This window comes from Enterobacter sp. UPMP2061, from assembly GCF_053709615.1.
Map to the genome: position 1 here is coordinate 1 of NZ_JBSKJP010000015.1, position 57,671 is coordinate 57,671.

The 57,671-nt window shown below is 52.0% G+C and carries 46 protein-coding genes and 6 pseudogenes (1 of these 52 running past the window's edge); 28 read left to right on the plus strand and 24 right to left on the minus strand.

What is annotated here, in order from left to right; translation table 11 throughout:
- Window positions 1–140: 140 nt before the first annotated feature.
- Window positions 141–1,466: a reactive chlorine resistance oxidoreductase RclA gene (gene rclA, locus ACWKXX_RS20045; protein WP_007896426.1), complete on the minus strand. Its 1,326-nt coding sequence runs from the start codon at window positions 1,464–1,466 to the stop codon at window positions 141–143.
- A gap of 198 nt (window positions 1,467–1,664) precedes the next feature.
- On the opposite strand from rclA, the gene ACWKXX_RS20050 reads away from it, so the two are divergent.
- Together ACWKXX_RS20050 and ACWKXX_RS20055 are read left to right on the plus strand one after the other, a co-directional pair.
- A complete protein-coding gene (locus ACWKXX_RS20050) occupies window positions 1,665–2,588 on the plus strand; it encodes an IS5-like element IS903B family transposase (RefSeq protein WP_031275162.1) in 924 nt (307 codons plus the stop codon).
- A 55-nt stretch (window positions 2,589–2,643) separates the two neighbouring features.
- Window positions 2,644–2,832, plus strand: a pseudogene (locus ACWKXX_RS20055) (HNH endonuclease); the annotation flags it as partial.
- A gap of 386 nt (window positions 2,833–3,218) precedes the next feature.
- Here ACWKXX_RS20055 and copM read toward each other — a convergent pair.
- The 4 genes from copM to silR form a co-directional block, all read right to left on the minus strand.
- Window positions 3,219–3,569 carry a CopM family metallochaperone gene (copM, locus tag ACWKXX_RS20060; RefSeq protein ID WP_000694953.1) on the minus strand — a complete coding sequence of 117 codons (351 nt, stop codon included), beginning with the start codon at window positions 3,567–3,569 and terminating at the stop codon, window positions 3,219–3,221.
- 143 nt (window positions 3,570–3,712) lie between these two features.
- Window positions 3,713–4,144 carry a silver-binding protein SilE gene (silE, locus tag ACWKXX_RS20065; RefSeq protein ID WP_000790483.1) on the minus strand — a complete coding sequence of 144 codons (432 nt, stop codon included), beginning with the start codon at window positions 4,142–4,144 and terminating at the stop codon, window positions 3,713–3,715.
- A 250-nt stretch (window positions 4,145–4,394) separates the two neighbouring features.
- Entirely contained in the window at window positions 4,395–5,870 is a 1,476-nt protein-coding gene (silS, locus tag ACWKXX_RS20070) for a copper/silver sensor histidine kinase SilS (RefSeq protein WP_000555737.1), read from the minus strand.
- Complete coding sequence (silR, locus tag ACWKXX_RS20075; RefSeq protein WP_000697969.1) at window positions 5,863–6,543, minus strand: copper/silver response regulator transcription factor SilR; 681 nt, start codon at window positions 6,541–6,543, stop codon at window positions 5,863–5,865. The genes silS and silR overlap by 8 nt, the downstream gene beginning before the upstream one ends.
- Before the next feature lie 189 nt (window positions 6,544–6,732).
- Here silR and silC point away from each other — a divergent pair, with 189 nt between their 5' ends.
- From silC to ACWKXX_RS20110, 7 genes are all read left to right on the plus strand, one after another.
- Window positions 6,733–8,118 (plus strand): Cu(+)/Ag(+) efflux RND transporter outer membrane channel SilC, encoded by a 1,386-nt coding sequence (gene silC, locus ACWKXX_RS20080; protein WP_004098962.1) that lies wholly within the window; start codon window positions 6,733–6,735, stop codon window positions 8,116–8,118.
- 28 nt (window positions 8,119–8,146) lie between these two features.
- Complete coding sequence (gene cusF, locus ACWKXX_RS20085) at window positions 8,147–8,500, plus strand: cation efflux system protein CusF (protein ID WP_004098961.1); 354 nt, start codon at window positions 8,147–8,149, stop codon at window positions 8,498–8,500.
- Between the two features lie 113 nt (window positions 8,501–8,613).
- The gene (gene silB / locus ACWKXX_RS20090) at window positions 8,614–9,906 is read left to right on the plus strand and encodes a Cu(+)/Ag(+) efflux RND transporter periplasmic adaptor subunit SilB (protein WP_004098959.1); all 1,293 of its coding nucleotides are present in this window, start codon (window positions 8,614–8,616) and stop codon (window positions 9,904–9,906) included.
- A gap of 10 nt (window positions 9,907–9,916) precedes the next feature.
- Window positions 9,917–13,063 carry a Cu(+)/Ag(+) efflux RND transporter permease subunit SilA gene (silA, locus tag ACWKXX_RS20095; protein ID WP_000574021.1) on the plus strand — a complete coding sequence of 1,049 codons (3,147 nt, stop codon included), beginning with the start codon at window positions 9,917–9,919 and terminating at the stop codon, window positions 13,061–13,063.
- A gap of 86 nt (window positions 13,064–13,149) precedes the next feature.
- The gene (locus ACWKXX_RS20100) at window positions 13,150–13,590 is read left to right on the plus strand and encodes a DUF411 domain-containing protein (protein ID WP_000758228.1); all 441 of its coding nucleotides are present in this window, start codon (window positions 13,150–13,152) and stop codon (window positions 13,588–13,590) included.
- A 126-nt stretch (window positions 13,591–13,716) separates the two neighbouring features.
- Window positions 13,717–16,164: an Ag(+)-translocating P-type ATPase SilP gene (silP, locus tag ACWKXX_RS20105; protein WP_023295437.1), complete on the plus strand. Its 2,448-nt coding sequence runs from the start codon at window positions 13,717–13,719 to the stop codon at window positions 16,162–16,164.
- Window positions 16,165–16,204: 40 nt separating this feature from the next.
- Entirely contained in the window at window positions 16,205–16,402 is a 198-nt protein-coding gene (locus tag ACWKXX_RS20110) for a DUF2933 domain-containing protein (protein ID WP_000843497.1), read from the plus strand.
- Window positions 16,403–16,435: 33 nt separating this feature from the next.
- Here the strand turns inward: ACWKXX_RS20110 and ACWKXX_RS20115 are convergent, their stop codons facing one another.
- Window positions 16,436–17,173 carry a peptidoglycan DD-metalloendopeptidase family protein gene (locus tag ACWKXX_RS20115; RefSeq protein ID WP_000287501.1) on the minus strand — a complete coding sequence of 246 codons (738 nt, stop codon included), beginning with the start codon at window positions 17,171–17,173 and terminating at the stop codon, window positions 16,436–16,438.
- A 288-nt stretch (window positions 17,174–17,461) separates the two neighbouring features.
- Window positions 17,462–17,911, minus strand: coding sequence for a hypothetical protein (locus tag ACWKXX_RS20120; RefSeq protein ID WP_016151365.1), 450 nt, complete (start codon window positions 17,909–17,911; stop codon window positions 17,462–17,464).
- Window positions 17,912–18,144: 233 nt separating this feature from the next.
- On the opposite strand from ACWKXX_RS20120, the gene pcoA reads away from it, so the two are divergent.
- The 7 genes from pcoA to ACWKXX_RS20155 all read left to right on the plus strand — a co-directional run bounded on the left by pcoA (window position 18,145) and on the right by ACWKXX_RS20155 (window position 24,994).
- Window positions 18,145–19,962: a multicopper oxidase PcoA gene (gene pcoA, locus ACWKXX_RS20125; protein WP_000925242.1), complete on the plus strand. Its 1,818-nt coding sequence runs from the start codon at window positions 18,145–18,147 to the stop codon at window positions 19,960–19,962.
- Window positions 19,963–19,967: 5 nt separating this feature from the next.
- On the plus strand, window positions 19,968–20,858 hold the full coding sequence (gene pcoB, locus ACWKXX_RS20130; RefSeq protein ID WP_001378118.1) for a copper resistance outer membrane transporter PcoB: 891 nt from the start codon (window positions 19,968–19,970) through the stop codon (window positions 20,856–20,858).
- 39 nt (window positions 20,859–20,897) lie between these two features.
- Complete coding sequence (gene pcoC, locus ACWKXX_RS20135) at window positions 20,898–21,278, plus strand: copper resistance system metallochaperone PcoC (protein ID WP_000025662.1); 381 nt, start codon at window positions 20,898–20,900, stop codon at window positions 21,276–21,278.
- A 55-nt stretch (window positions 21,279–21,333) separates the two neighbouring features.
- Window positions 21,334–22,212: a copper resistance inner membrane protein PcoD gene (pcoD, locus tag ACWKXX_RS20140; RefSeq protein ID WP_080821469.1), complete on the plus strand. Its 879-nt coding sequence runs from the start codon at window positions 21,334–21,336 to the stop codon at window positions 22,210–22,212.
- A gap of 54 nt (window positions 22,213–22,266) precedes the next feature.
- Window positions 22,267–22,947: a copper response regulator transcription factor PcoR gene (pcoR, locus tag ACWKXX_RS20145; RefSeq protein WP_001188930.1), complete on the plus strand. Its 681-nt coding sequence runs from the start codon at window positions 22,267–22,269 to the stop codon at window positions 22,945–22,947.
- The gene (pcoS, locus tag ACWKXX_RS20150) at window positions 22,944–24,344 is read left to right on the plus strand and encodes a copper resistance membrane spanning protein PcoS (protein ID WP_002436614.1); all 1,401 of its coding nucleotides are present in this window, start codon (window positions 22,944–22,946) and stop codon (window positions 24,342–24,344) included. The genes pcoR and pcoS overlap by 4 nt, the downstream gene beginning before the upstream one ends.
- Before the next feature lie 215 nt (window positions 24,345–24,559).
- On the plus strand, window positions 24,560–24,994 hold the full coding sequence (locus ACWKXX_RS20155) for a hypothetical protein (protein WP_016151366.1): 435 nt from the start codon (window positions 24,560–24,562) through the stop codon (window positions 24,992–24,994).
- A gap of 199 nt (window positions 24,995–25,193) precedes the next feature.
- Here the strand turns inward: ACWKXX_RS20155 and tnpC are convergent.
- The 3 genes and pseudogenes from tnpC to ACWKXX_RS20170 all read right to left on the minus strand — a co-directional run.
- Window positions 25,194–26,786, minus strand: a pseudogene (gene tnpC / locus ACWKXX_RS20160) (IS66 family transposase).
- Between the two features lie 30 nt (window positions 26,787–26,816).
- Window positions 26,817–27,167, minus strand: a complete 351-nt coding sequence (gene tnpB / locus ACWKXX_RS20165) for an IS66 family insertion sequence element accessory protein TnpB (RefSeq protein ID WP_016151369.1) — start codon at window positions 27,165–27,167, stop codon at window positions 26,817–26,819.
- Window positions 27,164–27,484, minus strand: a pseudogene (locus ACWKXX_RS20170) (IS66-like element accessory protein TnpA); the annotation flags it as partial. The pseudogene ACWKXX_RS20170 and the gene tnpB, both read right to left, overlap by 4 nt.
- Window positions 27,485–27,565: 81 nt before the next feature.
- Here ACWKXX_RS20170 and ACWKXX_RS20175 point away from each other — a divergent pair.
- Both ACWKXX_RS20175 and ACWKXX_RS20180 read left to right on the plus strand, forming a co-directional pair.
- A pseudogene (locus ACWKXX_RS20175) lies at window positions 27,566–28,434 on the plus strand (IS3 family transposase); the annotation flags it as partial.
- A gap of 272 nt (window positions 28,435–28,706) precedes the next feature.
- Window positions 28,707–29,783, plus strand: coding sequence for an IS110 family RNA-guided transposase (locus ACWKXX_RS20180; protein ID WP_000227969.1), 1,077 nt, complete (start codon window positions 28,707–28,709; stop codon window positions 29,781–29,783).
- Window positions 29,784–30,300: 517 nt separating this feature from the next.
- Here the strand turns inward: ACWKXX_RS20180 and ACWKXX_RS20185 are convergent.
- Entirely contained in the window at window positions 30,301–30,597 is a 297-nt protein-coding gene (locus ACWKXX_RS20185; RefSeq protein WP_017384073.1) for a helix-turn-helix transcriptional regulator, read from the minus strand.
- 858 nt (window positions 30,598–31,455) lie between these two features.
- On the opposite strand from ACWKXX_RS20185, the gene ACWKXX_RS20190 reads away from it, so the two are divergent.
- The 3 genes and pseudogenes from ACWKXX_RS20190 to ACWKXX_RS20200 all read left to right on the plus strand — a co-directional run.
- The gene (locus tag ACWKXX_RS20190) at window positions 31,456–34,731 is read left to right on the plus strand and encodes a P-loop NTPase fold protein (protein ID WP_021242119.1); all 3,276 of its coding nucleotides are present in this window, start codon (window positions 31,456–31,458) and stop codon (window positions 34,729–34,731) included.
- A gap of 204 nt (window positions 34,732–34,935) precedes the next feature.
- A complete protein-coding gene (locus ACWKXX_RS20195; protein WP_261665995.1) occupies window positions 34,936–35,265 on the plus strand; it encodes a hypothetical protein in 330 nt (109 codons plus the stop codon).
- A 114-nt stretch (window positions 35,266–35,379) separates the two neighbouring features.
- Window positions 35,380–36,390: pseudogene (locus tag ACWKXX_RS20200) on the plus strand (DUF3362 domain-containing protein); the annotation flags it as partial.
- 86 nt (window positions 36,391–36,476) lie between these two features.
- On the opposite strand, the gene dkgA reads toward ACWKXX_RS20200, so the two are convergent.
- Both dkgA and yqhD read right to left on the minus strand, forming a co-directional pair.
- A complete protein-coding gene (dkgA, locus tag ACWKXX_RS20205) occupies window positions 36,477–37,304 on the minus strand; it encodes a 2,5-didehydrogluconate reductase DkgA (protein WP_003862493.1) in 828 nt (275 codons plus the stop codon).
- 105 nt (window positions 37,305–37,409) lie between these two features.
- On the minus strand, window positions 37,410–38,573 hold the full coding sequence (yqhD, locus tag ACWKXX_RS20210; RefSeq protein ID WP_017692667.1) for an alcohol dehydrogenase: 1,164 nt from the start codon (window positions 38,571–38,573) through the stop codon (window positions 37,410–37,412).
- 195 nt (window positions 38,574–38,768) lie between these two features.
- On the opposite strand from yqhD, the gene ACWKXX_RS20215 reads away from it, so the two are divergent.
- Complete coding sequence (locus ACWKXX_RS20215; RefSeq protein ID WP_015571870.1) at window positions 38,769–39,668, plus strand: AraC family transcriptional regulator; 900 nt, start codon at window positions 38,769–38,771, stop codon at window positions 39,666–39,668.
- A gap of 45 nt (window positions 39,669–39,713) precedes the next feature.
- On the opposite strand, the gene yghB is transcribed toward ACWKXX_RS20215, so the two are convergent.
- Complete coding sequence (yghB, locus tag ACWKXX_RS20220; RefSeq protein ID WP_015571869.1) at window positions 39,714–40,373, minus strand: DedA family general envelope maintenance protein YghB; 660 nt, start codon at window positions 40,371–40,373, stop codon at window positions 39,714–39,716.
- A 142-nt stretch (window positions 40,374–40,515) separates the two neighbouring features.
- Window positions 40,516–41,703 carry a cystathionine beta-lyase gene (metC, locus tag ACWKXX_RS20225; protein ID WP_261665996.1) on the minus strand — a complete coding sequence of 396 codons (1,188 nt, stop codon included), beginning with the start codon at window positions 41,701–41,703 and terminating at the stop codon, window positions 40,516–40,518.
- Window positions 41,704–41,954: 251 nt separating this feature from the next.
- On the opposite strand from metC, the gene exbB reads away from it, so the two are divergent.
- The gene (exbB, locus tag ACWKXX_RS20230) at window positions 41,955–42,683 is read left to right on the plus strand and encodes a tol-pal system-associated acyl-CoA thioesterase (RefSeq protein WP_023304421.1); all 729 of its coding nucleotides are present in this window, start codon (window positions 41,955–41,957) and stop codon (window positions 42,681–42,683) included.
- Window positions 42,684–42,687: 4 nt separating this feature from the next.
- Entirely contained in the window at window positions 42,688–43,113 is a 426-nt protein-coding gene (gene exbD / locus ACWKXX_RS20235; RefSeq protein WP_001251472.1) for a TonB system transport protein ExbD, read from the plus strand.
- Window positions 43,114–43,193: 80 nt separating this feature from the next.
- Here the strand turns inward: exbD and ACWKXX_RS20240 are convergent, their stop codons facing one another.
- Together ACWKXX_RS20240 and ACWKXX_RS20245 are read right to left on the minus strand one after the other, a co-directional pair.
- Window positions 43,194–43,640: a hypothetical protein gene (locus ACWKXX_RS20240; RefSeq protein ID WP_023304419.1), complete on the minus strand. Its 447-nt coding sequence runs from the start codon at window positions 43,638–43,640 to the stop codon at window positions 43,194–43,196.
- The gene (locus ACWKXX_RS20245) at window positions 43,621–44,025 is read right to left on the minus strand and encodes a hypothetical protein (protein ID WP_023304418.1); all 405 of its coding nucleotides are present in this window, start codon (window positions 44,023–44,025) and stop codon (window positions 43,621–43,623) included. Before ACWKXX_RS20245 ends, ACWKXX_RS20240 begins: the two co-directional genes overlap by 20 nt.
- Window positions 44,026–44,128: 103 nt before the next feature.
- Between ACWKXX_RS20245 and ACWKXX_RS20250 the strand changes: the two genes are divergently transcribed.
- Together ACWKXX_RS20250 and ACWKXX_RS20255 are read left to right on the plus strand one after the other, a co-directional pair.
- Window positions 44,129–44,632, plus strand: a complete 504-nt coding sequence (locus ACWKXX_RS20250) for an ESA_00282 family adhesion-associated protein (protein ID WP_023295431.1) — start codon at window positions 44,129–44,131, stop codon at window positions 44,630–44,632.
- A 43-nt stretch (window positions 44,633–44,675) separates the two neighbouring features.
- Window positions 44,676–45,164 carry a TIGR00645 family protein gene (locus tag ACWKXX_RS20255; protein ID WP_006811956.1) on the plus strand — a complete coding sequence of 163 codons (489 nt, stop codon included), beginning with the start codon at window positions 44,676–44,678 and terminating at the stop codon, window positions 45,162–45,164.
- Between the two features lie 113 nt (window positions 45,165–45,277).
- Here the strand turns inward: ACWKXX_RS20255 and ACWKXX_RS20260 are convergent, their stop codons facing one another.
- Entirely contained in the window at window positions 45,278–46,318 is a 1,041-nt protein-coding gene (locus ACWKXX_RS20260; protein WP_017382745.1) for an aldo/keto reductase, read from the minus strand.
- Between the two features lie 151 nt (window positions 46,319–46,469).
- On the opposite strand from ACWKXX_RS20260, the pseudogene ACWKXX_RS20265 reads away from it, so the two are divergent.
- Window positions 46,470–48,017, plus strand: a pseudogene (locus tag ACWKXX_RS20265) (methyl-accepting chemotaxis protein).
- Here the strand turns inward: ACWKXX_RS20265 and fucR are convergent.
- Window positions 48,007–48,768 (minus strand): L-fucose operon activator, encoded by a 762-nt coding sequence (gene fucR / locus ACWKXX_RS20270; RefSeq protein WP_023304417.1) that lies wholly within the window; start codon window positions 48,766–48,768, stop codon window positions 48,007–48,009. The pseudogene ACWKXX_RS20265 and the gene fucR sit on opposite strands and share 11 nt — an antisense overlap.
- 76 nt (window positions 48,769–48,844) lie before the next feature.
- Complete coding sequence (gene yghU, locus ACWKXX_RS20275; protein WP_003862465.1) at window positions 48,845–49,711, minus strand: glutathione-dependent disulfide-bond oxidoreductase; 867 nt, start codon at window positions 49,709–49,711, stop codon at window positions 48,845–48,847.
- A 183-nt stretch (window positions 49,712–49,894) separates the two neighbouring features.
- Here yghU and gss point away from each other — a divergent pair, with 183 nt between their 5' ends.
- Window positions 49,895–51,757 (plus strand): bifunctional glutathionylspermidine amidase/synthase, encoded by a 1,863-nt coding sequence (gene gss, locus ACWKXX_RS20280; protein WP_015571862.1) that lies wholly within the window; start codon window positions 49,895–49,897, stop codon window positions 51,755–51,757.
- 52 nt (window positions 51,758–51,809) lie between these two features.
- On the opposite strand, the gene pgaD is transcribed toward gss, so the two are convergent.
- The 4 genes in view from pgaD to pgaA are tightly spaced (at most 8 nt apart) and all read right to left on the minus strand, a layout consistent with a single transcriptional unit that may run on beyond the window.
- The gene (gene pgaD / locus ACWKXX_RS20285; protein WP_015571861.1) at window positions 51,810–52,244 is read right to left on the minus strand and encodes a poly-beta-1,6-N-acetyl-D-glucosamine biosynthesis protein PgaD; all 435 of its coding nucleotides are present in this window, start codon (window positions 52,242–52,244) and stop codon (window positions 51,810–51,812) included.
- Window positions 52,241–53,572: a poly-beta-1,6-N-acetyl-D-glucosamine synthase gene (gene pgaC / locus ACWKXX_RS20290; protein ID WP_015571860.1), complete on the minus strand. Its 1,332-nt coding sequence runs from the start codon at window positions 53,570–53,572 to the stop codon at window positions 52,241–52,243. The genes pgaD and pgaC overlap by 4 nt, the downstream gene beginning before the upstream one ends.
- Window positions 53,565–55,502 (minus strand): poly-beta-1,6-N-acetyl-D-glucosamine N-deacetylase PgaB, encoded by a 1,938-nt coding sequence (pgaB, locus tag ACWKXX_RS20295; protein ID WP_454540847.1) that lies wholly within the window; start codon window positions 55,500–55,502, stop codon window positions 53,565–53,567. The genes pgaC and pgaB overlap by 8 nt, the downstream gene beginning before the upstream one ends.
- A gap of 8 nt (window positions 55,503–55,510) precedes the next feature.
- Window positions 55,511–57,671, minus strand: the 3' portion of a protein-coding gene (pgaA, locus tag ACWKXX_RS20300) for a poly-beta-1,6 N-acetyl-D-glucosamine export porin PgaA (RefSeq protein WP_047738270.1). 278 nt of this gene lie beyond the right edge of the window; 2,161 of the gene's 2,439 nt are visible here — the last part of the coding sequence; its start codon lies off the right edge, out of view; it ends in the stop codon at window positions 55,511–55,513.

Below are 57,671 nucleotides of genomic sequence, written 5' to 3' on the forward strand. Positions count from 1 at the left end.
TAAGTTGGCAGCATCACCGATTTTTTAAACATATAAAATACCATCAATGAAGTGATTAAGAAGTTATAGAGTAACAGAGAATTAATAAGATTCTTTTCTCTGAGACGCCAGAATATTTGTTCTGGCGTCTGATTTTGAGTTTATTTGACTAATGAAAATAGATCATTGAGTGATTCGCTCATCGACGGATGAGTAAATATCTGATCGCGTAATATGCTATAAGGCAGCCCGGCATCCATCACCATTTTCACTATATTGATCATCTCGTGGGAGTCAATACACAGCAGTGATGCCCCTAATATACGTTGGGTTTTATTATCAACAATCGCTTTTAATACCCCACGGGTATCGTTCATCACTCTGGCGCGCGGAATTGCAGCTACAGGCAATGTCACCACCTGAATATCAGCACCACTCTCTCTGGCTTGTTCTTCTGTCATACCAACCCTGGACAGGGGCGGTGTCATAAATACGGAATAAGGCACATTTTTCCGATCATCAGTACTACGTTTGCCTTCACCCAGTAACTCATCACGTACAATGCGGTAATCATCCAGTGATATGTAAGTAAATTGCAGCCCGCCGGTAACATCTCCCATCGCCCAAATATTGTCTGCGGTGGTATGTAATCGCTTGTCAACGACAATTGCCCCGCGCTCGTTTACTGCGATACCGGCATTTTCTGGATGTAACGAAGCGGTAGCCGGTTGACGACCGGAAGCTATTAACAGTGCATCCACCGCCAGTTGGGCGTGCTCGCTATGCACTTGCACTTGATTTTCATGGTGACTGATTCGCTCCACATGGGCATTGAGGATAATATCGACGCCCTGATCGCGTAAAATCGTCGCGATATTATCAGCAATATCCCGATCTTCCCGAGGCAAAAACAGCGAAGCTGCCTCTAAAATGGTTACTTTGCTGCCAAAATTAGCGAACATAGAGGCGAACTCAACGCCAATATATCCGCCGCCCAAAATACCTAAATGCCCAGGCAATTCTTTTAGATTAAGTAATCCGGTGCTGTCATATACACCAGGCGTGGTGGTAATTCCAGGAATTGGCGGAACCACGGCTTGTGCACCGGTATTAATAAAAATTTTCTCGCCATGAATCTCCAAATTTCCCTCAGGCCGATGAACACGCAGGCTATGATTATTGATAAACTCCGCCTGGCCGTCGATCACGTCGATATTGGGCATATCCGCAAGATTATGAAAATTCTTATTACGTAAAAAATTAACCACTTCATTTTTACGCTGTATGGCACGGACAAAATCTGTGTGCTGCTGTGCGTCATGAACCAATGTTTTGGTTGGGATACAGCCGATATTAATACAGGTCCCGCCATACATTGCATTTGATTGTTCGATGAGAGCCACACGCCAACCTGCTTTTGCCAGCGTGACGGCTAATGTTTTTCCAGCCTTGCCAAAACCAATAATAACTGCCTGATATTTATTCATGATGATTTCCTGTCGAAACGCGTTCATTTGACATCATGACTATAGACGCAAAAGGTGATGCTGCCAACTTACTGATTTAGTGTATGATGGTGTTTTTGAGGTGCTCCAGTGGCTTCTGTTTGGCTTTGTTGAATAAATCGAACTTTTGCTGAGTTGAAGGATCAGATCACGCATCTTCCCGACAACGCAGACCGTTCCGTGGCAAAGCAAAAGTTCAAAATCACCAACTGGCCCACCTACAATAAAGCCCTCATCAACCGTGGCTCCATAACTTTCTGGCTGGATGATGAAGCTATTCAGGCCTGGTATGAGTCGGCAGCGCCTTCTTCACGAGGCAGACCTCAGCGCTATTCTAACCTTGCCATCACGACTGTGCTGGTCATTAAACGCGTATTCAGGCTGACCCTGCGCGCTGCGCAGGGCTTTATTGATTCCATTTTTTCTCTGATGAACGTTCCGCTACGCTGCCCGGATTACAGCTGTGTCAGCAGGCGGGCAAAGTCGGTTAATGTCAGTTTCAAAACGCCCACCCGGGGTGAAATCGCACACCTGGTAATTGATTCCACCGGGCTGAAGGTCTTCGGTGAAGGCGAGTGGAAAGTCAAAAAGCATGGCCAGGAACGCCGCCGTATCTGGCGTAAGCTGCATCTCGCCGTTGACAGTAAAACACATGAAATCATCTGCGCTGACCTGTCGCTGAACAACGTTACGGACTCAGAGGCCTTCCCCGGGTTAATCCGGCAAACCCACCGGAAAATCAGGTCAGCCGCCGCCGATGGCGCTTACGATACCCGGCTATGTCACGATGAACTGCGGCGTAAGAAAATCAGCGCGCTTATCCCTCCCCGAAAAGGTGCGGGTTACTGTCCCGGTGAATATGCAGACCGTAACCGTGCAGTGGCTAATCAGCGAATGACCGGGAGTAATGCGCGGTGGAAATGGACAACAGATTACAACCGTCGCTCGATAGCGGAAACGGCGATGTACCGGGTAAAACAGCTGTTCGGGGGTTCACTGACGCTGCGTGACTACGATGGTCAGGTTGCGGAGGCTATGGCCCTGGTACGAGCGCTGAACAAAATGACGAAAGCAGGTATGCCTGAAAGCGTGCGTATTGCCTGAAAACACAACCCGCTACGGGGGAGACTTACCCGAAATCTGATTTATTCAACAAAGCCATTCACTGGATGTGGAAGAGAATATCATATCACTATGTTGCAACTGCCATAAACAAATTCATCTTGGCAAGGGGTTTGAAGATATGTTGAGGAAAATATATGCCGAGCGGAAAGATGTATTAAAAAAAGCGGGAATCGAGATATTATTAGAGGATTTGATTCTTTTTTACAAGATGGAAGGTAATTAATCTTCGAGAAGATGCATGCTTATTTTTATTTTTTAGCAATGAATGTGAAATACTGCCTGACTATCAATCCTGTCATGTGGTTCAGATTTATGGGGGAGGATTTTAATATTTTACCAGCATGGCATGTCGATCAATCGGTTAAGTATAGCGCCAGGTAACCAGACGGATTTTCCCTCTCAGGCGGGAGTCGTTATCCATCGTCCAGTACCTGATTAAAAGTAGGAGTAATTACAAGAAAATTAAATTGTATGACTATTATTTCCGTTCAGAAAAGAAAGTTACATTAAAAACCCGAAATTATTCGGGTTTTTAATTAGTTAAGTGCTATATATTTTCGTGTCCGGGGGTACCCTAAGAGGGTGCGCAAGACAACACTCCAGTGTTCATTATTTATGACTGTCAAGCCATTTATTCATCTGCTCAATTTCACCTTTTTGAGCTTTAATGATGTCCTGCGCAAGCTTTCTCATTTCGGGATCTTTTCCGTATTTGAGCTCGGTCTCAGCCATTGCGATTGCCCCTTCATGGTGTGCGATCATACCTTTTGCAAAGGCCTTATCGGGATTGGATTCATTAACGGCGGCCATCATTTTTTCATGCATATTTTTCATGCCAGCCATATATTCCTGTGATGATGCCGATGAGTGCATATCTGACATTTTCATTTCCGAATGTTCAGCAGAAATGGCTGGCAGGGATAACATTAATATTACAAAAAGGGTGTTTTTGATTTTCATATAATAATTCCTTTCAGACAGGTACCGGTTAAGTGTAGCTGAGTCAGACAAAAAAGCCCTCTGACGGGGGGCAAAAATGTAGCAACGTTGTTTCAGGAAAATCTATCAGGGAAAAGGTAACAGCACGGATACTACCGTCGCATTCAGCCTGCATTGATCATGCGGCGGTGCGCTTCGGCCATGGCCTGATGTGGGCCGGATTGCCCGTTATTCATGAATTCATGGGCAACCGCTGCTCTTTCATGCTCATTCATCGCCGCGTAAGACGTTGACGGGACGGTCGTGGATACCGTGTTATTTCCCATCATCTTCTGATGACTTTCCACCATTTTCTGGTGCGCATCCGCCGAGCCGTTCGTCATGGTCTCATGAGCAATAATGGCCTGTTCATGCTGGTCCATACCGGTCATACGAGGAGCAGTCCCCTGGATCCCGACAGGAGCCGCAGCAGACTGCATCTGGTGAGCAGGAGCCTGTGCATTGTTGACGCGATCATGGATATTCACGGTTTCAGTGGCCCAGGCCGATGAAATTAAACCAAAGCCCAGCAAAGATGCTAATACGATATTTTTCATGATAACTCTCCATTTCTGAATTAGTGATGTCCGGGGAAGTACAACCGGTGTTTTCAGTTCCATAACTGAAACAAGTTCGGCAGCGTTTATTTCTCCGGAAGAGGGCTGGATATTCATTTCCTGGCGTACTCTGACGCCGGGTATTGATGAAGCAATCCAGCCTTCCTGATAAGTTGCACTAATTATATCGAATGGCTTCTGTTTGCTGCATGACAGGCTAATGACATCTTTGTCATTTACATCTTTATTTTCAGCATTGGGTTTCCGGGATCATTTTCTCCAGTCTGGGCACGGATAAGATAAAACGCGTGGAGCGTACGTCTGATTCCACCTGCACTCTTCCGTGATGTGCTTCCACGATTGACTTCACAATCGCAAGGCCGATGCCGCTGCCTTCTCCTTTTCGTTGTCTGGATGGATCCACCCGATAAAAACGGTCAAACAGCCTTGATAAATGTTCTTCAGGGATCGGTTTCCCCGGATTTTCAATCACAAGGTCAAAAAAGCTCTCCTGCTCTCTTATTGAGACGGTGATTGCCTGTCCCTCCGGGGTATAACGCAGGGCATTGGATAACAGATTATTGATCGCCCTTCTGAACATTTGTGGATCTCCCTCAACCAGGCAGGGCATCCCGTTAAATTTGAGCGTGATATTGCGTTCTTCGGCCCAGGCTTCGAAAAACTCGAAGACTTTCATGACTTCCGCTCTGAGGTCAAACATGACCCTGTCAGGTATCAGCTGATTATTATCTGCCTGTGCCAGGAACAGCATATCGCTGACCATTTTGGTCATCCGGTTATACTCTTCAAGACTGGAATAGAGGACATCCTCAAGTTCCCTCTGTGTTCGATCCTGACTCAGTGCGATTTCAGTCTGCGTCACCAGATTGGTGATGGGCGTTCTGATCTCATGCGCGATATCGGCAGAGAAATTGGCCTGGCGGGTAAAGACATCCTCAATCTTTCCAATCATATGATTGAACGAGATAACCAGTTGCTCCAGCTCAATGGGAACGCGTGTCGGTTCCAGTCGCGCATCAAGATTCTCGGAGGTGATGTTTTTAATGGCATTGCTGACATTACGAAGGGGCAGGTGCCCCTGACGGACAGCGATTCGAATGATCAGAACAATCAACAGGCTTATCACGACGGCAATCGCAATCAGGTTCTTTTTCAGCGCATCGAGGTAATGGAGATGGAAATTAATGGATAGGCCAGTCAGCATGACATAGTTCTGCTGTTTGCCCTGAAATATCGCCTGACCAGAGGAGGCGATAATCCTGTATGTTTCCATCTTCATTTCGGACCCGGTATCCATCGGTCCCGCAGGATCCTCCACCGTCCAGAGAAAGACATCCCGTGCGCGGCTGTGCTCGCTAAAATCTGCTGAATTCACTGCCGGGCGTAGTGCCGCCCCCTGAGCTGAGCTAAAGAGCACTTCCCCCCTGGGATTGAGGAGCAAAAGGGCAACGTTGCGGTAGCTGGCAATTGATTCCTTTATTTTGCTTATTTTTTTATCATCCGGATCCACCGGGGACTGCAGTATACGGTTCAGTGTGGTGCTGATTTGTTGAAGATCGCTGACATCCTGCTCGGCAAAATGATTTTCAACAGAATGCAGCATAAACCAGGTGAAGGCGATAAAAGCCAGTATCGTGGACAGGCTGATAAAAAAGGTCAGCCGCAGAGCGAGTGAGAAAGGGCGTCTGGAAGGTTTGCTATGCATCCGGGACCTCCAGCATGTAGCCCACGCCCCGGACTGTCTGGATCAGCTTTGTCCCGTAATCGTTGTCTATTTTAGCGCGGAGTCGCTTTACTGCGACATCGATCGCATTAGTGTCGCTGTCAAAATTCATGTCCCAGACCTGAGAGGCAATCAGGGAGCGGGGAAGAACCTCTCCCTGATGGCGAATGAAGAATTCCAGCAGGCTGAACTCTTTACTGGTGAGCACAATGCGGTTTCCGGCGCGACTGACTTTTCTGGATACGAGATCAATCGAGAGGTCAGCCACCTTAAACTGGCTTTCCGTGATCATCGTGTTTCCCCGCCTCAGAAGGGTTCTCACCCGGGCGAGCAGTTCAGCAAACGCAAAGGGTTTAACCAGATAATCGTCCGCACCCAGTTCCAGTCCTTTGACCCTATGTTCGATCGTGCCGAGGGCTGTCAGCAGTAAGACCGGCATACCCTTTCCGGCAGTGCGCAGCATGCGGATGATATCCCAGCCGTTCACATCAGGTAGCATGATATCCAGAATGACTAAATCATACTCGGCTGTCATGGCGAGATGATATCCGGTAAGACCATTATCAGCGTGATCCACTACGAACCCTGCCTCTGTAAGCCCTTTGCTGAGATATTCACCTGTTTTAATTTCGTCTTCGACGATCAATATTTTCATCTTGCTCCCCGGCTGGCTGCTAATGTCATTCTATTGCGCCCACGATCGTTATCAACGGATTACAGCAAAAATGACAACATTGTCATTATCCTGTCACCCGGCAAACAGAGAGCGTTAGGTAAAGTACCCCTATCAATACTCTGGACTTCATTTGAACCATTTACCAGGTCTGCCTGGACGAGAAGCGTTATGTTCAAATTAAAATTACTCAGCATTAGCACGATATTCATCCTGGCAGGCTGCGTGTCGCTTGCGCCTGAATATCAGCGGCCCGCAGCACCGGTACCCCAGCAGTTTTCACTGTCCCATAACAGCCTGACGCCAGCGGTAAATGGCTATCAGGATACGGGCTGGCGTAACTTTTTTGTCGATCCCCAGGTTACCCGGTTGATCGGTGAAGCTCTGACTAATAACCGTGATTTGAGAATGGCTGCCCTGAAGGTTGAAGAGGCCCGAGCCCAGTTCAACGTCACGGATGCAGATCGTTATCCCCAGCTGAATGCCTCATCCGGGATAACATACAGCGGTGGTCTGAAAGGTGACAAGCCGACCACACAGGAGTACGACGCGAGACTGGAGCTCAGCTATGAGCTCGATTTTTTCGGCAAACTTAAGAACATGAGTGATGCTGACCGCCAGAACTACTTTGCCAGCGAAGAAGCCCGTCGGGCCGTACACATCCTGCTGGTCTCCAACGTTTCACAGAGCTATTTCAGCCAGCAACTGGCGTACGAACAACTCCGTATTGCGCGGGAAACGCTGAAAAATTATGAACAGTCCTATGCTTTCGTTGAGCAACAGCTCGTGACCGGGAGTACGAACGTTCTGGCACTTGAACAGGCGAGAGGACAAATCGAAAGTACCCGCGCCGAAATAGCCAAACGAGAAGGCGATCTGGCTCAGGCAAACAATGCCCTGCAACTGGTGCTTGGAACGTACCGCGCAGTTCCGTCAGAAAAAGGGATGAAAGGTGGGGAGATCGCACCAGTAAAATTGCCACCAAATCTGTCGTCACAAATATTGCTGCAGCGTCCGGATATTATGGAAGCGGAATACCAGTTGAAAGCGGCTGATGCCAATATTGGCGCAGCGCGAGCGGCTTTTTTCCCGTCCATTACCCTGACCAGTGGTCTCTCCTCAAGCAGTACGGAGCTGTCCAGCCTCTTTACGTCAGGAAGTGGAATGTGGAATTTTATTCCTAAAATTGAAATTCCTATATTTAATGCTGGCAGGAACAAAGCCAATCTGAAGCTGGCTGAAATTCGCCAGCAACAGTCGGTGGTTAATTACGAACAAAAAATTCAGTCAGCCTTTAAGGATGTTTCCGACACGCTTGCGCTGCGCGACAGCCTTAGCCAGCAACTTGAGTCACAGCAGCGTTATCTTGATTCACTACAGATAACTCTACAGCGTGCCAGAGGATTGTATGCAAGTGGTGCTGTCAGTTACATCGAAGTGCTGGATGCAGAACGTTCCCTCTTCGCGACGCAGCAAACCATTCTCGATCTTACCTATTCCCGACAGGTTAACGAAATTAATCTGTTTACCGCGCTGGGTGGCGGTTGGGTAGAGTAAATTTATTCAATTAATCAGGAAATTAAAAATGCGTAATTCACTTAAAGCCGTTTTATTTGGTGCCTTCTCTGTCATGTTTTCTGCCGGTCTTCATGCTGAAACACATCAGCATGGCGATATGAATGCTGCCAGTGATGCTTCGGTACAGCAGGTTATCAAGGGCACCGGTATCGTTAAAGAAATTGATATGAATAGTAAAAAGATCACCATTTCGCACGAAGCAATCCCTGCGGTGGGCTGGCCTGCAATGACCATGCGCTTCACTTTTGTTAATGCAGACGACGCTATCAATGCCCTGAAAACCGGCAACCATGTCGATTTCTCGTTTATTCAGCAGGGCAATATATCCTTACTCAAAAGCATTAACGTTACGCAATCCTGATTGACTGTCCGGAGCGAATACATCCAGTGCGTCTGAACATTCATTAAGGGATTACTGTGAATGAATGATCGGCCGCATATGCCAGGTGTTTTGATTTTTCAGCGAGAAATTGTATGGCTTCTTTAAAGATAAAATATGCTGCAATAATTATCAGCAGCCTCATAGCAGGAGGGCTGATATCGGTTACTGCCTGGCAGTATGTAAACTCATCACAAAAAACAGTACAAACCGAACAAAAGGCACCCGAGCGAAAGGTACTTTTCTGGTATGACCCGATGAAACCGGATACCAAATTTGATAAACCCGGAAAATCTCCCTTTATGGATATGGACCTGGTGCCAAAATATGCTGATGAAAGCGGCGATAAAAGCAGTGGCGGGATCCGTATCGATCCAACGCAGGTTCAGAATCTGGGATTAAAAACGCAAAAAGTCACGCGAGGAATGCTGAATTATTCTCAGACAATCCCGGCTAATGTCAGTTACAACGAGTATCAGTTTGTCATTGTGCAGGCGCGCTCTGACGGTTTCGTCGAAAAAGTGTATCCCCTGACGATTGGCGATCATGTGAAGAAAGGCACTCCGCTTATCGATATCACCATTCCTGAATGGGTTGAGGCACAAAGTGAGTTCCTGCTGTTATCCGGTACAGGCGGTACGTCAACCCAGATAAAAGGGGTTCTGGAGCGACTTCGTCTGGCTGGTATGCCGGAAGAGGATATTCAAAGGCTGCGTTCAACCCGCACAATCCAGACCCGTTTTACCATTAAAGCACCTATTGATGGTGTCATTACTGCGTTTGACCTGCGCACCGGCATGAATATTTCGAAAGATAAAGTAGTGGCTCAGATTCAGGGGATGGACCCGGTCTGGATCAGCGCTGCAGTGCCAGAATCTATCGCATATCTGCTGAAAGATACGTCGCAGTTTGAAATTTCGGTACCGGCTTATCCGGATAAAACATTCCATGTCGAAAAATGGAACATTCTTCCCAGCGTGGATCAGACAACCCGTACGCTTCAGGTCCGTCTCCAGGTTTCTAATAAGGATGAGTTTCTCAAGCCGGGCATGAATGCCTATCTGAAACTGAATACCAAGAGCCAGGAGATGCTGCTGATACCAAGCCAGGCCGTTATCGATACCGGCAAAGAACAGCGCGTGATTACTGTTGATGATGAAGGCAAGTTTGTGCCGAAACAGATCCACGTTCTGCATGAATCACAGCAACAGTCCGGCATCGGTTCCGGCCTGAATGAAGGCGATACCGTGGTGGTCAGTGGCCTGTTCCTCATTGACTCCGAAGCCAATATTACGGGCGCGCTGGAACGTATGCGCCACCCTGAAAAAACAGAAAGCAGTATGCCAGCAATGTCTGACCAGCCTGTAAATATGCATTCAGGGCACTGAGGAGACGACGATGATTGAATGGATTATCCGGCGCTCTGTCGCCAACCGTTTCCTGGTCATGATGGGGGCCCTGTTTCTCAGCATCTGGGGTACATGGACGATTATTAACACGCCGGTCGATGCCTTGCCTGACCTGTCAGATGTGCAGGTCATTATCAAAACCAGCTATCCCGGCCAGGCCCCGCAGATTGTAGAAAACCAGGTCACCTATCCACTTACCACCACCATGCTGTCCGTACCTGGCGCAAAAACCGTGCGTGGTTTTTCACAGTTCGGGGATTCGTATGTGTATGTCATTTTTGAAGACGGCACCGATCTGTACTGGGCCCGTTCCCGCGTGCTGGAATATCTGAATCAGGTTCAGGGAAAACTGCCTGCCGGTGTGAGTTCTGAAATCGGTCCTGATGCCACGGGTGTGGGCTGGATTTTTGAATATGCCCTTGTCGATCGCAACGGAAAACACGACCTTTCAGAACTGCGCTCTCTGCAGGACTGGTTCCTGAAATTTGAGCTGAAAACCATCCCGAACGTGGCTGAGGTCGCTTCGGTTGGCGGCGTGGTGAAACAGTACCAGATTCAGGTCAATCCGGTAAAACTGTCCCAGTACGGTATCAGCCTGCCCGAAGTGAAACAGGCACTTGAATCGTCTAACCAGGAGGCCGGTGGCTCATCCGTTGAAATGGCCGAAGCGGAGTATATGGTCCGTGCCAGCGGTTATCTTCAGAGCATTGATGATTTTAATAACATCGTCCTGAAAACAGGTGAGAACGGCGTGCCGGTTTATCTGCGGGATGTTGCCCGCGTGCAGACCGGGCCCGAAATGAGGCGTGGTATTGCCGAGCTGAACGGCCAGGGAGAAGTCGCTGGCGGCGTGGTGATCCTGCGGTCGGGTAAAAATGCGCGCGACGTTATCACGGCAGTGAGGGATAAACTGGAGACGCTGAAGGCCAGCCTGCCGGAAGGCGTTGAAATCGTGACCACCTACGATCGCAGCCAGTTAATCGACCGGGCGATTGATAACCTCAGTTCCAAACTTCTGGAAGAGTTTATCGTGGTGGCCATCGTCTGTGCTCTGTTCCTGTGGCACGTACGTTCTGCCCTGGTGGCGATTATCTCTCTGCCGCTTGGCCTGTGTATCGCCTTTATCGTCATGCACTTCCAGGGACTGAACGCCAATATCATGTCGCTGGGAGGGATAGCGATTGCCGTCGGTGCGATGGTGGATGCCGCCATTGTGATGATTGAAAATGCGCACAAACGGCTTGAGGAGTGGGATCATCAGCATCCGGGTGAGCAGATTGACAACGCCACCCGCTGGAAGGTGATTACCGACGCCTCCGTGGAAGTGGGACCCGCGTTGTTCATTAGCCTGCTGATCATCACCCTGTCCTTTATTCCTATCTTTACCCTGGAAGGGCAGGAAGGTCGTCTGTTTGGCCCGCTGGCATTCACGAAAACGTACTCCATGGCGGGAGCGGCCGCACTGGCCATCATCGTCATTCCTATTCTGATGGGATTCTGGATCCGGGGGAAAATTCCTGCCGAGACCAGTAACCCCCTGAACCGGGTGCTGATCAAAGCGTATCATCCTTTGCTGCTGCGGGTCCTCCACTGGCCAAAAACAACCCTGCTGGTTGCGGCCTTGTCCATTTTCACGGTTATCTGGCCACTGAGTCAGGTGGGCGGTGAATTTCTGCCGAAGATTAACGAGGGCGATCTGCTGTATATGCCGTCGACCTTGCCTGGCGTCTCTCCGGCAGAAGCTGCAGCGCTCCTGCAGACAACAGACAAGTTAATCAAAAGCGTTCCTGAAGTGGCTTCTGTATTTGGCAAGACCGGTAAAGCAGAGACCGCAACGGATTCCGCGCCGCTCGAAATGGTGGAAACCACGATCCAGCTCAAACCTGAGGATCAGTGGCGTCCCGGCATGACAATTGACAAGATTATTGATGAACTCGACAGGACAGTCCGTTTACCGGGTCTGGCAAACCTCTGGGTGCCGCCTATCCGTAACCGTATTGATATGCTCTCAACCGGGATCAAAAGCCCGATAGGTATCAAAGTGTCCGGGACTGTTCTGTCCGATATCGACGCGACGGCGCAGAGTATCGAGGCGGTAGCCAAAACCGTGCCTGGCGTGGTGTCTGTCCTGGCTGAGCGACTTGAGGGCGGGCGCTACATCGATATCGATATCAACCGGGAGAAAGCCTCCCGCTACGGGATGACGGTAGGTGATGTCCAGCTGTTCGTCTCTTCAGCAATCGGAGGTGCTATGGTGGGTGAGACGGTTGAAGGGGTGGCCCGGTACCCTATTAACATTCGCTACCCGCAGGATTACCGGAACAGTCCGCAGGCGCTGAAACAGATGCCGATCCTGACCCCGATGAAGCAGCAGATCACGCTGGGCGATGTCGCGGATATTAACGTCGTTTCTGGACCAACCATGCTGAAAACCGAAAATGCCCGGCCAGCCAGCTGGATTTATGTTGATGCCCGCGGCAGGGACATGGTGTCGGTGGTTAACGACATTAAGACGGCCATCAGCGAGAAAGTGAAACTGAGACCGGGAACCAGTGTGGCATTCTCCGGACAGTTTGAACTGCTTGAGCATGCCAACAAGAAACTGAAGCTGATGGTGCCGATGACGGTGATGATCATTTTCATCCTGTTGTATCTGGCATTCCGCCGGGTTGACGAAGCCCTGCTGATCCTGATGAGCCTGCCGTTCGCCCTGGTTGGCGGAATATGGTTCCTGTACTGGCAGGGCTTCCATATGTCAGTGGCGACCGGAACCGGGTTTATCGCCCTGGCCGGGGTGGCAGCAGAGTTTGGCGTGGTCATGCTGATGTATCTGCGTCATGCCATTGAAGCGCACCCGGAATTGTCCCGTAAAGAGACGTTCACACCGGAAGGTCTTGATGAAGCCCTCTATCATGGTGCCGTACTGCGTGTCCGGCCGAAAGCCATGACCGTGGCGGTGATCATTGCGGGTCTGCTGCCAATACTCTGGGGAACCGGCGCAGGTTCAGAAGTCATGAGCCGTATTGCGGCACCCATGATTGGTGGGATGATCACGGCTCCGCTGCTGTCCCTGTTCATTATTCCTGCCGCCTACAAATTAATCTGGCTGCGCAGACATAAAAAAAGCGTGTCCTGAACCTGAAAGGGCACCCCCTGTGGGTGTCCTTCTTTACTGATTCACCCTGACGTCAGGGTTTATATCGATAATATACAGAGGTGAGTATGAAAAAAGTGGTTCTAATGGCGCTGGCTCTCGGCCTTTCACTACCCGCGATGGCGAGTGAAAAAGTGATTGATATGTACAAATCTGAAAACTGTGGCTGTTGTTCCCTGTGGGGCAAAGCGATGGAAAAAGACGGGTTTGAAGTACGAACTCACGTCATGAATGATCAGGCGCTGTCAGCCCTGAAAGAAAAGCATGCTATTCCTGCAGGACTACGAAGTTGTCATACCGCGGTTGCCGGTAATTTGATCATTGAAGGCCATGTGCCTGCGACAACGATACATAAGGCAATGCAGTCTGGTTCGGGTATATACGGTCTCGCCACCCCCGGTATGCCAGCAGGAAGTCCTGGAATGGAGATGGGAGCCCGAAAAGAGGCTTACGATGTTATCGCATTCTCACCGGATGGAAGTAAAAAAGTCTTCCAGCGAATCGAATAGTCAGCGGAACGGCTGATAACGGGACGCCGGTAGCAGGCACTCCTGTGCCGGCGATATTCGTGGTAATCGCATCCATGACATACCCTGAAGACAGAAGATGCTTCGGTATGCATAAGGAGAGTTACTGTGAAAAATGACAATGCAGTGCAACACAACAACCAGACTGCTTCTGAGCAGACATTATCCCCGGACGAGGGCCACGTATTGCATAAGGTGAGAGATCCCGTGTGCGGGATGGCCATCCTGCCCGACAGGGCGCACAGCAGCATTCGATACCAGGACCACCAACTTTATTTCTGCTCCGCCAGCTGTGAGAGTAAATTTAAAGCCCATCCCGATCGTTATCTTACCGAAGATGCCAGTGAACATTCCCATCACCATCACCACGATCATCACGAAGTCAGCCCTGATCAGATAAAACAGCCTCACAACCAGGCGGAAAAAGAGAATTCTGAAGGTGTGTGGACATGTCCGATGCACCCGGAGATACGCCGCAGTGGTCCCGGAAGCTGTCCTGTCTGTGGAATGGCACTGGAGCCGCTCGTAGCTACGGCATCCACGGGGCCGAGTGATGAACTTCACGACATGACAAGACGCTTCTGGCTGGGGTTGTTGCTGGCGTTTCCGGTTCTGGTACTCGAAATGGGATCTCATCTGTTTCCCGACTTGAGGAATACAGTACCGCCACAGTACAACACATGGCTGCAGTTGCTTCTGGCCTCCCCTGTCGTGTTGTGGTGTGGCTGGCCATTTTTCGCCCGGGCCGGAATGTCGTTACGTAACCGCTCCCTGAATATGTTTACCCTTGTTGCAATGGGGACCGGCGTAGCCTGGGTTTACAGCGTCATTGCAACCGTCTTCCCCTCCTGGTTTCCTGCATCGTTCAGAAACATGGATGGCCTGGTGGCCGTTTATTTTGAAGCCGCAGCAGTTATTACGGTGCTTGTTCTGCTGGGACAGGTTCTTGAGCTGCGGGCACGGGAACAAACCTCAGGCGCCATTACTGCGCTTCTGAACCTTGCCCCCAAAACCGCCAGACGGCTGGATCATGACGGTCATGAAACGGATATTAATGCGGAAGATGTCCTGCCTGGCGATAAGCTCCGCATCAGACCTGGAGAGAGTATTCCGGTCGACGGTATCGTGGTCGAAGGCAAAACAACCGTTGATGAATCGATGGTGACCGGGGAATCTATGCCTGTTACCAAAACGGAGGGTGACCCTGTCATCGGGGGGACCATTAATCAGACAGGTAGTCTTATCATCCGTGCAGAGAAAGTCGGTGATGAAACGATGCTCTCACGAATTGTTCAGATGGTCGCTGATGCACAGCGTTCGCGGGCCCCCATCCAGAGAATGGCTGACAGCGTTTCAGGCTGGTTTGTTCCTCTGGTGATACTTATCGCGGTTGTTGCTTTCATGATCTGGTCTGTCTGGGGGCCCGAGCCCAGGATGGCGCACGGTCTCATTGCGGCTGTGTCGGTCCTGATTATTGCCTGTCCCTGCGCGCTGGGGCTGGCCACGCCGATGTCGATAATGGTGGGGGTGGGCAAAGGAGCCCAGGCCGGGGTGTTAATCAAGAATGCCGAAGCCCTTGAGCGTCTTGAAAAAGTGGACACGCTGGTTGTCGACAAAACAGGCACGCTCACGGAAGGTTCGCCGACGGTGACAGGGATTATCAGTCTCAATCCGGGTGGGGAAACATCTCTTTTGCGTGTAACGGCCGCAGTGGAAAAAGGCTCGCAGCATCCGCTGGGTATGGCAGTAGTTAAAGCAGCACAGGAAAAGGGGATCGCAATACCCGCAGTCACTCATTTCAATGCGCCGTCGGGTAAAGGTGTCTCAGGCGATGTCGAAGGTCAACGGGTTGTTATTGGTAATGAACTGGCTATGCAGGAAAACAGTATCGTTATTGATAATCAAAAGGCCGTTGCGGATACGTTGCGGATGGAAGGTGCTACCGTTATCTATGTGGCCACAGACGGGCACCTTGCAGGCCTGATAGCTATCTCGGATCCCGTGAAAGCAACCACGCCGGATGCGCTTAAAGCTTTGCGTCAGGCGGGGATCCGCATCGTTATGCTCACCGGGGATAACCAGCTTACCGCTGAAGCAGTCGCACGGAAACTGGGAATAGATGAGGTTGAAGCCGGGATTCTGCCGGATGGCAAAAAAGCAGCGATAACCCGACTGAAAGCGTCTGGCCATGTGGTTGCGATGGCCGGAGACGGTGTGAATGATGCCCCGGCGCTGGCAGCGGCTGACGTGGGAATAGCCATGGGAACGGGTACAGATGTGGCAATTGAAAGTGCCGGAGTCACCCTTCTCAAAGGCGACTTGATGATACTGAACAGGGCCCGTCATCTGTCAGAAATCACCATGAAAAATATCCGACAGAATCTGTTTTTTGCATTTATCTACAACGCACTTGGCGTGCCTGTGGCTGCAGGCCTGCTTTATCCTGTGTATGGAATACTGCTGTCGCCAGTTATTGCGGCGGCGGCCATGGCTCTTTCCTCCGTCAGCGTCATTGTGAATGCGTTGCGTCTGAAAAGTGTCAGGCTCGGGAAATAACACTGAGTGAAGGGGCTGTTACGAACAGAAGGAGTCCAGTATGAAAAGTACCACCTATGCGCTTATTGCTGTCGCCGCGATCGCGGCATTTGCCCTCCTGCGCGAACACTGGTCACATGTGGCAGGTTACTGGCCATATCTGTTATTGCTGGTCTGCCCGCTAATGCATCTTTTCCACGGCCACGGAGGGCATGGAGATCATCAACATCAAGGAAGTGAAAACGATAAAAAAAATTAATCCGGCAGACGGGGCCGCGTCGCGGCCCCGTTATCAGTCCAGGTATCGTTCGTAGTCTCTGGCATGCGCAAAGGCATGCTGTTCAAGTTTGTTATCAGCGGGTGCCGCTGCCCGGAACGCCAGTGAGTTAACAGGATTGTTATTGATGACCAGCTCGTAATGCAGATGAGGACCGGATGAACGTCCGCTGTTACCGGATAACGCAATAGCGCCTCCCCGGGTAACCCTGGCCCCTTTAGTAACGAGTATTTTATTGAGGTGGAGATAGCGAGTTTTAACACCGGCTTTTCCTGTTACTTCAACAAAATATCCCATGGTGCTGTTGTATTCGGCCCGGGTGATTTTTCCGTCGATGACGCTGACTATTTTCGTGTTCATGGGCATGGAATAATCAATGCCATTATGGGGACTCACTTTTCCCGATACCGGGTTAAGTCTTGCAGGATTGAAAGGCGAACTGAGTCTTGCTGTGGCCGGTAACGGATAATCGAGACTGCCTTTCCCGGAAGTATCGGAAAGGTTATAGAACTTTTTATCTGATATACGATACGCCGTGTAATTAAATGAACCGGACGTAAATTTATAGGCCACGACACGTGATTTTCCCGCTTTCTTTTGCAGTACGAGTTTTAATGATTCATTTTTTTTCAAATGCCGCAGATTAAACCGGGAAGGCAAGGAGCGCTGAAGAGTAGCGATCTCGTTCGATTCCAGCCCCGAGCGGGTGGCTGAAAGGTAGGCATTTTCTTTTACGACATCGGTAGAATACATTTACTGGAATTCGCCGTTAGCATGAACACTGCGGCGTATGCTAGGGGTTTTCAGGAGGCGTGTCATCTGTCAGTTAATCGGGAGCACCGTTGATGGTCGTCATTTTTGTAACATATCTTGTTTCCCGTTTGCTCCTGAAGCTCTGGGAACTGTATGACCAGCCCGACGGTGATGATTAACGGGACTGAAACAGGTTACGGCAGAGCAATATGGGGCTCATGTCCTGCTACGTAACCCGTCAGTAAAGCCCTGCTGCGCACCTGACGCTAAGCACTAACCCGCCTGCAGTTACCTGGTCGAATACAGCCCGCGAAGCTTTCTTGCCTGCGTCTGATGTGCTTCCGCACCGGCATTATTGACCTGCTCATGCACGAGAGCGGCTTTTTCTCCGGCATTCAGTTCGTTAAAAGAAGAAGACGAGGTCTTTGAATTTGCATCACTGCCGGACAGCATTTTTTTATGTTCCTCAATCATTTTCTGATGCACATAGGACGCGCTGTTGTTCATAAATGAATGAGCAACAATGGCCCTTTCATGTTCATTCATTTCAGAGAATGAGGGCGTGTTGTTTTTATTAACCCTGTCCGGTAAGTTTTCATGCGTCGAGGAGTTCACATGACTGACGGCTGAGGCATTATTAACAAATCGATGTGCTTCATGGGCAATATCACTGGACTGAGCAAAAGCTGCCCCACAAAATAAAGCTGTAAACGCAGTGGTCGTGATTAATATATTCATGTGTAATTACCTTCTGAGGTACATAAAAGATGTCCTTATGATCATATATAAAAAAATCAACCTGTGGGGAAGATGACGTAAATGTAATACAGCCACGTACATTACACGATTGTAATGAATTTGTTTCTTAAGGTGTGCTAGATTCATTTCATTGTAAGTGGATGAACCAGTAATTTAATTTAAATCGGTTCTCGAATTCTGTCAGTAACCATACTTTAAATAAGGGAATGCGCATGCTGTTGAAAACGTCTCGACGAACTTTCCTGAAGGGGTTAACCCTCTCTGGCGTAGCCGGAAGTCTTGGCGTATGGAGTTTCAATGCGCGTTCCAGTCTGAGCCTGCCAGTTGCCGCATCCCTGCAGGGTACTCAGTTTGACCTGACCATTGGTGAAACGGCCGTCAATATCACGGGCAGTGAGCGTCAGGCCAAAACAATCAATGGAGGCCTGCCGGGGCCCGTTCTTCGCTGGAAAGAAGGTGACACCATTACCCTGAAGGTCAAAAACCGTCTTAATGAACAGACGTCCATTCACTGGCACGGCATTATTCTTCCGGCCAATATGGATGGTGTTCCGGGGCTGAGTTTTATGGGCATAGAGCCTGATGATACCTACGTTTACACCTTTAAGGTTAAGCAGAACGGGACTTACTGGTACCACAGCCATTCCGGTCTGCAGGAACAGGAGGGGGTATACGGTGCCATTATCATCGATGCCAGGGAGCCAGAACCGTTTGCTTACGATCGTGAGCATGTGGTCATGTTGTCTGACTGGACCGATGAAAATCCTCACAGCCTGCTGAAAAAATTAAAAAAACAGTCGGATTACTACAATTTCAATAAACCAACCGTTGGCTCTTTTTTCCGCGACGTGAATACCAGGGGGCTGTCAGCCACCATTGCCGATCGGAAAATGTGGGCTGAAATGAAAATGAATCCGACTGACCTCGCGGATGTCAGTGGCTACACCTACACCTATCTCATGAACGGGCAGGCCCCGCTGAAAAACTGGACCGGACTGTTCCGTCCCGGTGAAAAGATACGCTTACGGTTTATCAACGGCTCGGCAATGACCTATTTCGATATCCGTATCCCCGGGCTGAAAATGACGGTCGTGGCTGCAGATGGCCAGTATGTAAACCCGGTTACCGTTGACGAATTCAGGATTGCCGTTGCCGAAACCTATGATGTCATTGTGGAGCCTCAGGGTGAGGCCTATACCATCTTCGCACAATCCATGGACAGGACCGGTTACGCTCGAGGGACACTGGCCACGAGAGAGGGGTTAAGTGCTGCCGTTCCCCCCCTCGATCCCCGTCCTCTGTTGACCATGGAAGATATGGGTATGGGGGGAATGGGACATGATATGGCAGGAATGGACCACAGCCAGATGGGAGGCATGGATAACAGCGGAGAGATGATGTCTATGGACGGTGCTGACCTTCCGGATAGCGGGACATCCTCCGCGCCCATGGATCACAGCAGCATGGCCGGTATGGATCATTCCCGGATGGCCGGAATGCCGGGTATGCAAAGTCATCCTGCGTCAGAAACGGATAACCCACTGGTTGATATGCAGGCGATGAGCGTCTCTCCGAAATTAAATGATCCGGGTATTGGTCTTCGAAATAACGGAAGAAAGGTTCTCACGTACGCGGATTTGAAAAGCCGCTTTGAGGATCCTGACGGACGTGAACCTGGCCGTACCATAGAACTGCATTTAACCGGCCACATGGAAAAGTTTGCCTGGTCATTTAACGGAATCAAGTTTTCAGATGCCGCACCGGTGCTGCTGAAATACGGTGAGCGGCTCAGGATCACGCTGATCAACGATACCATGATGACTCACCCCATTCACCTGCATGGTATGTGGAGCGATCTGGAAGATGAAAACGGTAATTTCATGGTTCGTAAACACACAATAGATGTTCCCCCTGGTACAAAACGCAGTTACAGAGTGACAGCAGATGCGCTTGGCCGCTGGGCGTATCACTGCCATTTGCTCTATCACATGGAAATGGGAATGTTTCGTGAAGTCCGGGTGGAGGAATGATGCGAATGAAGAGAAATTTGAAGGCCATACCTGTTCTGGTCGCCGGTTTGTTTACCTCACAGCTTTCTATTGCGGCGGGCTCCGTCTCTGCAGATCCCCACGCCGGGCACGACATGTCTGCCATGCAGATGCCAGCAGATGAGAATTTCACTGAGATGACGTCAATGGAGCCCATTGTAACTGAGAGCAGAACGCCAATTCCGCCTGTTACCGATGCCGACCGGAAGGCTGCATTCGGCAATTTACAGGGGCATGCGATTCACGACAGTGCGATTAATTATCTGGTTCTGCTGGATCAACTGGAATGGCAACGGTCGGATAACACCAACAATTTCAGCTGGAGTGTTAACAGCTGGATTGGAGGCGACACAGATCGGATTTGGCTAAAGAGTGAAGGTGAACGAAGCAATGGGGAAACGGAGGCGGCTGAAGCGCAGTTACTCTGGGGACATGCGGTTGGCCCATGGTGGGATTTGGTTGCGGGTGTCAGGCAGGATTTCAGACCTGCTTCTGCCCGGACCTGGGCTGCTGTCGGTTTTCAGGGGCTGGCACTCTATAATTTTGAGTCTGAAATTACGGGTTTTGTCAGTAATGGCGGAAAAGCAGCCCTTCGTCTGGGAGGAGAATACGACGTTTTACTGACTAACCGGCTCATACTCCAGCCATCCTATGAGGTGAATTTCTACAGTCAGGATGATGAATCGCGGGGTCGCGGCAGGGGACTGACTGACACAGAGCTGGGGCTCCGGCTGCGCTATGAAATACGCCGTGAGTTTGCACCCTATATAGGCGTTTCCTGGAATCAACTTTACGGGAAAACATCCGATATGGCGAAAAGAGAAGGTGAGAAAGACCATCAGGTAGTATTCCTGGCGGGAGCCAGAATCTGGTTTTAACGCACTGATATAAAACACTCAACTAAACAGGTAAATAAAATGTCGATTTTAAATAAAGCCATTCTTACAGGTGGCCTCGTTATGGGCGTTGCTTTCTCTGCTATGGCCCATCCGGAATTAAAAAGCTCTGTGCCACAGGCTGATTCAGCCGTAGCGGCCCCGGAAAAGATTCAGCTTAATTTCTCGGAAAATCTGACCGTGAAATTCTCAGGTGCAAAATTAACGATGACGGGTATGAAAGGCATGTCATCACATTCTCCGATGCCGGTCGCGGCAAAAGTGGCGCCAGGCGCTGACCCTAAATCGATGGTCATTATTCCGCGAGAGCCTTTACCCGCTGGCACTTATCGTGTTGACTGGCGCGCGGTTTCTTCAGATACGCACCCTATTACCGGTAATTACACCTTTACAGTGAAGTAATATTATGAACGACCTGATTATGATTGTTATTCGTTTTCTTCTTTATCTGGATTTGATGGTAATATTTGGATTGCCATTTTTTCAGATATATGGAATAAGCGGTGTCAGACATGAAACCTATAACCTGACTAATTTCAGGTCGTTTATAACCTTTGCTGTTGTTACAGGCATCATTCTTACTGGCATTAATATGCTCCTGGTATCTAATGCCATGAGTGGAGTAACTGACCTCAGAGAATTATCCATCCATGTTATCGAGATGGTGATAGAAGAAACTGATGTGGGTATTAGCTGGATTGTCAGGCTCTGTGCCCTGTTTACCACACTCGGTGCTTTGTTCCTTTACACTAATAAGAGAGTATTGTCCTGCCTGCTGATGACGATGAGTGGGGGCGTGGCGCTGGCTACACTTGCCTGGGGAGGACACGCCGTTATGCATGACGGTCTGCATTACTATCTCCATTTACTGAGCGATCTGACCCATCTCGGCGCTGCAGGTGCCTGGACAGGTGCTCTGGTTGCATTTGCTATCCTGCTGATGCGCAGAAACGAGCATAATGCACAGAGCGTCATTGTGATATCTGACTCCCTGGCAAAATTTGCCACGGCAGGAACGGTGATTGTTGTAGCCCTGATCCTGAGTGCGCTGGTCAACTATCTGTATATTGCTGAGGGTAACTTAACTCCCTTATTCAACAGTTCCTGGGGGAGGATATTGCTTGCCAAGACGGCTCTGTTTGTTCTGATGCTTCTTCTGGCTGCAGCAAACCGGTTTCACCTGGGTCCCCGGCTTGAAGTTATGGTCAGGGAAGGGAATTATGATCGCAGCGTTGCCCTGATGCGAAACAGCATCCTGACAGAATTCGTTGTTGCGATTATCATTCTGGGCGCCGTAGCGTGGCTTGGAATGCTTGCTCCGTCTCAGATCAGCTAGGGGACAGCCAAAGCTTATGCGTGAGATTTTTACTTTCATATCAGCGAGTTGACCATGCAGCGTATTTTAATCGTTGAAGACGAACAAAAAACAGGTCGTTACCTGCAGCAGGGACTGGTTGAGGAAGGCTATCAGGCCGATCTCTTTAATAATGGCCGCGATGGTCTCGGGGCCGCGTCGAAGGGACAGTATGATTTGATAATACTGGACGTGATGCTGCCTTTCCTCGACGGGTGGCAAATCATCAGCGCACTGAGGGAGTCCGGGCACGAAGAACCGGTCCTGTTTTTAACCGCAAAGGACAACGTGCGGGACAAAGTGAAAGGACTGGAGCTTGGCGCAGATGACTACCTGATTAAGCCCTTTGATTTTACGGAGCTGGTTGCACGTGTAAGAACCCTACTGCGCCGGGCACGCTCGCAGGCCGCAACAGTCTGCACCATCGCCGATATGACCGTTGATATGGTGCGCCGGACCGTGATCCGTTCGGGGAAGAAGATCCATCTCACCGGTAAAGAATACGTTCTGCTTGAGTTGCTGCTGCAACGCACCGGAGAAGTGTTACCCAGGAGTCTTATCTCGTCCCTGGTCTGGAACATGAATTTTGACAGTGATACGAATGTGATTGATGTCGCCGTGAGACGTCTGAGAAGTAAAATTGATGATGACTTTGAGCCAAAACTGATCCATACCGTTCGCGGTGCCGGATATGTCCTGGAGATCAGAGAAGAGTGAGGTTCAAAATTTCCCTGACCACACGCCTGAGCCTGATTTTTTCTGCGGTGATGCTTACGGTATGGTGGTTATCAAGTTTTATCCTGATTAGCACCCTGAATGGCTATTTCGATAATCAGGACCGCGATTTTCTGACAGGTAAACTTCAGCTCACCGAAGAGTTTCTTAAAACAGAGACGTTCAGGAACAAAACGGATATTAAGTCATTATCAGAAAAAATAAACGATGCGATGGTGGGGCACAATGGCTTATTCATTTCTATAAAAAACATGGAAAATGAAAAAATTGTTGAACTCTATGCCAAAAATTCTGTTGTTCCAGCGGTCCTGCTTAATAAGTCGGGTGATATTCTCGACTATATGATCCAGACGGAAGAAAATAACACCGTGTACCGCAGTATCTCGCGGCGGGTTGCCGTGACGCCGGAACAGGGTAAAAGCAAACATGTCATCATTACGGTTGCCACGGATACTGGGTATCACACCCTGTTTATGGACAAACTCAGTACCTGGCTGTTCTGGTTCAATATCGGTCTGGTCTTTATTTCTGTTTTTCTGGGCTGGCTGACCACACGTATTGGTCTGAAACCGCTACGGGAAATGACCAGTCTGGCTTCCTCCATGACCGTACACAGCCTGGATCAGCGTCTAAATCCCGATCTGGCTCCGCCGGAAATCTCTGAGACCATGCAGGAGTTCAATAATATGTTTGATCGCCTGGAGGGGGCATTCCGGAAACTGTCAGATTTCTCGTCTGACATCGCGCATGAGCTGCGCACACCAGTCAGTAATCTGATGATGCAGACGCAGTTTGCACTGGCTAAGGAAAGGGATGTTTCGCATTACCGCGAAATTTTATTCGCTAACCTGGAAGAACTGAAAAGGTTGTCACGAATGACCAGTGACATGCTTTTTCTGGCACGTTCAGAGCATGGTCTGCTGCGGCTGGATAAACATGATGTGGATCTGGCAGCCGAACTGAATGAATTACGTGAGTTGTTCGAGCCCCTGGCAGACGAAACAGGAAAGACAATCACGGTTGAAGGAGAGGGCGTTGTTGCCGGAGACAGCGATATGCTCCGACGTGCTTTCAGTAACCTGCTTTCCAATGCAATCAAGTATTCTCCCGATAACACCTGTACAGCGATACACCTTGAGCGTGACAGTGACTGTGTGAACGTGATGATTACGAATACGATGTCCGGCCAGGTTCCCGCTAATCTGGAACGTTTGTTTGACCGGTTCTATCGCGCAGACTCATCAAGGTTCTACAACACGGAAGGCGCGGGGCTGGGATTATCAATTACAAGGTCGATCATTCATGCTCACGGCGGCGAGCTGTCAGCAGAACAGCAGGGGCGGGAAATTGTGTTCAGTGTGCGTCTGTTAATGGATTAATACCGTTATTCAGGAGAAACCCGGAAGGTGACAAAAATGTCATCGTTCAGTCACGCGATAAACAGAGGCGGTTTTTTATAATCAGCCATAAATCAGGGCAGCGTGATAATTCAATCGCCCGGTTCCTGGCGTGATGATCAACCAGCCCTGAGATCAAATGCTTTCTCTGTTATAAGCATTGATTGTTCGGGTATGAAAACACCGGAGACCCAACCATGAAAAAGATCCTTGTATCCTTTATTGCCATGATGGCTGTCGCTTCATCTGCCTGGGCTGCAGAGACAATGAACATGCATGACCAGGTAAATAATGCCCAGGCGCCTGCCCATCAGATGCAATCATCCGCTGAAAAAAGTGCAGTTCAGGGGGAGAGCATGAAAATGATGGATATGAGCGGTCACGATCAGGCCGCAATGTCCCATGAAATGATGCAAAACGGCAATTCTGCTGCCCATCAGGACATGGCTGAAATGCATAAAAAAATGATGAAATCCAAACCTGAGAACACCCAAGAAACTGCTAAGCCATTTTCCGAAATGAACGAGCATGAGAAAGCCGCTGTTGTGCATGAGAAGGCGAATAATGGTCTATCTTCCGTTATTCATCAGCAGCAGGCTGAAAAGCATCGCAGCCAGATCACCCAGAATTAACCCGCAGCTCCACTTGTCAGACCCTCATTTGACGCCGAAGTCACTGGCTTACGCTCCCGTCCGGGAGCGTTTTTTTCCCATATATCAAACTTTAACTCTGAAGAGGTGGAAGTATCTGACCAACACTGTCACGTAACGCCAGATAACTACAAAAACACCTCAGGTGAACGTAAGCGTTAAGTGAGCGCCGTATTGACGGCTATTTATTGGTGAGATCTACGTTCCATGGCAGCAGTTCGGCCACTTTGTTGATGGGCCACTCCGGCAATACGCTCAGGATATGGCGAAGGTAACCCTCTGGATCGATACCGTTCAGCCTGCACGTTCCGATCAGACCATACAGCAGGGCACCACGTTCACCACCATGATCACTGCCGAAGAAGATGTAGTTTTTCTTGCCCAGACAGACCGCTCGTAGCGCGCGCTCAGCAGCGTTATTATCCGGCTCTGCCAGACCATCATCGCAGTAGTAACACAGGGCATCCCACTGGTTCAGTGCATAAGCGAACGCCTCGCCTAACCGGGATTTTTTCGACAGAGTGGCACTTTTCTCCACCAACCAGTCATGCAGGGATATCAGCAACGGTTAACTTCGGGACCGTCTGGCGGCCAGCCGCTGAGATGCCGGAAGGCCGCGTATTTCCTCTTCTATCGCGTATAACTCACTGATGCGCTTCAGAGCCTCCTCTGCTGTGGCCGTCCGGGTGCTGATATAGACGTCATGGATTTTGCGCCGCGCATGAGCCCAGCATGCCGCTTCTGTCAACGGGCCACCTTCACGCTCTGCGCTGAACAACCTGTCGTACCCTGCGAAGGCATCTGCCTGCAGCACGCCATGATAGTGCCGAAGATGTTGCTGAGGGTGTTTCCCCTGTCGGTCCGGTGAGAAGGCGAACCATGCCGCTGGCGGATCTGATGAACCCGCGCTTCTGTTATCACGGACATATGTCCAGATACGCCCGGTTTTCGTCTTCTTTCTGCCCGGCGCCAGCACGGGCACCGGAGTGTCATCCGTATGCAGTTTGCGGCAGTCCATCACGTAGTGGTAGAGGGCTTCATCCAGCGGGGCCATTAACCGGCAGCACGCATCCACCCAGTTGGAGAGCAGCGCACGACTCAGATCCACACCCTGACGGGCAAAGATTTCGCACTGGCGATACAGCGGCAGGTGTTCACAGTATTTGGCCGTTAACACGCGGGCCAGCAGACCCGGCCCGGCGATGCCCCGGTCGATAGGACGTGAGGGCGCTGGCGCTTCAACGACGCAGTCGCATCGGGTACAGGCCTTTTTCACCCTGACCGTGCGGATCACTTTCAGGGCGCTGGAGACCAGCTCCAGTTGCTCCGCGCTGACTTCGCTGAGATAGGCCATATCACTACCGCAACCAGGACAGCTGGTTTCAGCTGGCTCCAGTCTGTTTATTTCGCGGGGAAGATGTTCCGGTAACGGGCGACGATGACGGGACTGGCGCAACTGACGCGGAACCTGCTGATCATTGTCCCGGCCGTTGTAACGATCGCTTTGCTGCTCCTGCTGTTTCAGCAGGGCTTCGGCTTCTTCGACCTGCCGGCGTAGCTTTTCTGAACGGGTACCGAACAGCATTCGGCGCAGTTTTTCTATCTGAGCCCGCAGATGTTCTATTTCACGCTCTTCGTTCTCTATTTTCTCTTCTGCGCGGGCCAGCGCTGAACGCAGGAACGACTCAGTCTCAGCAACGAGACTGAGCTGGCTGTCTTTCTGGCGAAGCGCGTCTTCCAGCGCAGCGATACGGGCGAGATAGTCCTGACTCATGACCCCATTTATAATGCGGTCATGCGCTTTTTACAACATCGTCAGTGAGTTAAGGCGTGCAGTTTTAGGTTTCCGCCAGTCCAGCTTATCGAGGAGCATGGCGAGTTGTGAGCGGGTGATGGCGATTTTGCCGTCGCGTACAGCAGGCCAGACGAACTGTCCCTCTTCCAGACGTTTGGTAAACAGACACAGACCGTCAGCATCAGCCCAGAGGATCCTCACGGTGTCACCTTTACGACCACGGAAGATAAACAGGTGGCCGGAGAACGGATTGTCATCAAGAACATGCTGGACCAGTTCGCCCAGACCATTGAAGGACTTACGCATATCGGTGACCCCGGCAACCAGCCAGATACGAGTGCCTGACGGTAAGGGTATCATCGGCTCCTCCCGCTCAGCTCGCGGATCAGCGTTTTCAGAAGTGCAGGTGATAAATCCCCGGACAGACGCAGGCTGGCACCGCCGACAGTCACCTCGCATGTCATGGCCTCGCGGCAGGCTGGAGCGGCGGGTTCATAGTGCGGCTCAGCATGGTGTGACAGGACCATATCAGGCAGGACAACGGGGATAACAGAGTCTTGCTCTCTGATTGACCGTTGTATTTCATCGGGCAGAAGATGTCTGTAACGCTGGCGCCAGGTAAACAGCAGATTGTCATTAATTCCATTATCCCGCGCCAACCGGGCAACACAGGCTCCAGGCTGATATGAAGTGGTTTACTGAATTTGGCCACCTGAACAGAGGTGATATGCTCACCTCAGAACAACACAGGTGTCATAATGAAAAAAAGAAATTTCAGCGCAGAGTTTAAACGCGAATCCGCTCAACTGGTCGTTGACCAGAACTACACCGTGGCAGATGCAGCCAGCGCTATGGATGTCGGCCTTTCCACAATGACGCGATGGGTGAAACAATTACGTGATGAACGGCAGGGCAAAACACCAAAAGCCTCCCCCATTACCCCGGAACAAATTGAAATCCGTGAGCTCAGGAAAAAGCTACAACGTATTGAAATGGAAAATGAAATATTAAAAAAGGCTACCGCGCTCTTGATGTCAGACTCCCTGAACAGTTCTCGATAATCGGGAAACTCAGGGCGCGTTATCCTGTGGCCACTCTCTGCCATGTGTTCGGGGTTCATCGCAGCAGCTACAAATACTGAAAAAACCGTCCTGAAAAGCCAGACGGCAGACGGGCTGTATTACGCAGTCAGGTACTTGAACTGCATGGCATCAGCCACGGCTCTGCCGGAGCAAGAAGCATCGCCACAATGGCAACCCAGAGAGGTTACCAGATGGGGCGCTGGCTTGCTGGCAGACTCATGAAAGAGCTGGGGCTGGTCAGTTGCCAGCAGCCGACTCACCGGTATAAGCGTGGCGGTCATGAGCACGTTGCTATCCCGAATCATCTTGAGCGACAGTTCGCCGTAACGGAACCAAATCAGGTATGGTGCGGTGATGTGACCTATATCTGGACGGGTAAGCGCTGGGCGTACCTCGCCGTTGTTCTCGACCTGTTCGCAAGAAAACCAGTGGGCTGGGCCATGTCGTTCTCGCCGGACAGCAGGCTCACCATGAAAGCACTGGAAATGGCATGGGAAACCCGTGGTAAGCCCGTCGGGGTGATGTTCCACAGCGATAGTAATAATGCCGATGTCAGTCTTTACCACCACTTAGTTTGCCGTTTAACCAGATTGGTGTGATTACTGATGCAGTGAAGACCTTCCCGCATCCTGACTCACACAGCGATCGACCTTTTGTGTCCTGCCCTGGACCCGTCGGTTGCCGGAAGCGCCTTCATGCGAGGCATCTCCTCACCGATGCGCGTGACTCAAGAAGGGCCTGACGGCTTGTCTCGTTACTGTCCTGTCCGGGTTATCTGTCTGGAGATTCAACTCTGTTTCCTCACAGGAGCTCTGTCATGGTTGATAAAGTTACCGAAGCTGCCGTTGTGGGTGGCGTGGATACACATAAAGATTTGCACGTTGCCGCTGTCGTAGATCAGAACAATAAAGTCCTTGGGACTCAGTATTTCTCCACAACACGACAAGGTTACCGGCAGATGCTGGCATGGATGACCTCGTTTGGGACATTAAAGCGAATTGGTGTTGAGTGCACAGGTACCTATGGTTCCGGTTTGCTTCGTTATTTTCAGAACGCCGGGTTAGAAGTTCTTGAGGTGACTGCTCCAGACCGGATGGAGCGACGCAAACGGGGTAAAAGTGACACAATTGATGCTGAATGTGCCGCTCATGCAGCATTCTCAGGCATCAGGACAGTTACTCCCAAAACGCGTGATGGCATGATTGAGTCCCTGCGGGTATTAAAAACTTGCCGAAAAACAGCAATATCAGCCCGCAGAGTCGCTCTCCAGATTATCCATTCAAATATTATCTCTGCCCCGGATGAATTACGTGAACAGCTCAGAAATATGACGCGCATGCAGCTCATCAGGACCCTGGGTTCCTGGAGACCTGATGCCAGTGAATACCGCAATGTAACCAACGTTTATCGCATTTCATTAAAGTCCCTTGCCCGACGCTATCTCGAGTTACATGACGAAATCGCTGATCTGGATGTCATGATTGCGGCAATTGTCGACGAGTTGGCACCTGAGCTGATTAAACGTAATGCTATCGGATACGAAAGCGCTTCACAGTTGCTGATCACTGCCGGAGACAATCCTCAACGGTTAAGATCAGAATCAGGATTTGCGGCACTGTGTGGTGTCAGCCCGGTCCCCGTTTCTTCTGGAAAAACGAACCGTTACCGACTTAATCGTGGTGGAGATCGTGCTGCAAATAGTGCACTTCACATCATCGCCATCGGACGCTTACGAACTGACGCAAAAACAAAGGAATATGTCGCCAGGCGTGTAGCCGAAGGACATACAAAAATGGAAGCGATACGCTGTCTAAAGCGATATATCTCCCGCGAAGTTTACACGTTACTGCGCAATCAAAACAGGCGGATCAACAGTATCCCGATAACAGCTTGACTCTTAGAAGGGCGTCAGTAAGTTGGCACCCTTACCCTGTATAGGTACTCTCTGTTTTTCGTGGCCTGCCTCGCCCACGAATTTCGCCAGTCATGACTTTGCTCCTGCATTTTATTAACGGAAAAGAATAAGTGATTTTGCGCGGAGGCTTCAATCAGTTTATCCCCGGCGGTGACGAGGTGGCCACCTATGCCGACTGGACAGGGGACTGACTATTGCCATAACGCCATCGCAGGTTGCTTCAGTAAACCTGCTAATCCCGTACAATGGCGAATTCGCTATATCCGCTTCTCGCACTTAGCTGCCATAAATCGGCCAGGCAATCACAGGTCATTTCTGTCTCGCAAAGAAGGTGCCGTTTCTGCTTTGCGTTGACACCCCTAAATATTAGAATTAAAAGGAGAGAGTTACTGGAAAAAGGCAGCGGAGGCAGTGACAATCGTGGCTTGAAGCCACTACTCGATGGATGCGGACATGTAGTTGGCGTCATTCGACAAAACTAGCAAACTTCTAATAGTCACCATTTCTCCCGTCTGGCGGGAGTGCTGTCAAATGCCCCCCTCATCTCTGTGTGGGAAATGAAGGGTGAAGGGGAAATAGATGACAGCGTTATTTCTACGCCCAGAATACTGAATACCTTGTACAGACGATCAATACTGGCGCTAGCAGGGTTTGCTTCCAGGCGGGCATAGGTTTGCTGCGTTACGCCAAGCCTCTCAGACACATCTTTTTGCGTGAAGCCCTTGATTTTGCGAAACCCGATTAGCACAGGTCTGAGCTGGTTCAGCGTTTTTATCGGGAACTGATTATTCATAAGTGACCTGCCTCGCAGACTGAGTAGGGAGTACCGCCCTGTAATACAGCAGGTAAGGTGTATTTTGTGTTATACAGACTATAGGCTGTAAAACCTTTATTGAAAAGATGCTGATGTTCCAGGGGCATGCCGAGCATGGACGATTTTCTGCGGGGCGGTATTTCGCTACGGGGGAGATTGCGTTCGGGCAATGTACCGGTGTAAAAAACGTCAATTTTTCAAAACCGCTGTTATCGGGATAAGCTGAAAACTCCGAAGGCAGACACAGCCACGAATAATGTCAGACTTAAGCTCTGTAGCTGTCTTCTTTTGCCTGTAAATAACGTCTAGTTTGACTCTGATGAAGGCTGTACCAGGCAGAGAACATGTCACTCTCGGGGCCGGATGATAAAATGTGTTCAACTGGCTGGGCAGGGTAATAGCGAAGAACGTTCTCTGAAATTCGATTCAGCTCAGCGTAACGTGCGCTGTAGGTATGTATAATCCATTGCATCAATTTTGCATCCGTATTATTCGCAGATTACACACAAGAAGCTTAACAATGGCTGAAAGAGTGAGCAGGGATATGTAACAAAAACAAGGGCTTCAAGATGAACTGGATAAAACCGGAGCAGAGCAAGCCCTGTTCCGGTTTGTCAGGCTTTGGAATTTCTTCCAGGCCCCTGCAGCTAGTCACAACAAACACATTAATGTTTTCATTGCTTCAATTCAATATTATTGTGTGAAAGGGATTCCATCGAAATCGGCTTATGCATGCTTAAAACTAAACTGCCCCGGCTGCAGTCATTTGGTTGCTGTGGGCTCTGTACTGTGTCTAATAGTGAAAGAATCTTACGTTATAACGAAGGAAATTGCTGAATGACTCTACGATTGCAGACGGAATCACCCGCTGACCAGGATATGTTTAGAGGCAGCAGTCATGAAAAAGTTGCAGAGAATGTGGCTCAGATCATCAGGACACCTGATGTCAATATTATTGGTCTGGAAGGTGAGCTGGGTTCAGGTAAGTCAACAATATTGAAGTTCCTGCAGAAAAAGCTTAAAGATGATTTTACGTTCATTAACTTTGATGCAGAACGTTACCATCATGGCTCAACTAAAAAAGCGCTTATCGATGTCATCCACCACGGGGTCAGCCTACAATGTCCGGGCTCCCGGGATGTGTTGGATAAGTATAAAAATCTGGCTCTGGGTAACATCGTTGAATACGACAAGAGGGTCAGCAGCAGGCTAAGCTGGTTGACCGTCGTTTTTATTTTACTGTCATTGCTTTCCGTGCAGATGCTTCGTTATGTGCTAACAGACCTTAATCAATATTTTACTAACAAGGAGTCATTATTAGGGTGGCTTTTTTATGTTGAGGTGGCCGCGTTTCTTTCTCCTGCCATTATGGTCGCAGGACTGGCATGCCTGCAGAACATGGAATGGTACAGAAAGAAAGGGTATTCGAGTATTGGTGATTTGTTCAAACGCAACAGTACTGACAGGATTGAAGAGACTTGGCTAGTTAATAAGGAGGTCGGAGCTATTGAGCTGGCTGAAGCTCTGCAGGGATTTACCTCCAAAGAGGTCATTTCCCATGGAGATCGCTTCATCCTTATCATTGATAATCTGGACCGAATCAGTGCAGACAAAGTGAAAGAGCTCTGGAGTGATATGGAGCTTATTGCCGGAGCCACTCATGAACACTTCAGGATAGTGGTGCCCTATTCGGCAAGACAGGTTTCAGCCTCACTTTCTGTGGCGGGTTTCAGCGGGCGTGAGTTTATTGCAAAGCGGATTCCTGTAAGTTTTCAGGTTCCTCCTCTTATTTCGGCAGGATGGCAGGAAGCGTTAAGGCAGTACTGGAAAGAAACAGTAAATGAGGATGCAGGGATAGCGTGCCGGGAAGCAACGGTGTTGCTTGAGCGCTGGAAACCCTCTGAGTATCCTCGTATCACACCGCGATTAATGAAGAAGTTTGTTAATGATATTCATATTCTGAACCTTACCGTTCCTGCAACAGAAGATCATCGCCATATTCTTATTGCTCTCTACTTACTGGTGGTCAGATACGGGGAGCGAGATATTAAAGTATTACTTCGCGATCCCAAAGCTAGTCAGACCGAACCCGGTATTGCTCCGGATGATTTTGACGAGATGCTCTCGCTAACTTATCAACAAATATCCCGAATTTTTAATAACGATACAGAAAGATGGAGCGAATTTCTGATGAGCATCCACTATCAGTCCACGGTGGAGCTTGCCAGGAGCGAGTTGCTTGATACGCCTCTTAAAGACGCGATTGGTGCTATAAATATCCCACGGCTTGAAGAACTGACGGCCTTGTGGGGTTTCGCTGAAGCATGGCAGCGAGTGGCACCACATATTCAGATGCGAGACTGGCTGGTTTCTTATAGCCGGATGGATGAGAAGTGTCAGGCTCTCGCCGAACCGCAACTCAAAGTCGCAGTGCAAATGCTGAATCAGAGTTATGCTGTTTCACTCAGAGAAAAGAATGATGAAGGTTTCGTATTGAGTCTGCAGAAACTGATGGCTGACGGGCGGATAAGCCTAGAGCCTTTCGTCGAAAGGCAAATATCGTTTATTGTGAGTAAACTTGATGAAATTCAGGATTCAGAAAAATTGGAGGCTGAATCCACGAAGACGTTGCTGCAGGAAGCTGATTCATACTCTGTTCTGGCCGGTGAATCACTACTGAATAAAATGGAGAATTTTGTAGATGGCGTATTTTATGTGGAATACCTTGTCAATAATGAAGAGACCTTGTCAAACCTGAAAATTGGCACACTAGATATCGGAAATCACGGTCGGGAGGAGATGTTACGCTATGGAGCTGAGCAACCTCAGATAGACCTTTTTAATCCGGGAATTATCCGGCATATCAATATTGCATCGAAGGCGGTACAGAACGTAATTGGAAAGAATGATGGTACAGGTGGGGCTCAGGTTAGCTCTGCAATAATGACGCTTAAAAATCGTCAGGTTGTTGAGGACGTTATCCATTTCAGAAAAATTGTTCTGAGCCCGGACTGGAATAATAATGTTTTAAATCAATATTATCTTAATAATACGGCGACGAGGAATCTCTTCCCTGCGGAATTTGCTGCACAGGCTGTTGCTCACATGGTGCTCCATGGTAACTATGCCGGTATCGAGTCGTACAGTGAACATATTGGTGAGGAACGGTTTGACCTGGCTTTGGCTGCATATCTTCGTTATCTACGTACTGCCGAGAGTATCTTTATAGCACTTAAGGATAAAAATGTTCTGCCGTACATCAAAAATGCTGTTGGCAGGATTGTTGATTTAGGTCTTCTGGTGAATATACCTGTCCTGAGCTTTGTTAAAGGTCAGTATGACGTCATCAAAGAAGCTACAAATGCAACCTCTCTTTTAATATTTGTGCGAGAGCGTCAAAAAGCACTGTCAGAGAAAATAATTGAGTCTGATGTGAATGCTATGGGGCCAGTATTTCTCCATGACGTATATCAGTCAGGTGAGCAGTTTGATATTTTGAAGAAAAAGCTGAACGCCCTGGCATGTGGAGTATTTAGTTCTTCTGAAAGGCTTATTGAGTGTTTTACGGTTCTTCCTGTGAACATGCGCTTTATCCTTGAACAAATGCAACTTCAGGGGCAGCATATCCGGATGGAAGGTAGTGTGGGTATCTTTGCATCATGGTTCCGTGATGCAGAGCCAGACGTTGTCACAAATGCCGAGAACATTCATTTTCTGTGGTCTTGCCTCGACGATACCCAGAGAGAGACTGTACTTGATGAGTTGCACGATGTCTTACTTGAAAGACATATTCGTATTGACAGCCGTATTGCGATTATTACCCGTTTTCATAATGAGTTGTCGTTTATTGAACCTGAGAAGGCCGTTGAACGCAGGGCTATTGCGGCGCTGTTTAGCGCTTCTGTTGATAATGTATTATTGTCTCAATGGCTTGACCGTCAGACGTTTTCATTTTCATCATGGTCTCCGGAGGACGCCCGTACGGCAACGAGTTGTATAATGAATAACTCGGAGATTTTTCCTCTCATCTGCAGGAATTCACAGTATATTAAAAACAGAATGTTACCAGAGAAAGCGGACGTTACAGAAGATAGTGATACGTTTCCGGACTGAGTTCGTTCTTTAAATCCTATACCTGAAGACCACAGCGGTGGTCTTTGGGAGTTTTTTTATTGCCTGATATACATTAAGCATGTTATATCTTGCTAAGAAATAATCATTCAGGGATTAATCATAACTACTGAAGTTATGTTGTGTTCTTTTCTTTTAAAAATAAATTATTCAGATTTATTTTCTATTGATTTAATGAGGTAGGGAATGACAGAAAGTGCTTTGCTTTTGCGAGAGGCATTTAATGAATCGGTTAACTATATGACATGGTCTTTTTATTCACTGATAACTGCTTACGTTTCGATGGCTTTTTATGATAGAGTTGAGGTTAAGACCCGAATAAATAATTATCTGAATAAGTTACTTTTCGTGATTGCTATGTCCGTTTTTATCCCAAATATGTACTTTGTTTCAATGGTGTTCAGTCAGAAGTTAGGCACCGCAGCTGGCGTTGCGTCATTCATTATTGGGCTACTTTTCATGATCTTAAACTCGGCACCTGTAATTACTGGTATCGTACAGCAGCGCAAAGATTGAGTTTTATGAGTATAGTCAGTTGGGTTTTCATCTGTTTTATCAGACTTAGAAAAATGAAATCTTTCAATTCATTGATTTTAAACGCAAAAAAATTTCTAAATGATCAGAATTATAGGGTGCTCGCTCTGTTCGATCACCGAACACGAAGGCCGTATTATTCAGAGCCGTTCCGAAGAGTCGATTGTTAACGAGATCGAAGCGATTCGCGACACGGTGCCGGGCTTTACCGGCGTGATCTCCGATCTGGGTGGTCCAACGGCCAACATGTACATGCTGCGCTGTAAATCGCCGCGCGCCGAGCAGACCTGCCGTCGTCTCTCCTGCGTCTATCCGAGCATTTGCGAGCATATGGACACTAACCACGAGCCGACGATCAATCTTTACCGTCGCGCCCGTGACCTGAAAGGCATCAAGAAGATCCTGATCGCCTCCGGCGTGCGTTACGACATTGCGGTGGAAGATCCGCGCTACATCAAAGAGCTGGCGACGCACCACGTTGGCGGTTATCTGAAGATCGCCCCGGAGCACACCGAAGAAGGCCCGCTGTCCAAAATGATGAAGCCAGGCATGGGCAGCTATGACCGCTTTAAACAGCTGTTTGATACCTATTCAAAACAGGCGGGGAAAGAGCAGTATCTGATCCCATACTTCATCTCCGCACACCCCGGCACCCGTGATGAAGACATGGTGAATCTGGCGCTGTGGCTGAAGCAGCGTCGATTCCGTCTGGATCAGGTGCAGAACTTCTACCCGTCGCCGCTCGCCAACTCGACGACCATGTATTACACCGGCAAAAACCCGCTGAGTAAGATTGGTTATAAGAGCGAAGACGTGGTGGTGCCGAAAGGGGATAAACAGCGCCGTCTGCATAAAGCGCTGCTGCGTTATCACGATCCGAAAAACTGGCCGCTGATCCGTCAGGCGCTGGAAGAGATGGGGAAAAAGCACCTGATCGGCTCGCGTCGTGATTGCCTGGTGCCAGCGCCAACGCTGGAAGAGATGCGCGAAGCGCGCCGCCAGAACCGCAACACGCGCCCGGCGCTGACCAAGCACACGCCGATTGCGCATCAGCGTTCGAACAGTGTTGCGGGAACGAAGAAGAACGTAAAACGTAAGACCGGTTAAACCTGTAACAATGCCCGGTGGCGCTGCGCTTACCGGGCCTACAGGTCTAACCCTCTCCCCTCCGGGGAGAGGGCAGGGTGAGGGGATCACCCGCCAAACTGATCCGGGTCCGGCCCAAGCCGCTTGCCCTGATCCAGCTTCGCAATTTCACCCAGCTCGTCTTTATCCAGGCGGAAATCCCAGACGTCGAAGTTCTCGGCGATACGCGATGGCGTGACCGATTTCGGGATCACCACCAGACCGCTATCCAGATGCCAGCGAATGACGATCTGCGCCGGGGTTTTACCGTACTTATCCGCCAGTTCACGGATGATTTTCTGGTCAAACACCCCTTCGCCGCCCTGAGCAAGCGGGCTCCAGGATTCGGTCTGGATCTTGTGCGTGGCGTTCCATGAATGAAGCTGGCGCTGCTGCATCAGCGGATGCAGCTCAATCTGGTTAATCACCGGCGCGACGCCCGTTTCATCAATCAGGCGTTGCAGATGATGAACCTGGAAATTACAGACGCCGATGCTTTTTATCAGCCCCTCTTTTTGCAGTTCAATCATCCCTTTCCAGGCATCAACGTAATGGTCGATAGCCGGTACCGGCCAGTGCATGAGATAAAGATCGACGAAATCGAGCTGGAGTTTCTCCAGACTCTCCTGCAACGCTTCGCGGGGACGCTTTTGATCGTCGTTCCACAGCTTGGTGGTGATGAAAAGCTCATCCCGGGGAACGCCGGCGCTGGCAAGCGCTTTTCCCACGCCGTCCTCGTTTTTATAGGCGGCGGCGGTATCGATGGACCGATAGCCGACTTCCAGGGCTTTATGAATGGCGGAGACGACCTCGTCGTTACCGGCTTTCCATACACCTAGCCCCAGCTGGGGCATCACGTTGCCGTCCTGTAGCTTGATTACGGTTTGGTTTGCCATTTTTCCTCCTTCAGGTGCTCATCGCCGGAGGGAACCTCCGACGATGTGATGTGCATTAAGTCTGGACGAAATGTCAAAAAACGAAAGTCAGGATCCTAAAAACGCTTAGCGTGCCGCTTCGTAAATACGACGGCTGACGTCCAGGGTGATGTCGCCATGCTCGCCGATCTGCGTCATACCGTGTGCTTCCAGTTTCGCCAGCAGGGCAGGGATGGAGCTGCCGTCCAGGCCGTAGCCAGAGAGACGCGTTGGCACGCCCAGGCTTTCAAAGAAGTGACGGGTGGCTTCAATCGCGGCATCGATACGCGCATCGTCGGAACCGTCGGTGATGTTCCACACGCGTTCGGCGTACTGGAGCAGTTTGGCGCGTTTAGCGTCACGTTTTTCGTTCCACAGCGCAGGCAGAACCACCGCCAGCGTCTGGGCGTGATCCAGGCCGTGCATCGCCGTTAGCTCGTGACCGAGCATATGAGTAGCCCAGTCCTGCGGCACGCCTGCGCCGATCAGGCCGTTCAGCGCCTGGGTGGCAGCCCACATCACGTTGGCACGCACGTCGTAATTTTCAGGCTCTTTCAGCGCTTTTGGACCTTCTTCAATCAGCGTCAGCAGAATGCCTTCCGCGAAACGATCCTGAATTTTGGCGTTTACCGGGTAAGTAACGTACTGCTCAACGGTGTGAACAAAGGCATCGACCACGCCGTTCGCCACCTGACGCGCAGGCAGGGTATAGGTGTAAACCGGATCGAGGATCGCGAACACGGGCTGAACGTGTTCGTTCATAAAGGCCTGCTTGTCACCGGTGGTTTTACGAGAGATGACCGCGCCTTTGTTGGACTCTGATCCGGTGGCCGGCAGCGTCAGCACGGAGCCCATCGGGATCGCACTGCTGATGTCGCTGCCGCCCGTTTCCAGAATATGCCACGGGTCGATGTCGTCAGCGTAATGGGCCGCCGCCGCGATGAATTTGGTGCCGTCCAGCACGGAACCGCCGCCCACCGCCAGCAGGAAGGTAATTTGCTCCTCACGGGCGATTTTTACCGCGTTCATCAGCGTTTCATAAGACGGGTTAGGCTCGATACCGCCGAACTCGCGCACGTCCAGACCTTCCAGAGCGCTGTACACCTGATCCAGTACGCCGGTTTTTTTCACGCTGCCGCCGCCGTAGGTAATCAGGACGCGGGCGTCCGTCGGGATTTGCGCGCGCAGGTCAGCGATAGCGTTTTTACCAAACAGAATGCGGGTTGGGGTATGAAGATTAAAGTTGTTCATGGCTTGTTCCCTGTAGTGGGTAAAAAATCGTGGTGGCGCAGAAGGCAACCTGATGCTGCTCATTGTGGCGGGCAGGCGCTATCCTCTCAATGCACATTCCTGCCGATGTCTTGCCCATTTCTACAGCGCGCTGGAGAAACGGGAAGAAAATGCGCACACTGTCAGCGTCGGAAACCGTACCCGGAGTAACTGAAAATGAACCGTGATGCCATCTGCCGCCAGCTAACGTCGCAGATTAAAAGACTGATAGATAACGGAAATGATTCGGTTGAGCTGTTGCCGGATATCCGATTGCTGTACGGTACCCAGCCCGGGACGCGCACCCCGGTGATGTATCAGCCCGGCATCGTGTTTCTCTTTTCTGGCCATAAGATTGGCTATATCAATGAGCGCGTGTTCCGTTACGACACCAATGAATATCTGCTTCTGACAGTACCTTTACCCTTCGAATGTGAAACTTTCGCGACAGAGGAGGTACCGCTGGCCGGGATCCGCGTCAACGTCGACATCCTCCAGTTGCAGGAGCTGCTGATGGAGATTGGGGAGGACGAACTTTTCCGGCCGTCAATGGCGGCAAGCGGTATCAACTCCGCGACCCTGTCGGAGGAAATTCTCTGCGCGATTGAACGCCTGTTAGACGTGATGGAAAGGCCGCTGGATGCGCGTATTCTCGGAAAACAGATTATCCGCGAAATTCTTTACCATGTGCTGCTGGGACCGGGCGGCGGGGCGCTGCTGGCGCTGGTAAGCCGGCAAACGCACTTCAGCCTGATTAGCCGCGTGCTGAAGCGCATCGAGAGCCAGTACACGGAAAACCTCAGCGTTGACCAGCTGGCGGCGGAAGCCAATATGAGCGTCTCGGCGTTTCACCATAACTTTAAATCCGTCACCAGCACGTCGCCGTTGCAGTACCTCAAAACCTACCGTCTGCATAAGGCGCGGATGCTGATGATCCACGATGGCATGAAGGCCAGCGCCGCGGCGATGCGGGTCGGGTATGAAAGCGCGTCGCAGTTTAGTCGGGAGTTTAAGCGTTACTTCGGCGTCACGCCGGGGGAAGATGCGTCACGTATAAGAACAATGCAGGGAGCCTGAGGGGAAACGGAGGCCGGGTAAGCGGTAGCGCCACCCGGCTTTTATTTATGCGCTGCAATACTTTTTCTTAATCACCACCGCAATGGTACCCACCAGCCCTGCAACCAGCAGGAAAATCGGCAGGATCATCAGGAAGGTCATCACCTGGTCTTCATGGCGCTTAACAAAGGGGATCATATTCAGCGCGTAGCCGAGCGTGGTGACCACGCCTACCCAGAGCAGGGCGCTCAGCCAGTTGAAGAACTGGAAGCGGCGGTTAGAGAGGCCTGAAATACCCGCCATGGTAGGCAACAGGGTACGAACAAACGCCAGAAAACGCCCGGCAAGTAACGCCAGCAGGCCGTGACGGTCAAACATGCAGGTCGCGCGCTGGTGATATTTATGCGGCAGCTGCGCCAGCCAGCCTTTCACCACGCGAGTGTTTCCAAGCCAGCGCCCTTGCAGGTAGCTCAGCCAACAGCCGAGACTGGCCGCAGAGGTGAGGATCACCATTGTCGGTGCGAAGTCCATCACGCCCTTGCCGATTAACGCCCCTGCGAGCAGGAGCAGGCTGTCACCGGGTAAAAATGAGGCTGGCAGTAATCCATTTTCCAGAAACAGCGTCGCGAACATCACGAAATAGACAATCCCGACGACATGCGGGTCCGCCAGCGCGGCAAAATCGTGTTGCCAGAGCGCCGTGATGATATTTTGAATAACAGCCATGGACTTTCCTGTGGAACAGCAGATATAACGCTATTGTACTCCCAATTTTGCCTGTCGGGGTTGATCGCAGGCGCATCTCATACAGACTTTTCTGCTTGCGGTGTTCAGAATAGCGTCCGGGGAGTACATTTTAGCCAGCACTTTACACGATGCGCTCAAATCCTGCCGATAAATCCGCAATTAAATCGTCCACATTTTCCAGCCCGATATGCAGGCGGATTAAGGTCCCCTCGAAGTCCACCTCGCCGCCCGGGCGCAGGGCCGCAATCTGCTCCGGCTGGTTGGGCAGGATCAGCGATTCAAACCCACCCCATGAATAGGCCATGCTGAAGAGGGTAAAGTTATCCAGATAGCTTGCCAGTTCGGCGTCATTCAGGCGCTTTTTAAGAACAAATGAGAACAACCCGCTGCTGCCCGTAAAGTCACGTTGCCAGTATTCGTGGCCCTTGCTGCCCGGCAGCGCCGGATGGTTAACGCGCTCCACCTGCGGATGCAGCGCCAGCCACTGTGCAATTTGCAGGCTGCTTTCGTGATGCTGACGCAAACGCACACCGAGCGTACGGATGCCCCGGCTGGTCATGTAGGCGGTATCGGCATCCACCATCTGGCCCATCAGGTAGGCGTTTTCACGCAATTGATCCCAGCAGCGGGCGTTAGATACCGCCGTACCGATCATGCCGTCGGAATGGCCAATCAGGTATTTGGTCGCCGCCTGAATGGAGATATCGATGTCAAATTCCAGGGCTTTAAACAGCACACCTGCCGCCCAGGTGTTGTCGATCATGATGATCGCTTCCGGCGCTATGCTGCGCACCGCCTTCACGATGGCCGGGACGTCATGCACTTCCATGGTGATGGAGCCGGGAGATTCCAGGAACACAACGCGCGTGTTGGGCTGAATAAGCGCGGCAATACCGGCCCCAATCAGCGGATCGAACCAGCTGGTGGTGACGCCGAGCTTGCTGAGTATTTTGGTGCAGAAGTCCTGGCTTGGCTCGTAGGCGGTATTGGTCATCAGGACGTGGTCACCCTGTTCCACAAACGCCAGAATGGTATTGGCGACCGCCGCCGCGCCGCACGGGAACAGCGCGCAGCCCGCGCCGCCCTCCAGTTCACACATGGCTTCCTGCAACGAGAAATGGGTTAACGTGCCACGACGACCGTAAAACAGCCCGCCCTTCGCGCGATTACGCGTAGCGATTTTTTTATCTTCAACGGTATCAAACACCAGCGAGGAGGCGCGCTGGATCAGGCTGTTGACCGAGCCCTGCGTGTATTTCTTACTGCGTCCTGCCTGCACCAGCGTGGTCTCAAGCTGCTTTTTAGTCATGTTCGCTAACCCTATTTTTATACGTCTGGACGTCCAGACTACCACGATTGTCAGAATGTGCATCCGGATGCTTATCGAATAAGCAGAAAATATTATCAAAAATTCGCATAAGAAATTTTTACTGCGTAAGCGCAAGGAAAGTGAGCGAAAATTACGGCACTATGTAAATACTAATGAGAACTACTATCAATTCGACGACGTTTTGATATTATTACGTTCAGATTTTGTGATTTGCGTCCTGGAGATACAGAGTGGGTAATAATTTGATGCAGACGGATCTCTCCGTTTGGGGCATGTATCAACATGCTGACATCGTAGTTAAGATTGTGATGATCGGCCTGATTCTGGCGTCCGTGATCACCTGGGCTATCTTCTTCAGCAAGAGCGCCGAACTTCTTTCACAAAAACGCCGCCTCAAGCGTGAGCAGAAGCAGCTGGCGGAAGCCCGCTCTCTGGATCAGGCTTCTGATATCACCTCATCCTTCCATGCGAAAAGCCTGACTACCCTGTTAGTGAACGAAGCGCAGAACGAGCTGGAACTCTCCGCAGGCAGTGAAGATAACGAAGGCATTAAAGAGCGTACCGGCTTCCGTCTGGAGCGTCGCGTTGCGGCCGTGGGTCGTCATATGGGCCGCGGTAACGGCTACCTGGCGACTATCGGCGCCATCTCCCCGTTCGTCGGCCTGTTCGGTACCGTCTGGGGCATCATGAACAGCTTTATCGGTATCGCCCAGACGCAGACCACTAACCTTGCGGTCGTCGCGCCGGGTATCGCAGAAGCGCTGCTGGCCACGGCTATCGGTCTGGTTGCCGCTATCCCGGCGGTTGTTATCTATAACATCTTCGCGCGCATGATTGGCAGTTACAAAGCCACACTGGGTGACGTTGCCGCGCAGGTTCTGCTGCTGCAAAGCCGCGATCTGGACCTGAACGCCGCCGTTAAACCGGTACATGCGGCGTCCAAACTGCGCGTAGGTTGATTGTATGGCAATGCGTCTTAATGAAAATCTGGACGATAACGGTGAAATGCATGAGATCAACGTGACGCCGTTTATCGACGTCATGCTGGTTCTGCTGATTATCTTTATGGTTGCCGCACCGCTGGCGACGGTGGACGTGAAGGTGAATCTGCCTGCGTCCTCCAGCCAGCCGCAGCCGCGTCCGGAAAAGCCTATTTACCTGTCCGTGAAGGCCGATAAGTCCATGTTCCTGGGCAACGATCCGGTAACGGATGCCTCGGTTATTCCGGCGCTGGACCAGCTGACCGGCGGCAAGAAAGACACCACCGTCTTCTTCCGCGCGGATAAAACCGTCGATTATGAAACCATGATGAAGGTAATGGACACGCTGCATCAGGCGGGATACCTGAAGATTGGTCTGGTCGGCGAAGAGAAAGCGGCCGCGAAGTAAAACGAAAGCTTTTGCAGCCTTCCCTGCCGGGTGGCGGCGTCGCCTTACCCGGCCTGCATTCCGCAACAATCATTGTTGACTCACACTGAAGGCGCCGTCGGCGCCTCTTCATCAAGCGCTACACAGGTCACGTTTGAAGTTCGGTAATGACCTTCCGAGAGTTTACGGGTCAGGCGCAGGGTGGCTGTCTCGCGTGCCAGCAGGTACTGATAGTTCGCCTCCAGTCGCCCGAGGATCTTCTCTTTAAGCTCAGGGCGCTGTTCAATAATGGCGTTCATCACCGCGCCGTAAATCTCCTCCTTGGCCTGCAAGGCGTAAATCTCCCGACGATTCTGCCATTTCAGGCGCACCAGCGTGGCCGGAATCGAAACCAAATCCTGCGTAATTCGCGTCATCTCGTCATTTTTTATCTTTTTCAGGGCGTCGAGATTCTGCTTTAAGATAAATTCATCGCTTTTCTTATCATCTAAAGTCAAATAAACGTTATTACCGCTGTCATCATTCACGTTAATCTTCCCCCAGGTCATAAAAAATGGGATTGTTTTTTTCACGCGTAATTAAATTAAGCCAAATTTCATTGCCAGCCTCATTTATTTGCTGCGTTTTCTCGGTCATTATTTGACTTAGCGTCTGGGCATCTATTTCCCCTTCGGCCTGTAAATCATTTAGTAGATGAACTAAGGCTTCAATCTTGATGGCGCGAAATAAACGCTCTTTTAAATGGCGATCGTGCTCTTCCAGCACCATATTACGGGATTTGCCGGTGCGTGAAACACCAATTAATATGTCGGCTTCATAGTCGGAGAGTTTTCTTTTTCCTTGAGTGAAATTCGCCTCTTTATCTGCTTCCGTCGAAGGCTGTTCCACAGGCGTAATGTGGTACTTTGCCGGGACAAGATTGTCGGGCAGCATTTTAATTTCCTTTAATTTCAAAAAAGGTGGGGATGGAAAAAGGGTGAGATTCGTTGACAATAACATGAGGCAATTTTAAAATCAAAAAAAATGGAGCCTACCCATGAACAGCATTTTCTTTACGGTCATAACGTTACTATTACTGACCGCTGGCGTGCTTTTATTGATGCAAGAGTTAAATAAAACGAAAGCGTCAAAAGACGTCAGTGAACCGCCGCAGCCTGAATTGATGTCGAAAGAGGAGGGGGAAGATCATTTCTCCGTATTGATGAACGCCGTGACGCCGGTCTGGTACTGGCGGGTAAATCACGAATATATCGATTTTCTCCATGCGACAATTAAGCGAATGAAAATGGCTGAAATTAATGATACGCCCGGCCTGTTCGACGCGCAGCGCCGTTGTAGCGACCTTAATTCGGCGGTTTATAAATATTACGACAATATCAAAAAACGCTGTCTGAATGGCGAGAAGGTGTCGTACTCCGATTTAGACGTATTAAATCTGCGCCAGTGTTTTCGCGAGTTTAGCCTGGAAGCCTACCCGGAACTGGTCGCGCTGGTCTGGCCGGAGTATGCGCGTCCGGATGTGGATCCCAACGAGGTATAGTTGAGATATACTGAGCGCTGGTTTCGTTTGCAGACAGGATTTTATGGAACGCTTCTTTGAAAACGCAATGTATGCCTCTCGCTGGCTGCTCGCACCCGTCTATTTTGGTCTCTCCCTGGCGCTGGTCGCCCTGACGATCAAGTTCTTCCAGGAGATATTTCATGTCCTGCCAAACATTTTCTCCGTGGCAGAAGCCGATTTGATTCTGGTTCTGCTGTCGCTGGTGGATATGACGTTGGTGGGGGGATTACTGGTGATGGTGATGTTCTCCGGTTATGAGAATTTCGTCTCTCAGCTTGATATCGCCGAGCACAAAGAAAAGCTCAACTGGCTGGGGAAAATGGATGCCTCATCGCTGAAGAATAAAGTCGCGGCGTCGATTGTGGCGATTTCGTCTATACACCTGTTACGCGTCTTTATGGACGCGAAAAACGTCCCGGATAATAAGCTGATGTGGTATGTGATTATCCACCTGACGTTTGTGCTGTCGGCGTTTGTGATGGGGTATCTGGATAAGATCAGTAAGAAATAAATTCACCATGCCCCTCACCCTGCCCTCTCCCCAGAGGGGAGAGGGTGTTCAAGTTCCCTCTCCCCTCTGGGGAGAGGGTTAGGGTGAGGGGCGAAAGCATCGGACCGCACTATTTATTTATCCGACGACGCCTGCCACAAATTCAGCTCACCATCCGCAACGTGCTGGTCAATCCGCGTCAGTTCATCTTCGCTAAAGCGCAGGTTATTCAGCGCCTGAACGTTCTCTTCCAGCTGCTCCGGGCGGCTCGCGCCAATCAGCACTGAGGTTACACGCTCATCTTTCAACAGCCAGCTTAGCGCCATCTGCGCCATCGTCTGCCCGCGCGCGTGCGCCATCTCGTTCAGCAAACGAAGGCTGCTCAGGTTGGCTTCCGTCAGCATTTTCTCCGTCAGGCCGCGCACTTTTTTCCCTTCGCGTTGCATACGTGAACCGTCCGGAATACCGTTCAGGTATTTTCCGGTGAGCAGGCCCTGCGCCAGCGGGGTAAAGGCGATACAGCCCGTTCCGTTTTTCTCCAGCGCGTCCAGCAGGCCGGTCTTGTCGACCCAGCGGTTAAGCAGGTTGTAAGACGGCTGGTGGATCAAAAGCGGGATCTTCCACTCGCGCAGCAATTCGGCCATTACCGCCGTGCGTTCCGTGGAGTAGGACGAAATGCCGACGTACAGCGCTTTTCCGCTCTGCACCGCGTGCGCCAGCGCGGCGGCGGTCTCTTCCATCGGCGTGTTTTCGTCTACGCGGTGAGAATAGAAAATATCCACATACTCCACACCCATGCGTTTCAGGCTCTGGTCGAGGCTGGCGAGCAGGTATTTACGTGAACCGCCCGAACCATACGGCCCTGGCCACATGTCGTAGCCCGCTTTGGTGGAGATGATCAGCTCGTCACGATACCCGGCAAAATCCTCCCGCAGCAGACGGCCAAAATTCTCTTCAGCGCTGCCTGGTGGGGGGCCGTAGTTGTTGGCAAGGTCAAAATGGGTAATCCCGAGATCGAAGGCCTTACGCAGCAGCGCGCGCTGGGAATCGAGCGGCTGAACGTGACCGAAGCTGTGCCACAGGCCTAGCGACAGTGCCGGTAAGCGCAGGCCGCTTTTGCCGCAGTATCGGTACTGCATGTTTTCGTATCGGCCAGTGTAAGGGTGCCAGGACATGATGTCTCCTTTCTTGTCGGTGAATTTTCGAAACAACGTTTTCATTCTATGCCGACTCGATAACAAAAAAGTATATTTTCTGCGGTATCTGCCGATAAAGAGGGTAGTACTCGCCTCTGGGCGAATTCACCCTCACGGCAAGGAATACTCAATGAAGATGCTTCGTAATTTCACCATCCGTTTCGTCATGCTGACGATACTGGGGATCTTTTGTGTCATGTGGGCAGGCGTGGGGCTTTACAGCACCTGGTCTCTGTCTCGTGTTTCTGATGGTAATGATGTTGACCGCCAGCTGGTCCGGTAAATGACGGTGCTGAGCCAGGGCAACGATCAGTATTTCCGTTTCGTCACCCGCCTGAGCCGGGCGATGGAAGTCAAAGCGGCGGGCGGCACGCCGGACCTGGCTCCTGCTCAGCAGGCGCTGGATAACATGAGTAAAAAGCTGGCAGAGATGAAAGCTATCTCTCCGGGCCCGATGGATGAAAAGGTGTCTGCGCAGGTGATTTCCACCTGGCAGGCGCTGCTCGATCGTGGCGTGACGCCGCAGATGGCGCAGGCGAAGCAGGCGACGCTCGAAGGCTATCGTCAGCATGCCAACAACGTCACGCCGCCGCTAAGCCGTGCATTCGGGTCAGCGGCTGAGAACTTTAACAACACCGCGGCGAAGGCGCTCGACAGCACGCGCGTGGTGGTCGACGGCCTCACCAGTATGACCCGGACGGTGATTATCACCGCCACGATCGTGGGTCTGTTGATCCTGCTGTTCACCGACCGCTACCTGGTGGCGATACTGGTAAAACCGCTGGATCGTATCCGTCAGCAGTTCCGCCAGATTGCGCAGGGCGATCTCAGCCAGCCGATTGAATCCTTTGGCCGCAACTGCGTGGGGCAACTGGTGCCGCTGCTGAGCGCCATGCAGGACAGCCTGCGGGAAGCGGTCAGCACGATTCGTTCCGGCAGCGAGAATATCTGGCGCGGGGCAACGGAGATCTCCAGCGGGAATAACGATCTCTCTTCGCGTACCGAAGAGCAGGCCGCCGCGCTGGAAGAGACCGCGGCCAGCATGGAGCAGCTAACCGCAACGGTGAAGCTGAACGCCGAAAGCGCGCGCCAGGCCAGCCAGCTTGCGGATGTCGCCTCCAGTACGGCCAGCCGCGGCGGCTCGCTGGTGGAAGATGTGGTCACAACCATGAGCGGCATTTCGGACAGCTCGAAAAAAATCGCTGAAATCACTACCGTCATCAACAGCATCGCCTTCCAGACCAATATTCTGGCGCTGAACGCCGCGGTGGAAGCGGCCCGGGCCGGGGAGCAGGGGCGGGGCTTTGCGGTCGTGGCGGGTGAGGTGCGTAATCTGGCCAGTCGCAGCGCGAATGCGGCAAAAGAGATCGAAGGGTTGATTGCAGATTCCGTTGCCCGCGTGGAGCAGGGGGCGCAGCTGGTGAACGATACCGGCACCACGATGGAAGCGATCCTGCGCGACGTGACGGAAGTGACCGTCATTATGAAGCAGATCGCCACCGCGTCAGAGGAGCAGAGCAAAGGTATTTCTCAGGTCGGCGTTGCCATCACGCAGATGGACGGCGTGACCCAGCAGAACGCCTCGCTGGTGGAGCAGGTTTCCGCCGCCGCCGCCGCACTTGAACGGCAGACCGAAGAACTCCAGCGCTCAGTGCAGAAATTCCGTCTCACCGCGTAACCTCTCGTGTCAGGCCGTCTCTGGCGGCCTGACGTTTATCGCTCTGAATAATCTGTGTCACCTGCGACAGCTGACCAATTTTCACTTCACTTGCCCGCATAAATTTACTTTTGTCGATCAGCAGCAGCGACTGGCTGGCGCGGTTTAACAGCAGCGCCTTAAAGCCCGCGTTGTGCTCGGACGGATCCCAAAGGACGCCATGCTCATCGACCCCTTCACACGAGAAGATGAACAGATCGATCTCCAGCCCTTTTAGCTGCGTCACCAGCGCCGGATTAACATAGCAGCGATACTTACGCTCAAGCGTTCCGCCGGAGCAGATAAGCGTGATCCGCTCGCGCTTTGCCATCTCGTGGCAGATAGGCAGACTATTGGTAAATACGGTGAGGTCGATGTCCGGCAACTGGCGCGCCAGATGAAAGCAGGTTGAGCTGGCGTCGAGGGCGATGGTCATCCCTTCGCTGATCCAGCCCAGCGCGTGGCGGGCAATATCGGCTTTGTCGGCATAATGGCTTTTCAGGCGTGCGCCAAAGGGTTCACCGCTGTCGCGGCTGTCCGGATGAATCAGACGCGCGCGCCCGTGCTGGCGCAGCAGCTTCCCCTGCTGCTGCAACGACTTCAGATCCCGGCGGATGGTCTCTTTGCTGACGGAGAGCTTTTCAGCCAGCACATCGGTAGTCAGCCAGTCGCTTTGACTCAGCAAGGTGATAAGACTCTGCTGTCGGGTCGCTTTTAGCGTCTGGTCTGACATACGAGGCTCCTTGCGCACGCGTGCTGACGCATTTTTCTCATCGCGGAAGAAGGGCGGCGAACCGCCCGGTCATGGATCAACCCTGACGTTTATCTTCCGTCTGGGTATCGAAGTCGCTTGCTGAATGACGCTCATGTAACTGCTCGTTCAGCTCGCCGTTGGTACGGTTAACAATGCGCCCGCGTTTAACAGCCGGACGATTCGCCACATCTTTTGCCCAGCGCTGCACGTTGGTGTACTTCCCGGCATCCAGGAACTCGGCGGCGTTATACACGCTGCCCAGCGCCACGCAGCCAAACCATGGCCAGACTGCCATATCCGCAATGGTATATTCCTCACCCGCTACGTAACGACCGCGCGCCAGCTGTTTGTCCAGCACGTCGAACAGGCGTTTAGCTTCCATGGTGAAGCGATCGATAGCGTACTCAATCTTCACCGGTGCGTAGTTATAGAAGTGGCCAAAACCGCCGCCGAGGAACGGGGCCGCGCCCTGTAACCAGAACAGCCAGTTCAGGGTTTCCGTTCGTCCTGCCGGATCTTTTGGCAGGAAGTGACCAAATTTCTCGGCCAGGTAGAGCAGGATATTGCCGGATTCAAAGACGCGCGTCGGCGGAGTGGTGGAGTGGTCACGCAGGGCCGGGATCTTCGAGTTCGGGTTCACGTCGACAAAACCGCTGGAGAACTGATCGCCCTCACCAATGCGGATTAACCATGCGTCGTATTCCGCGCCCGTCACGCCCAGCGCCAGCAGCTCTTCCAGCATGATGGTAACTTTCTGTCCATTCGGCGTACCGAGAGAGTACAGCTGGAGCGGGTGCGCGCCCACAGGTAGCTCTTTCTCGTGCGTCGCGCCCGAGACGGGACGGTTGATATTGGCGAACGCGCCGCCGTTATTCTGTTTCCATTCCCACACTTTCGGTGGCTGATAGGTGTTATCTGACATGTTGGCCTGCCTTTTTGGTGTTGTGTTGAGGCAGTGTAGCAGGAGATGCAGGAACCGTTTAACGATGCGAGCGTAATGGGCAGGGCGGGTGTATGATAACGCCACCTCTGTCAGTTAATTACAACGTGCAGACGACGACAACCCAACAAAAAAATTGCCGCCTGCCTGTTTTAGGTTGGACACATGCGTAAAGGAACGTTAAGCAGTGACGCACCCTTCGGGACGTTATTAGGTTATGCGCCGGGTGGCGTGGCGATTTACTCTTCAAATTACGGCAGTCTCGATCCGCGTCACTACCCGGAAGACGCGGAATTCCGCAGCTATATCGGCAACGAATACATGGGCCATAAATGGCAGTGCGTTGAGTTTGCGCGCCGTTTCCTGTTTCTCAATCACGGGTTTGTTTTTACCGACGTCGGGATGGCGTGGGAGATCTTCTCCCTGCGTTTTTTGCGCCAGGTGGTAAACGACAATATTTTGCCGCTACAGGCCTTTGCTAATGGCTCAAAACGCGCGCCGCAGGCCGGTGCGCTGCTCATCTGGCAAAAGGGCGGTGAGTTTCATGAAACCGGCCACGTCGCCGTCATTACCCAGCTGCTGGATGACAGAGTGCGCATTGCCGAGCAGAACGTTATTCACTCCCCGCTGCCGATGGGGCAGCAGTGGACGCGCGAGCTGCGTCTGAGCGTGGAGGACGGTTGCTATACGCTTCATGACACGTTCAACGATACCGAGATCCTCGGCTGGATGATCCAGACGGAGGAGACGGAACACAGTATTCCTCAGCCGGAGATCGACGGTGAACTGCTGAAAATCAGCGGCGCGCGATTGAAGAACAACCGTCAGTTCGACGGAAAATGGCTCAATGAAAACGACGCCCTGCAACAGGCGTACGTTCGCGCCAACGGCCACGTTATCAACAACGATCCCTGCCAGTACTTCACCATTACCGAAAGCGCCGAGCAGGAGCTGATCAAAGCCACCAACGAACTGCATCTGATGTACCTTCATGCCACCGACAAGGTGCTGAAAGACGACAGCTTACTCGCGCTTTTCGACATCCCGAAAATTCTCTGGCCGCGTCTGCGCCTTTCCTGGCAGTGGCGTCGTCACCATATGATCACCGGTCGTATGGATTTCTGCATGGATGAACGCGGCATCAAGGTTTACGAGTACAACGCGGATTCCGCCTCCTGCCATACCGAGGGCGGGCTCATTCTTGAAGAGTGGGTGAAAAACGGCTATCGCGGCACTGGCCACAATCCGGCGGAAGGCTTGCTGGAGGAGCTGACCGGCGCATGGAAGCACAGCCACGCGCGGCCGTTCGTCCATATCATGCAGGACAACGATATCGAAGAGGATTACCACGCGCTCTTTATTCAGCGCTCGCTGATCCAGGCCGGGTTTGAAACCAAAATCCTGCATGGACTGGGGGCGCTGAGCTGGGATGCCGCCGGGCAACTGATTGATGATGAAGGCCGTCACGTCAACTGCGTATGGAAAACCTGGGCGTGGGAAACGGCGATTGAGCAGATCCGCGAGGTGAGCGAAACCGAGTACGCCGCCGTGCCTATCCGCACCGGTCACCCGCAAGGTGAAGTGCGCCTGATTGACGTCCTGCTGCGCCCGGAAGTGCTGGTCTTTGAACCGCTGTGGACGGTGATCCCAGGTAACAAGGCGATCCTGCCGGTGCTGTGGCAGCTGTTCCCGAACCACCGTTACCTGCTGGATACCGATTTTGAGGTCAACGATCTGCTCAAACGGACCGGTTATGCCGTTAAACCGATCGCCGGACGCTGCGGGAGCAATATCGATCTGATCGGCGCCCAGGACGAACTGCTGGACCAGTCCAGCGGCAAGTTTGTTGACCGCAAAAATATCTACCAGCAGCTATGGTGCCTGCCGAAAGTTGACGGCAGATACATTCAGGTCTGCACTTTTACCGTGGGCGGGAACTATGGCGGAACCTGTCTGCGCGGGGATGACTCGCTGGTGGTGAAGAAAGAGAGCGATATTGAACCGCTGATTGTGGTGAAAGATAAATAACGTCTCCCTGTTATAAAAACGCCCCCGCAGGGCATGTTGCGGGGGCGTTTCATTACTGCTCTTCCTCTTCCTGCTGCTCGCTGATCTTCAAATCAATGATCCGGCCAATCTGGTCATGGTAAACCGTCAGCAAGTTGTACTGGCTCATCTCGGACATAATTTGCGGCGTGACGTTAAAACTTTGGGCAAGCTCGTCATGGCGCAACATTTCCGGATGACGCCGCCTCACATGCGCGCGGCGGCGATTGTACTGATACCACAGGATCAGCAGCCAGCCGTTGAACGCGGCAATCAGCAGATAGACCAGCACCGTATTAAAAGAGGCGATAATCACGCTCCAGCGGTGATCGCCCTCCTCGGTTAACTGCATCCACAGCCTGGCGTAAAGGAAAAACAGGAATCCTCCCCAGGCTATCAGCGTTAATGCGGCATCGAAAAGACGCGGTGCCAGCCGATGTTCAGTCAAAATTAACGTATTCTCGTTCATTGAATGCTCCCTTTACCCCGGTCCGGACTGATCCAGCGCGCGCGGGCGCGTTTACGTTTAAGCATGACTTTCGGAAATGCCACAAGGGTGGTAAACAGGCCAATCATCCAGTACACCATCGGGAACCAGATTACCCAGAACAGCGAGCCTGCCACTTTCCGCTCGTAGCGCCGCTCGATATACAAACTGACGAGGAATTGCAGCAGGCACATCACGCCCAGCAGCAGCCCGGTAAACGCCGGTGGAAACAGGCTCGCAACGGCCAGGTTCGCGGGAAGAGGGATAATATGGCTGAGAATGAACAACACCACGGTCGCCCCATAGGCAAACGCCCACAGCGTTGATAGCGCGTACTCAAGAAACAGGGGCCACATGCGATGATGCTCCCAGCGGGCCATCTTGCGCAGGTTAACCAGAAACACCTCTGCCCCCCCCTGCGCCCAGCGCAGACGCTGTTTCCACAGCCCCTTTAGCGTCTCCGGCATCAGGATCCAGCACAGTGCCCGCGGCTCGAAAAAGATATCCCAGTGGCGAAGCTGAAGCTTCCAGCTTATGTCGATATCCTCTGTGATCATGTCCGGGCTCCAGTACCCGACATCCGCCAGCGCCTGTCGGCGAAAGGCGGCGATGACGCCGGAGACGGTAAAGACCCGGCCATAGATCCGCTGCGTTCGCTTGATAAGGCCAATAATGGAAGAAAACTCGCCCACCTGAATGCGGCCAATCAGCGTTGAGCGCGTGCGAATACGCGGATTCCCGGTGACGGCCCCAACGTGGGGATACTGAATCAGCGGTGCCACCAGATACGCCGCGGTGTCGCGGTCGAGCAGGGCGTCGCCGTCAATGCAGACCAGCAAATCGCCCCGGGCCGCCGCAGCGCCGGCCTTGAGCGCCACGGCTTTCCCCTGGTTCTCCGCGAGATTAATCACCCGCAGGCGCGGTTGCTCTCGCGCCAGCTGTTGCAGTACCTCCGCCGTGTTATCAGAAGAACCGTCGTTGATGGCGATAACTTCCACATTCCAGTACCGCTGACCCAGCGCGGCGCTAATGGTCTCCCGTGCGTTGCGTTCCTCATTGAAGCAGGGAATAAGAATCGAGATTAACGGCTCACCGGCTAAGGCGGGGGCGGGTGTTGCGTTATCCCACGACCAGTGCCGTTCAAGCTGAAACCAGAAATAGAGGCCGCCGGTTACCCAGAGCACGGACATAAACAGCGGCCAGAAAAAGACAAAGTCCAGAATCAGTTCGCCGGTAAACAGCGCGGCTACGCCTAACGGCAACCCGAATACCAGACACAAAATAGAGAAGGCGATAATGCGATCAGTCATTGTCAGGATACCAGTACGAAGAAAATTCAGGTCTGATACGTGAAATATCAGGTTGGTTGTTGAGGAAGTCGTCGGGGTAATAACCGTAATTTTTGATGCCGTTCAGCTGGAGCACCCGCATCCACTCCATCAGACGTTCATCGGCTACGGCACGCTGCGGTTTCTGTGCCCAGTCCCTGGCCTGTAGCTCAAAAATCGTTTTATTCAGCGCGCCGGGGCGTGCGGCGACGGCTTTGACTAAACGCGTCAGCCAGGCATTGCTCTCTTCTGCCGGGACGGACTCCATCAGCGGCATTGCCATCGGCACCGTCCAGTTGTAGGCCGCCAGAAAATCATCGAGATTTTGCGCAAACCATGCCTCGCTTTCCGGCTCGAGAATGGGCAACGCGAACATGTTCCGCGCGGTTTTGATCTGCGGGCCACGGATGTTTTTCACCGCCTGGCTCAGGGTGCGGGTAAAGCCGATAAGTCGCTGACTCTTCTGTCGGGTCGTGTCCTGTCCGGCATCGTCAACGTCCGTCAGCACCGCGTCGTCATGAAATAAGATGCCATTGAAGCTGGCATAGCGGGCCAGATCTTCATAGATCTCCGTCACCTGCTGGCGAACCTGCGGACTCCAGGGGGAGAGCCTGATATAGGGCTCGGCGGCCACGGTCAACTCTCCCGTTTGACGATCCCGGCGCTGCACGCGCGGCAAGGCTGGACTGAGATCGAAAGAGAGAACCGGCATCCACGCGAAGACTTTCACTCCCGCGCGGGTTTGTAGCTGCCAGGCGACAAAATTAAAGAGATCGGCCCGGACCGGAAGCCGGCGGTTGGGGAAATAGAGCGCATCGATCCTGCCGTCGCCCCGCGGATCCGAAAACGCCTGGAGAAACACATGGCTGATTTTCATGTCGTAGACCCGCTGGACGAATTTGTTGATGTTTTTCGTCTGCTGGGCCGGATCGGGATCGTAGACGTAATCGAGATCGACATGCATGACGCGCACCGGGTCAAACTCCTGAACGCGGCTAACCGTGTTGGCAAAGGTTTTTATCGACGGATTTCCGGCGATCAGCAGGCGCGGGATGTTGCCGAGGTCGCGCACGTTTCCCAGCCCGTCCTCCAGGGTAAAGGCCAACTGATAGCCCTGTTTTTGGGCGATAGCGAGCGACGTACCGTTGGCAGCCCCATAGGGCCACACCCAGGCACGCGGCGCTTTTCCCGTCACCTGGGTGATTTTATCGGTGACTTTGCGTACGTCTGCGGCGATCCGCTGGTTGAAGTGTTCATCGGTTTCGTAATGCCCCGTCGCGTTATCATAAAAACGGCTGGCGATGGCGGGTTCACGGCTTCCCTGCGGGTTGGCCGGAATGCCGTAATGCGAGGCCCAGGTATGCGAGCCAATCTCAATCAGCGGGGACTGGCTGAGCTCGCGAACCATATCCCAGGTGGCAAAGCGATCGCGGGGCGTCATCAGACCGCCGAAGTTAACTTTTTGATTTGCCGGCGTATCCACCCAACTGCCCACCGGCGCCCACAGCGCAGGAACGTTCCAGGCCTGAAGCAGAGGCCAGACCCGGGTGTAAAAGCTGCTGTAGCCGTCGTCAAAGCTGAGCAAAACGGCTTTCGGCGGCAGCGCTTTTTTCCCTTCATGCGCATCCAGAATGTCCTGCACGCTGATGGCGTGATAGCCGTTGTGCAAAAGCCAGCTTATCTGCTCGTTTAACGCGCTGGTGCGAACGGAGAGGTAGCGCTGATCGGCGGCATCATCTTCAACGTCGTGGTAGGCCAGGACCAGAAACTGATTCTCCGGCCAGGGTTTGCTGGCCTCCAGCTGCGGCCTCTTTTCAGGGGCCATAAAGGAGAGCGGCTGCGCGCAGAGGCTCGCGCTGAGGCAGAGCCAGCCGATGACGATCAGGCTTACAGAAAAACGTGTGTTCAGCATATTCATCCTTAAAAGCGTAAAGTCGCATCTAACGTGACGGAGAGATTGCTCTCGCGTTTGCCGTCGTAAGGGCGCTTATCCCAGTTCAGCATCACGCCAGTATCGACAACGTTGTTCCACTGGATGCGTTGCCCGTAACCCAGCAGGGTAACGGCACCCGCGGACTGATTTTTCTGCCAGTAGCTGCCCCCTCCTGCCACGAACTGCTGGCTCCAGAGGGTGTCGTAGTGGCGGTACATCTCATGGTCAACGGACAGGGCAGCCGTCACGGACAGATCCCGTGCCGGGTTGTAATAGAGCGTATTCCGCAGGCTGTTTTTACTGGCGGCGATCCCCGGTTCGAGATCCAGCGTCAGGGTCGGGGTCTGCCAGAGACGCTCTTTCCCAGAGAGGGTGTATTCCTGACGGCGGTTGTGGTCCGAGAAGCGGCTGACGGCGGCGTTGAACTGGTATTCACGTCGCTCGTTTTGATACCAGCGCACCCCACCTTCACCCCGGTTGGCGCTGATCCCATTGCGTAATGCCCGTAAGGGTGTCGCACGTGACAAGTGTTCGAGGTTACCGCTGACCTGCCAGTTATCACTCAGGCTGTAGGTTGTTGAGAGCCGTGCGCCCGGCCTGTTTGTGCCGTGATAGCGGTTGCTGGAGAGCTCGGCTTCGAGCGTGAGGTCACGTGGGCGCCACTCAACGCCGCCCAACAGGTGGCGGCTGATGCCTTTACCTTCGTCGAAATTCCCCTGGGCATAGCGGGCGCCGGCAAACAGCCGCCAGTTATCCGCCACGGGCGGGCCATAGAGCGTGGCGTCCCAGCTCATGTCGTGGCTACCGCTGACGGGGTTATCTGAGTGCAATCCTTTACCCGCGTTCAGACGCAGCTCAGACATGTGGTGGACCGCTCTGAGCCTGTCCAGGCGACGGGCGCTGCGATCGGCGGGGGCGCGAGCAATCACGTCATCAGCCAGTAAATCCATCTGACGCCACTCCTGAAGGTCCATTGCGACGTAAGCCTGCTGTTTTTCAAGCTCCAGATTCGCGGGTTCAAGCGCCTCTGCTTGTTTAAGCTTTTGCTCGGCCGCGCGCGGCAGGCCTCTGGCCTGAAGCAGGGCGGCATAATCAATCTGTAATCCCTGATTTCCCGGCGCCGTTGACGCCAGACGATACGACAGCTTTTCGGCCTCCGGCAGGGCGTTGGTCGCCAGCAAATAGTTAAGTTTGAGAGACTGTCCGGTGAGCCACCGATCGTTCGGCTGAGCGGTCGGGGATCCGAAATCGTAGCGGGTCCAGGGAACGCTGCGGGTCTCGCGCTCAACGTAGCGGCGGGCGGTCTGATACTGCCCCGTATCCAGCCAGGCGTAGAAAAGCGCATGCTCCTCATCCTGCGGATCGGAGGCGTAGTGTGGATAGCGTTGCACAAGCGAGAAGGCGGCGACGGCATTTTTCTCCTGCAAATATGCAGAGATCACCCAGCCGATGGCCCAGTCCGGCACCGGATGCTGTGCGGCCGTCAGCGACTCGTATTCGCTAATGACCTGCCGGTAATCACCCTTCGCATACAGGGCGCCAAGCCGATCGATACGGGCAAGGATGACGTCTTCAGCCGCCTGCGGGTCGTTTTGCCAGCGAGAAAGCAGGGCCTGGTAACGATCTAATGCGTTTTGTGCCAGCCGCAGGCGCTCTTTCTCCGTTCTGCCAGGCACATCCGCCAGGCGTACCCTTTCAGCCGCGGCGTTACGCTCAAGGCGGCGGCGCTCCGCGGGAGACATCGCCACACTTTGCGACAGCCAGAGTGCGGGCGTGCTTACCCGGTTTTCCGTTAACGCATCGATCGTCTCGCGAAGAAGGGCATTATTCCCGGGTGCGGCGTTCAGCGCGCGCATGTCCGCCAGCAGCCGGTCCCCGTTTTTTCCCTGGCGCATCCAGACATAGGAGAGCGTCTCAAGGTGCGCGGGAGAAGGAGCGTCCTTAACCAGCTGCCGGGCTTCCGAAAGCGCGAGGCGATCTCTGCGGGCATCGGCCAGGGTCTTAACATAGCCGATGCGGTAATCGTCGTTATCCGGCGCAAGGCTGAGCGCCTCTTTCCACAGCGATAAGGCGGATGGCCAGGCTTTTTGGTTTCTTCTGGACTGGGCGACGGCAGCGATGGCGCGAGCGGGCAGCGGCATATAAATA

Coding starts and splice junctions, on each gene's coding strand:
- pcoA (WP_000925242.1), top strand. CDS start 18,145: ATGCTGTTGAAAACGTCTCGACGAACTTTCCTGAAGGGGTTAACCCTC.
- pgaB (WP_454540847.1), bottom strand. CDS start 55,502: ATGCTGAACACACGTTTTTCTGTAAGCCTGATCGTCATCGGCTGGCTC.
- cusF (WP_004098961.1), top strand. CDS start 8,147: ATGCGTAATTCACTTAAAGCCGTTTTATTTGGTGCCTTCTCTGTCATG.
- yghB (WP_015571869.1), bottom strand. CDS start 40,373: ATGGCTGTTATTCAAAATATCATCACGGCGCTCTGGCAACACGATTTT.
- rclA (WP_007896426.1), bottom strand. CDS start 1,466: ATGAATAAATATCAGGCAGTTATTATTGGTTTTGGCAAGGCTGGAAAA.
- ACWKXX_RS20185 (WP_017384073.1), bottom strand. CDS start 30,597: ATGAATAATCAGTTCCCGATAAAAACGCTGAACCAGCTCAGACCTGTG.
- ACWKXX_RS20115 (WP_000287501.1), bottom strand. CDS start 17,173: ATGTATTCTACCGATGTCGTAAAAGAAAATGCCTACCTTTCAGCCACC.
- metC (WP_261665996.1), bottom strand. CDS start 41,703: ATGACTAAAAAGCAGCTTGAGACCACGCTGGTGCAGGCAGGACGCAGT.
- gss (WP_015571862.1), top strand. CDS start 49,895: ATGCGTAAAGGAACGTTAAGCAGTGACGCACCCTTCGGGACGTTATTA.
- silE (WP_000790483.1), bottom strand. CDS start 4,144: ATGAAAAATATCGTATTAGCATCTTTGCTGGGCTTTGGTTTAATTTCA.
- ACWKXX_RS20180 (WP_000227969.1), top strand. CDS start 28,707: ATGGTTGATAAAGTTACCGAAGCTGCCGTTGTGGGTGGCGTGGATACA.
- fucR (WP_023304417.1), bottom strand. CDS start 48,768: ATGTCAGACCAGACGCTAAAAGCGACCCGACAGCAGAGTCTTATCACC.
- pcoD (WP_080821469.1), top strand. CDS start 21,334: ATGGTAATATTTGGATTGCCATTTTTTCAGATATATGGAATAAGCGGT.
- ACWKXX_RS20190 (WP_021242119.1), top strand. CDS start 31,456: ATGACTCTACGATTGCAGACGGAATCACCCGCTGACCAGGATATGTTT.
- pcoB (WP_001378118.1), top strand. CDS start 19,968: ATGAAGAGAAATTTGAAGGCCATACCTGTTCTGGTCGCCGGTTTGTTT.
- ACWKXX_RS20110 (WP_000843497.1), top strand. CDS start 16,205: ATGAAAAGTACCACCTATGCGCTTATTGCTGTCGCCGCGATCGCGGCA.
- ACWKXX_RS20215 (WP_015571870.1), top strand. CDS start 38,769: ATGAACCGTGATGCCATCTGCCGCCAGCTAACGTCGCAGATTAAAAGA.
- ACWKXX_RS20155 (WP_016151366.1), top strand. CDS start 24,560: ATGAAAAAGATCCTTGTATCCTTTATTGCCATGATGGCTGTCGCTTCA.
- silB (WP_004098959.1), top strand. CDS start 8,614: ATGGCTTCTTTAAAGATAAAATATGCTGCAATAATTATCAGCAGCCTC.
- pgaD (WP_015571861.1), bottom strand. CDS start 52,244: ATGAACGAGAATACGTTAATTTTGACTGAACATCGGCTGGCACCGCGT.
- exbD (WP_001251472.1), top strand. CDS start 42,688: ATGGCAATGCGTCTTAATGAAAATCTGGACGATAACGGTGAAATGCAT.
- ACWKXX_RS20260 (WP_017382745.1), bottom strand. CDS start 46,318: ATGTCCTGGCACCCTTACACTGGCCGATACGAAAACATGCAGTACCGA.
- ACWKXX_RS20100 (WP_000758228.1), top strand. CDS start 13,150: ATGAAAAAAGTGGTTCTAATGGCGCTGGCTCTCGGCCTTTCACTACCC.
- silC (WP_004098962.1), top strand. CDS start 6,733: ATGTTCAAATTAAAATTACTCAGCATTAGCACGATATTCATCCTGGCA.
- yqhD (WP_017692667.1), bottom strand. CDS start 38,573: ATGAACAACTTTAATCTTCATACCCCAACCCGCATTCTGTTTGGTAAA.
- ACWKXX_RS20195 (WP_261665995.1), top strand. CDS start 34,936: ATGACAGAAAGTGCTTTGCTTTTGCGAGAGGCATTTAATGAATCGGTT.
- pgaC (WP_015571860.1), bottom strand. CDS start 53,572: ATGACTGATCGCATTATCGCCTTCTCTATTTTGTGTCTGGTATTCGGG.
- silS (WP_000555737.1), bottom strand. CDS start 5,870: ATGCATAGCAAACCTTCCAGACGCCCTTTCTCACTCGCTCTGCGGCTG.
- dkgA (WP_003862493.1), bottom strand. CDS start 37,304: ATGGCAAACCAAACCGTAATCAAGCTACAGGACGGCAACGTGATGCCC.
- pcoC (WP_000025662.1), top strand. CDS start 20,898: ATGTCGATTTTAAATAAAGCCATTCTTACAGGTGGCCTCGTTATGGGC.
- tnpB (WP_016151369.1), bottom strand. CDS start 27,167: ATGATACCCTTACCGTCAGGCACTCGTATCTGGCTGGTTGCCGGGGTC.
- silA (WP_000574021.1), top strand. CDS start 9,917: ATGATTGAATGGATTATCCGGCGCTCTGTCGCCAACCGTTTCCTGGTC.
- yghU (WP_003862465.1), bottom strand. CDS start 49,711: ATGTCAGATAACACCTATCAGCCACCGAAAGTGTGGGAATGGAAACAG.
- ACWKXX_RS20245 (WP_023304418.1), bottom strand. CDS start 44,025: ATGCTGCCCGACAATCTTGTCCCGGCAAAGTACCACATTACGCCTGTG.
- ACWKXX_RS20250 (WP_023295431.1), top strand. CDS start 44,129: ATGAACAGCATTTTCTTTACGGTCATAACGTTACTATTACTGACCGCT.
- copM (WP_000694953.1), bottom strand. CDS start 3,569: ATGAAAATCAAAAACACCCTTTTTGTAATATTAATGTTATCCCTGCCA.
- ACWKXX_RS20255 (WP_006811956.1), top strand. CDS start 44,676: ATGGAACGCTTCTTTGAAAACGCAATGTATGCCTCTCGCTGGCTGCTC.
- ACWKXX_RS20240 (WP_023304419.1), bottom strand. CDS start 43,640: ATGACCTGGGGGAAGATTAACGTGAATGATGACAGCGGTAATAACGTT.
- ACWKXX_RS20120 (WP_016151365.1), bottom strand. CDS start 17,911: ATGAATATATTAATCACGACCACTGCGTTTACAGCTTTATTTTGTGGG.
- silR (WP_000697969.1), bottom strand. CDS start 6,543: ATGAAAATATTGATCGTCGAAGACGAAATTAAAACAGGTGAATATCTC.
- pcoR (WP_001188930.1), top strand. CDS start 22,267: ATGCAGCGTATTTTAATCGTTGAAGACGAACAAAAAACAGGTCGTTAC.